The following is a 56,443-nucleotide window of genomic DNA, read 5'->3' on the forward strand; positions in this document are numbered from 1 at the left end:
CCAGCCGCAAGGCGGCGATCAGCAGCCTGGCGATCAACCGCAAGGCGGCGATCAGCAGCGCGGCGATCAGCCGCAAGGCGGAAACCAGCAGCGCGGCAACCAGCAGCGCGGCGATCAACCGCAAGGCGGCAACCAGCCGCAAGGCGGCGATCAGCAGCGCAGCGATCAGCCGCAAGGCGGCGATCAGCCGCAAGGCGGCGATCAGCAGGGCGGCGATCAGCCGCAAGGCGGCGATCAGCAGGGTGGCGATCAGCAGCCTGGCGATCAGCCGCAAGGCGGCGATCAGCAGCGCAGCGATCAGCCGCAAGGCGGCAACCAGCCGCAAGGCGGCGATCAGCAGCGCGGCGATCAGCCGCAAGGCGGGAACCAGCAGCGCGAGAACCAGCAGGGCGGCGATCAACCCGGTGGGGGGATGACGGATGAGCCGCGGGTGGGCGGGCAGAATAACCTGGGCCCGAAGCTACCGGAGGCGAAGGATACGACGGAGCCGACCCCGAAGCCGGAAGGACCGCCGGAGCGGGGGGTGGAGCCGCCGGCACCGGGGAATCTCGAGGATCGGGACCTCACCATCAGGGGGATCCGCGATGCGCTGAAGGACGACGCGATGGCCAGGAAGCTCGAAGAGCTGACGGGCATGGATCGCGAGGAGATGGCGCAATTCGTGGAGCGCTTCTCCGGACCGCCCGAGGGGGCGGCGAGGGAAGGGAGCGAGGTGGAAGTCGTGCCCGAGGAGCAGCAGAGCTTCGACCCGAATCGGTCGATCCCCGATCCGCTCCAGGGAGTCCGGCAGAGCCAAGGGGCGAGCCGGGCGCGAGGGCCGAGCGCCAACGACGGGATCGGTCGGAACCGGCAAGGGGGAGGGGCCCCGCCTCCTCCCCAGTTGCTCCCGCTGCTGGAGGCCTATCAGCGTCGCATCTCGGGATCGGACGTCCCGTCCCCCGCTCCGTCGGCCGAGGAGGGCGGCGGGGCACGGCCCTCGACCCGGCCTCGGCCCTGAGGCCGACCTGGGCCGAACCGATCCGGCCCGGGGAAGCGAACCGGTCGCGTTCCCCGGGCCTTGTGCTAACATGAACTGAAGCGCCCGGTTCGGTCGTGACCGGGCGTCGACCGTCCCCTTGCGGCATTCGGATCCACCCCGACGGCGGGGCGAGTCCCCGGTGTCGGGGTTCGACCCGGGTCGTCCGTCGTCCCACCGCCGACCGGCCCTCCGCGATGATCGATTCGCTCGACCTTCCCCGCCGCTACCTGATCCCCTTCGACCCGAGGGATCTCCCCCACCATTTCGCCGATGTGCTGGTCATCGGCGGCGGCCTGGCCGGCTTGCGGGGAGCGCTGGGGATCGATTCGAGGGCAAGGGTGCTGGTCGTCACGAAGGACCAGATCCGGGAGAGCAACAGCAGCTACGCCCAGGGGGGTATCGCCTCGGTCCTCGATCCGGAAGACCACTTCGAGGACCACGTGGCCGACACGATCGCCGCGGGGAAGGGGCTGTGCGACCCGGTGGTGGTCGAGACGGTTGTGCGAGAGGCCCCGAGGCGGATCGCCGAGCTGATCGACTGGGGCACGGCGTTCGATCGCGAGGGGGACCAGGTCGCCCTTGGCCGCGAGGGAGGGCACTCGAGGGCGAGGATCGTCCACGCGCTCGGCGACGCGACCGGTCGAGAAGTGATGCGGGCCGTGATCGAACAGGCCCGGGCCCGCCCCAACGTCCGGATCTGGCAGAACAGCCTGACGATCGATCTGCTCAGCTTCGAGGGCCGATGCCGGGGGGCGATCGTCTGGGACCGCCGCCGGGGGCCGTCGCTGATCTGGGCCCGGGCCACGTTGCTGGCCACCGGAGGGGCCGGCCAGCTCTACCGAGAGTCGACCAACCCGGCCATCGCCACCGCGGACGGCCACGCGCTGGCCTACCGGGCCGGGGCGGAGCTGCGCGACATGGAGTTCGTCCAGTTCCACCCGACGGTGCTTTACATCGCCGGATCGGCTCGGCACCTGCTGACGGAGGCGATCCGAGGAGAAGGGGCCTACCTCCGGGACAAGGACGGCCACCGCTTCATGCCCGAGGCCCACCCCGACGCCGAGCTTGCCCCGCGCGATGACGTCTCCCGCGCCATCGTCGCTCAGATGAGCAAGACGCAGCATCCGTGCGTCTATCTGGACCTCTCGCACCTTGACCCGGCTCTCGTCCGCAGCCGCTTCCCGAGCATCGATCGCTTGCTCCAGGGATTCGGGCTGGACATCACTCGGGATCAGATCCCCGTCCGGCCGGGCGCCCACTACATGATCGGGGGTGTCTCGGTGGACCTGGACGCGCGTACCAATGTGCCCGGGCTCTGGGCGGCGGGGGAAGTGACGAGTTCCGGCCTGCACGGGGCGAACCGGCTGGCGTCGAATAGCCTGCTCGAAGGGCTGGTCTTCGGGGCCCGGGCCGCCGAGGACATCAATCGGAGCCTCGATCACTCCGTCCCTCCGCTGCTGGAGGTCCCCCCCATCGCCGCCGCCCAAAGGCAGGACGCCCGGGAGCCGCTCGACCTGACCGACATCCGCAACTCCTTGCGGGCGTTGATGTGGCGGAACGTGGGAATCACCCGGGACGCCCGAGGGCTGGAGGAGGCCGCCCGCCAGGTCGCCTTCTGGTGCCGCTACGTCTTGCCCCACCGCTTCGATGGTCCGGATGGATGGATGCTCCAGAACATGCTGACCGTCGCCCACCTGATGATCACCGCCGCCTCGCTCCGGGAGGAGTCCCGAGGGACCCATTGCCGCCGCGATTATCCCGAGCCTCGCCCCGAGTGGGAGCGGGCGATCCGCTTCCGACGCCCCCCCCTGCCCGAGGATTCGGCCCCCGCCGACCCGGCCCTCACGACGGAGCCGGATCGAGTGGGAACGTCGTGATCGTCGCAAGCGACTTGAATTCGGGGAGCAACTCGGTAAACTGGTCGTTTTGCCATGCCGGCCTCGCCTCGAAGTCCGGTGACGCGAACCCGACGACCTGGGTCACCCCGACCATGATCCCGAAGTGTTATCAGGCCAAGGCCGACGAACTGGCCCCCCAGTGGTATGTCATCGACGCCACCGAGGCGGTCGTCGGCCGCCTGGCCGCGCAAATCGCCCCGATCCTGATGGGCAAGCACCGCCCGACCTATACCCCCCACATCGACACCGGCGACTACGTCATCGTCACCAACGTCGATAAGGTCGTCTTCACCGGCAAGAAGTGGGAACAGGTCGTCTACCAGCGCTACTCCGGCTACCCCGGTGGCCAGAAGGAAGAGGTCGCCTGGAAGCTCTTCCAGCGCCACCCGGAACGGATCCTCTACGAGGCCGTCCGGCGCATGATGCCGAAGTCCAAGATGGGCCGGCACATGATGGCGAAGCTCAAGCTGTACGTGGGGCCGACCCACCCGCACCAGGCGCAGCAGCCGATCCCGCTGGAGCCGAAGAACGGCCGCCCCACCCCCGCCGGCCTGATCCTCGCCCCCGAGCCCGCCCCGCCGAAGCCCAAGGCCCGCAAGGCGAAGCCGAAGGCCGAGGAGGCCGAGGCCCTGGATCAGGGCACCCCGCCTGAGGCGACCGTGGCCCCGACGGCCTCGGAGCCGACCCCGACGGCCTCCGAACCGGCCGAGCCGGCCGCCGCCGAGCCGTCCAAGGAATCGGAGTGACCCGGCCCCGGCCCTGCCGGCCTCCATCGCACGGTCTGGTATCGAACTGACGGACAGGACAGACGGCCCGAAGCGTCCCGGGCCCGTCCCCGCCCGAGACGCCGCCGAGGAACCCCGAGACGATGGCCACGGTCACCAATCCCTACACCTGGGGCACCGGCCGCCGCAAGACGGCCGTTGCCCGCGTCCGCATCAAAGAGGGCACCGGCCAGTATCTGGTCAACGGCCTTCCTGTCGACGAGTATTTTCACACCGAGACGGAGCGCTCCGACGCCCGGGCACCGATCCTCGTCGCCGACCTCGCCGGCCGACTCGACGTGTTCGTCAACGTCGTCGGGAGCGGCAAGAGCGCCCAGTCCGGCGCGGTGATGCTCGGCCTCGGCCGGGCCCTGGCGTCCTACCGGGCCGACCTGGAGCCTCAGCTCCGGGAGCACGGATTCCTCACGCGAGATGCCCGCATGGTCGAGCGGAAGAAGTACGGGCACAAGAAGGCCCGCCGCAGCTTCCAGTTCTCGAAGCGATGATCGGAAGGTCATGGCCTGCTAAGAGTTACTCTATGTGGGGCCGGGATTGGCGTCAATCCCGGTCCCTCTTTTGGTCTCCTACACTTGTGCTGGACACAAGCCAGGCAAAATGAGTTGTTTGGCGAGTTTGCCGTTTTCATGACTTTTCGGCGGTTCATTGCCTCCTTCCCATTGGAGCAGTACCGATCGGACGGCAGAATGGCTACTGACGGCCCTGTACAGCGTCCCACGTGAGCGTTAGCTTGGGATGCCTTGCAACATCGACCACCGACCTTGCTGGTAGAAGCGTAGGCTGGAACATGCAGATTACATGCACACGTATCCCGGCAACAAACAATTTTCAACTGGTGATCGAGGGGCCGCAGCTCCGAACCGAAGTCGTCGTCCCATCAACTGAACTCAAGAAGGTCATCTCTGCTCTCACCCAGGTAGCTCCACAAAACGTTCAGGAGCAACCGCTCATCAACTCGTGGCTCCAGCGTATCCCCTGACGTGGACGACTCCGGCAAGCGAAGGCGAAGTAGCCAACCAAACCGACGGGGGACTTATCGTGGACGCACCTACACCGGAGAAGGCAAAGGACCAACCGACCCCCCAGAAAGCTCAGGAACTGACTTGGAAACAGGCGTTCGTAATCGGCATTGTGATCTTCGCCATAATTTCCTGGTTCCGTAGTGGTGACGATCCGAAGGCCACCATGCTGGCCTTCCAGGACAATCCGGCCGCCTTCAAGGGCAAAGAAATCACCGGCAAGATGACTTATAACGGTGCCGGTGGTCGGCTGGCCGATGACGTTCGGACGATGGAAGCGGCCTTCCTCCGTGCGCCGTTCACGATCTATACCAGCGCCGGCGTCTTCGACATTCAGCTCTTACTGCCCCACGACCTCAAGGACGTACCACAAGCGGGATTGACCGACCCCTTGCTCGTCAAGTTCAAGTGCAATACTGGCGAGTTGGACAACGGAAACGTCGTCACCGCAATCCGGCGCTTCTGATGCTGGCCTCCAATCACGGTCGGGCCAGCGTGACGCCGCCACTCGGCGTGCCGGCCACCGGCCGGGGGCGTCGGTTCCTGTCCTTCTCGACAACCTTCTCAAGTTCGTCGTCTCGGGGTGGCAACAGGTCGATGCCCAGCCCGTTCAACGCCGTGATGGCGTCGGGGAACGGCGTCGGCGTCGAATCGGCCGGGATTTGGTAGGCGGAGTCTTTCTTGACCCGGATGGTCTTCGGCTTCGGCAGCTTCGGCGGCTTGCCCTTCATCTGCTGCAACTGCACCACCGTGAAGGGCGTCGTGTTCATCCGGGTCGCCAATCCGGTCGGTCGCCTGTCGGGCAACAGCTGCCCCTCTCCCAACCACTCGATGAAAGTCCTCATGACGGTATCTATCCTCCGCTGAATGTGGTCTCCTCGATCGTCTCTAAGGCGCTCGGGGTCGGCTCGTCACGCCGGGGATGACGGCATCCCAGAGGGGCGCGGCCCGCTTCGCGGGCCGCAGCCCCACCTCAAGCTCCGTCCGACAGCTACGATGCCCTAGAGGCTGTCCTGGGGCTTCGGGGAATGCTCCGGTGGACACGCCACCCAGACCTGTGCCTTGCGGCCGGATCGTGTCGGCCGGAACTCGCCAGAGGGACAGACCATCCCCATCTTGCGGAGTTCCAGGACTCGGGGCGTGACGGTCTGAGCCACGATCCCGAGGGCAATTTCGACTTCCTGGGAAGTCGCTCCCAGCGCCCCTCGGCTGATGATGTAGTCGTAGATGTAGCCCCTGATCTGACCGCTGACGGGTTCGATCAGCGCCGCCGCCAGGTCGGACGTGATGACCCCGTTCGACGGCGGGTAGATGTTCGGGTCGGTCGCTACGTGATGGTTCTCTGCATGGTGCATGGTGCTCCTTTTCGATGCTGCTGATGAAGTCCTGCCAGAACACCGCCTTCGACCTGGGGAAGAATCCGGCCCGGCCGGTGTGCCCCCAGGTGATGCGGAGGCTGCCCTTGCGGAGCAGCCGGATTTCGCCGGGGTCGTTCAAATCCTTGAACGTGTAGCGGACACCGGCTTGGAGGGATCGGGCCGGGGCGTGCTGGACGATGGTTTTGCGGCCCCGGCACGCCTCATCCCAGAGTTGCTTGATCTTGTACTGGGAAACGACCGCCTCCGAGTAGGCGATGAAGTGGTAGTGGACTCGCCCTTCAAGGCCGACCTCGGAGACGGCGTAGAACCTGATCTTGATGGCCTTGAGCAGCTTCAGGAAGGTGCGGCGAATCGTCCTGTGTTCGTCGGCCGTGATGTCGGCGAGAACCTTCAAGACGCCGAGGTAGGTGTTCGTCTCGGCAGGGAGAGAACCCAAGCACGCCTCTACGATCCGGGCTTCCTTGTAAGCCCAGTTCTGGCGGCAAGCCAGGCTGCAACGGGGGTCACGGCACTTGCAGCCCTGGATGGGGTGGGGGAACCGGCAGACCCTACGGGGCTCGCTCTGATCGAATCGTTCTCTTGAACCTGATGTATAACTACTCCTGTAGACCACGCTGACCTTTCGATGTTGTCGTCATGAAGCCCTCGGCGTTGCCAGCGCCGGGGGCTTCTCGCTTCTAGCCCTGGCGGCATCTCTCCATGTAGGTCTGGAAGTCGTCGGCCTTCACCTTGATCGTCCCGCCGACCTTGTAAGAAGGCAGTTCACCGGAGTGGATGAGCCGGTAGACGACGCTCTTGCTCAGGCCCAAGATGACCGAGATGTCCATGACGCCCATGAAGTCGCTCTTGATGTTCTTCCGTTGATTGTCCATGTAGTTCCTCCTGTCTGTGGTATGTAGTGTCGATCTTCCAATTCTGTCGCAGCCGTCTAGGATTTCTTCTCCACATGGATGACGGATCACTTGTTCCAGATCGTCATGCGACTTTTCACTACTTATAGTTGAGGTGGCAGTCCCAGAGCGGCCGTCATCAGCGGGCGTTCGCAGCTGAAAGGGGACTTGGACCGCCCCTTCGTCGGTCTTCCACTCTTGCCCAGCGACGGCAGTTAAGTGCAGTCACTAGCGCCATTTGTATAGTTCCTGGCGTGTGCGTGCGAGCGGCCGTCTCGCCTACAAAGAGAGGGTGGTGCGATAGCAGCGGGGAAGACGGGGTGGATGGAACCGGCTCCCAGGGAATCTTGTTCTGGTTCGGCTATTAACCGTTCTGTCACCGGAGCGTGGCCCTCTCGACGCCCCGGGGGCCGCCCGCGCCGTCTGAGGGGGCGGTCCCGCTTCGCGGGACCAACACCCTCCAATCACATTCGACGGCCCCTGGACGGGTTTCCGATGACTCAGAGCGACACGCCTTTGACCAACGCCCACCGGATAGCGTCGTCGTGGGTTGATTGGTCGTATCTTTGGGTCATCGCCACCGAGGTATGCCCAGCCAACTTGCTGACCATGACGAGCGGCACACCCGCCTTCAGCTGCTCGGTGATGAACGTGTGCCGGAGCACATGGTTGTAGTGGCCCATGTCTCTCTTCCACTTCCCGCTCTTGACCAACGACTTCGCCAGGTAGTTCAGGCGGGAGTACACCCAGGCGGGGCCTTTCGGCTCCGGGAATACCCGTTCGGCATCCGGCCCCAGCTCGGCACGCCTCCGCTCCAAGATGGCCTGGACCTTGGCATTGACCAGGGTGGAGTACACTTTCTTGGATTTGGAGAACTCCACCGGGACCGTCAACCTGTCCACATTGATCCAGTCGAAGCGGAGGTGGACAGTGGAGTTGATGCGGAGTCCGGTGTTGAGCATGACGACCACGATGTCTTCGACCCACTGCGGAAGCCGGCAGGAAGGCCCCCGCTCGAATGGCCGGGCCTTGCGGTAGGCGATGGCCTCCATCAAGGCGGCAATCTCCTCGGAAGTCAGGCTCTCGGGCCGGGAGGTGATGTCGCTGCTGGGCAGGTCGTGGCAGACCGCCCGGATGGGGTTCTGGCCCTGGTATTGTTCGTAGCGGATCGCCTGTGACCAGCACTTGCCGAGCAGGGAGAGGTACGCCTTGAGCGTCTGGAGTGCGATCGTCTTGCCCCGCCGCTCGTAGTCGGCCAGCTCCCATTCGAGGTAGGCGTTGACCACCCCGGCCCGGACCTCATCCATGTGGCGGATGCCGTTCCGCTCGCACCAGCCCGAGAACCTGTCGATCACCAGCCGGAGTTTTTCGAGCGACTTCGGCCGGAGCGTCTTGGCCTGTTGCCGGTAGTAGGACTCCAATTTGTCGAGTAGGTCGATTCGGCGGGCCGGCGCTGCCCATGAGGGGAGCGGTCCCGCCTCATGGCCGGATGGTGGAGCCAGGAACTCCACCTTGGGGACGGTAGAGACGACATGATGCTCGTCTTGCCACCGATCGCCCATGTCGAGGATGTCGGGTGGGATGACGTTCGGATCGGCGTGATCCGGGCCGGGCTTGCCCAACTTGATCTTGCGATACCGGCCCGTCAGCGTCTTGATCTTGCGGGTGTAGTACCCGGTGGTGGAATCGTAGAAGGTCGTCGCCACGTTCGCTTCCCTTCGCTCATGGCAGTGCATGCACCTCCTTCGATCATCGTAGGACTGATGCCGTGGGGCGGGTCACTCTCCCGCCAGTCAGCTGTCAGGACGGCATCATATCGAATTGTGAAAGCATTACAAGAGCGTGCTTCCAGTTCTCCAAGCGGTGATTCGCCTTCCCGGAATCCCCCCGGCCTTCGTACTCGAAGCGGCCCCGACTCGCCCTTGCCGGCGAGCCGGGGTCGCTTCGTTGTTCAGGAGGCCTCGGGATCTTCCCGCATGCTCGGGGAGAAGGTGATCCGGAACTGGTCGAGCTGCTCGCGACGGCCGAGCAGGATGATGCTGTCGCCGGCCCGGAGGGGCTGATCGCTGGAGGGGGGGAATTCGACCGGCCCGGCGGCCCGCTTGATGGCGATGACCATCACCCCGGTGCGTCGGCCGATGTCGGCCAGCCGGAGGCTCTGGCCGTCGAGCCCCTCGCCGGGGCGGATGGGGATCTCCTGGATCTCGAGGTCGAGCTCCGATTGCTTGGTCACCAGCTCGACAAACTCGACCGTGTTCGGGCTGCGCAGGAGCGAGGCGATCCGTCGGGCGCCGATGGCCGCGGTGAGAACGACATGGTTGGCGCCGGCCTGTCGGAGCTTCTTCTGGGAGGTGGGCAGCTCGGCCCGGGCGATGATCGTCACGTTCGGGGCGAGTTGCCGGGCGGTGAGCGTGATGAAGACGCTGTCGGCGTCGGACGAGACGGCCGTGACCAGCGCCCGGGCGCGGTCGAGGCCGGCCTCGATCAGCACCGCCTCGTCGGTGGCGTCTCCGATGACGAAGAGGTAGCCCCGCCGTTCAATCTCGGCGACCAGCGCCGGTTCTTGCTCGATCACCACGAACGCGCGGCCGGCCCCGGCCAGCTCCTCGGCGATGAGCAACCCCATGCGACCGAACCCGACGATGATGACGTGGTCCTTCTGGGTCACGAGCCGGCGCCTCAGGTTCTGATGCCCCAGGATGCGCTGGATCTCCCCCTCCGTGAACAAAGAGAGGAAGGCGCCCACGACGTAGGCGACCGCCACGGTGCCCAGGCCGATGACGATCATCGTGTGCAGGCGGACGGCCTGGGTGGTGAGCGGGCGGACCTCGGTGAAGCCGACGGTCGAGATGGTGATTGTCACCATGTAGAGGGCGTCGGACCAGGTCCAGCCCATCGAGACGTAGCCGAGCGTTCCCCAGATGACGACGAAGACCAGGCCGAGGGCGCCGAAGGCCAGGCGTCGGAATGGGGTCCGCCTCCAGAAGGCCAGGAGGTTGTCCCGAATGCCGCCGATCTCCATGGTCGGGCCCGCCTCGCCTCCCGGTTCCGCTCAGTGTTTGAGGCGGAACCGCTGGTTGAAGCCGACGGCCAGGACCACGACCACGCCCAGGACGAGCCCCTCGATCTGGCTCGGATCGATCCCCTCGACCACCAGGCCGGTGCCGTTGATGACGATCTGGATCAGGATCAGGCCGAGCACCGTCCCCCGGATCGAGCCGACCCCTCCCGAGAGGCTGCACCCGCCGACGACGGCGGCGGTGATCGCCGAGAGTTCGTAGGCGAAGCCCATGGTCGGGGTCGCCGAGCCGCTTCGGCCGAAGAAGAGGATTCCGCCCAGGGCCGCCAGCAGGCCGGAGACGGCGTAGGCGACCGTCTTGAGCCGACGCGTGGGCAGACCGCTCAGGCGGGCCGCGGACTCGTTCCCCCCGAGGGCGTAGAGGTGCCGGCCCAGGACCGTTGTGCCCATCATCAGGCTGAGCAGGACAGCGACGGCCAGGAACAACGGGATGGTGATCCAGTACTGCCGGCCCAGGTCGCGGAAGGTCGGGTCGGAAACGGTGATGCTGCGGTTGTTGCTGAGGATGATCGCCAGGCTGCGCAGGCCGGCGAGCGTGGCCAAGGTGGCGATAAACGGCGGCAGCCGGAAGGCGTTGATGAGGAAGGCGTGGCCGGCCCCGATCGCCAGGCCGAGCAGGAGCGACAGCGAAACCGCCGCGACGATGATCCCGAGGGGGACCTCGCGAGCGGTGCTCTCTCCCGAGCTGACCCCCCAGACCACCGCCGCGGCCACCAGGACCGCCAGCACCACGGCCGCCTTCCGGAACTGGAGCACCAGGCCCACCAGCAGCCCGAGGGCCGAGCTGGAGACGACCAGCGCAACGGTGGCGATCCTCCCGTTGCCCCCGGTCCCCCAGCCGGCGAGCGAGCCGGCGGCCAGTCCCCAGACCAGGGCGGCGGCCATCGCCCCGGCGCGATCGTCGGCTCCTCGACGCAGCCCGAAGACGAGGCCGATCAGCACCAGCGCCTCGACGGCCGCGACCACCCAGGAGCCGGCGTCCATCGGGCCGCCAGCCAGGCCGACACCGGCGGCCACCAGCGCCGCCGGGATCGAGCCGAGGACCAACCCCCGGGCCCAGGGCCCGCCGAGCAGGTTCAAGCCGTTCCAGGAGATCAGCGCGACCGCCGCCGCCACGAGCATTCCGGTGGCCCAGGGGCCGGCCTGGCCAACCCCGGGGAGCCACGAGGTCATCAGCTTGGCCGAGACGACGGCCGAGAGGGCGACCATCGAGCCGATCGAGAGGTCGATGCCGCCGGCGATGATGACCACGGCCACCCCCACCGAGAGGACGCCGAAGAGCGCCATCAGGTGGGCGAGGCTCCGGATGTTGTATTCGGAGAAGAACGGCCGGGAGGCGCCGGGGTCGAAGATCGCGCTGGGGCCGGGGGCGACCGCGTAGATCAGCCCGAGCACGGCGACGATCGCCACGGCCAAGCCCAGCTCCGACCCTCCCCACCGGAACCCAGGTCTCGGGGAGCCCGGGGGCGGGCCGGGCGGGGGAGACGGCTTCGCGTCGTCGCTCATGACGATTGCAGACCCTTGCTCTCCAGCCAGGAATTCATCTCATCGATCGTCAGGACCTCCTGGCCGGACTCCCGGAGCGCGGCGGCCGGGGAATCGGCCGAGGGGATGATGACCCGAACGCCGGTCTCTCGGATCTCGCCGTCGGGCAGGATCTCGGCGACGGTCTGCTCATCCCCGGCGATCAGGGCGGTGAGCAACTGGACGCCAAGGCGGCCCATCTCGTAGGGGTTCTGGCAGACGCTGGCGTCGATGTTCCCCTCGGCGAGGTGGGGGCGGGCGGCCTCGTCGAGGTCGAAGGTGACGACGGTGACGCGGTCGCGGACCTGGGGAGAATTGGCCACCTCCTCGGCGATGGCGGTCGCGTTATAGGACCAGAGGCCGACGAGGGCGTCGAGGTCGGGGGTCTTCGACAGGGCGGCCTGGACGTTCTGGCGGGCCTTGGCGTGGTCGGTGCCGTCCTCCCAGGTCTGGGTCTTCTGGAAGGCGTCGCCGGCCCCCAGGAAGAAGCCTTCCTCGCGCGCCCGGGCGTTCGCCGCGGACGCGGTGCCGACGAACAGGGCGGTCTTCCCCCCTTCGGGCCGAAGCAGGGCGATCGCCTTGCCGGCGACCCGTCCGGCGTCGAAGTTGTTGGTGCCGATGTAGGCGCGGCGGGCGTCGGCAGAGTCGGGGGAGACGTCGGAATCAATCGTGATGACGACCTTGCCCGCCTGCTGGAGCTCCTTCATCGCGTCGATGACGCCGGGGGAGTCGGCCTCGATGACCGAGATGGCGACTCCCTGGACGTCGGGCATGCTCAGGATCTCCCGGAGGATGTTGATCTGGCCCTGGGCCTGCTCGTCGTTGCGACGCAGGGTGACCTCGGCGCCGAACTCCTCTCCGCCGTCCTGCATACCCTTCTCGACGGCGCTCCACCAGTCGGAATTGCTGTTGGAGACGAACACAAGCTTCGGCCCGCCAGGTCCGGGAGGCTGCGTGTCGCCAACGCCACCTCCTCCGGTGTTCGAGCCGCCGCAGCCCATCCCGATCGCCCCGAGGGCGGCGAACGCCGCCCAGGCGAAGCATCGTCGCCGGATGCCGATCACGATCTCTCTCCCCCTAGGGAACGGAGCGGGGCGTACGCCGACCCTCCGGGCGCCCCCGCGACCGCCCCATCTTAGCCGCCTCGGGAAACGGGTGAAACGTCCCGGCGGGGGTCGGCCTTGAAATCGGCCAGGGTACGGACGATCATCGTTTCTTCCTGCCGGAAACGACGATGCCGCGACGAACCGCCGCGGAGACGGGAGATTGTAAGGGGGCCGGGCTCCATGCGCTGGAGGGATCGGGTCTACGGGGACGCTCGCATCGACGACCCCGACCTGTTAGGCCTCATCGACTGCCCGACCTTCCGGAGGCTCCGCGGGATCCGCCAGGCCGGGCCGTCGGCCCTGGCCTTCCCGTTCAAGGCGGTGACGCGGTTCGAGCACAGCCTGGGCGTCTTCCTGCTGCTGCGACGCCTGGGCGCCGACCGCCGAGAGCAGGTGGCCGGGCTGCTGCACGACCTCTCGCACACGGCCTTCTCGCACGCGGTCGACTTCCTGTACGCCTCCGACGAGCAGAATCACCACGAGTCGATCAAGGCGGTCTTCCTCGAGCGGCCCGACATCGTCGCCGCGCTGGCCCGGCTCGGCTTCGAGCCGGGTGAGTTCGCCGACGACTCGGTCTATCCGCTGCTGGAACGCCCCCTGCCCTGGCTCTGCGCGGATCGACTCGACTATTTCTTCCGGGACAGCCTCGCCTGCGGCGTCTCGACCCCGGCGATCGTCTCCCGGCTGCTGCCGAGGCTCGGCGTGGTCGACCGAACCATCGTCTTCACTCAGGCCGACGCCGCCCGAGAGGCGACCGAGCTCTTCGCCGTGATGAACCGGGAATGGTGGGCCAGCCCGACCGAGGCGTACATCTACAACGAGTTCGCCACCGTCCTGCGCACCGCGTTCGATCGGGGAGTCCTCGTCGAGGAGGACCTGATGGCCGACGACGCTCACGTCCTCGCCCGGCTCCGGGATTCCGGGGACGCGATGATCCTCGACGCCCTCTCCCGCATCGAGCACTTCGACCCGGATCGGGTGAACGGCTACGTTCCCCGGGTCGTTCCGAAGGTTCGGTGGCTCGACCCTCCGGTGAAGGTCGGCGACTCGTTCGTTCCCCTCTCGAAGCTGGAGGCGTGAGCGCCCCTTCAGGGAACCGCGGCGCCCCCCGCGGCCGGAGGGAGGGAGGGATCAGCCCCCCAGGGCCTCCCGGGCGGCCTGGAGGGCGGTTTCGATCGCCTGGGGGATCTGGTCGGGCTTCTTGCCCCCGGCCTGGGCGAAGTCGGCCTTGCCGCCACCGCCGCCGCCGACCACCGGGGCGACCTGCTTGAGCCAGTTGCCGGCGTGTAGCCCGCGATCGACCAGGTCGGGCGTCAAGCCGGCGGCGAGGATCACCTTGCCATCGGCCTCGGTGATCAGCAGGGCGGCGAGGCCCGACTCGGCCTTGCGGCGGGCGACATCGATCAGCTGCCGCAGCTCTCCGGCGGCGACGCCAGGGACGGCGAGCGCGACGACCTTCGCGCCGCCGACCTCCTTCGCCTGGTTGAGCAACTCGTCGGCGGAAACCTTCGGGGCCTCCCGTCGCTGGGCGGCCTGCTTCTTGAGCGTCTTGATCTCCTCGAGCAGCGCCTCGACGCGCTGAGCGACCTGCTGCGGGGGGACCTTCAGCGCGGCGGAGACGGCCCCCAGGGCCTCCTCCTCCTGGCGAATGTAGTCATAGGCGGCCTTGCCGGTGAGCGCGGAGATGCGGCGAGTGCCGGCGGAGACGGACTCCTCCCCCACGATCTTGAACAGGCCGATCTGGCCGACCGAGTCGAGGTGCGTGCCGCCGCAGAGCTCCCGGGAGAACTCCCCCATCTCGACCACTCGGACGACGTCGGGGTACTTCTCGCCGAAGAGGGCCATCGCACCGAGCTTCCGGGCGTCTTCCAGCGGCATCGTCCGCCATCGGATCGACTCGCCGAGGAGGATGCGGTCGTTGACCGTCTCCTCGATCCGTTTCAGCCGGTCGCGGCCGACGGCCTCGGGGTTGGAGAAGTCGAAGCGGAGCCGGTCGGGTTCGACCTTGGACCCGGCCTGCTGGGCGTGCTTTCCCAGGTGGGTATGCAGTGCATAATGCAGGACGTGGGTGGCCGAGTGGGCCCGGCGGATGGCCTCTCGGCGGGCGGCGTCGACGCGGGCGGTCGCTCGGGCGTTGACCGAGATGGTGCCGTCCTCGACGTGGCCAATGTGGAGGATGAAGCCGTGGTCGCGCTGGGTGTCCTCGACCCGGAACCGGAACCCGTCCCCTTCGATCGTGCCGATGTCGCCGACCTGGCCGCCCGACTCGCCGTAGAAGGGGGAGCGGTCCAAGACGAGGGCCACCGGGGCGGTCCCCCCGGCGACCTCGTTCTCGACGAGCTTGCCCTGGGCGAGGATGCCGATGACGGTGCCCTCGGCCTCGGTCGTCTCGTAGCCGAGGAAGGAGGTCCCCTCGTGGTGCTCCTGCTTCAGCGCGTCGAGGGGCCCGGTGGCGAAGACATCGGCGGCCTCGGTCGAGCCCCGGGAGATGCGGCCGTGCTCAGCGAGGTGGGCCTCGAATCCCTCGCGGTCGATCTTCAGATCCCGCTCGGCGCCGAGGCTCTCGACGATCTCGACGGGGATGCCGTAGGTGGCGTGCAAGCTGAAGGCGTCGTCTCCGCTGATCGTGTCGGAGCCGGCGGCCTCCGTCTTGCGGAAGACGTCGTCCATGAGCTTGATGCCGTTCTCCAGGTTGCGGAGGAACCGCTCCTCCTCCTCCCGGACGACGGTCTGAATCCGGGGGACGCTCTCCAGCAGCTCCGGATAGGGCCGCTTCATCACGTCGGCGACGACCGGGATGATCTCGAACAGGTACGGCTCGCGACGGCCCATGCGGTAGGCGTCGAGCACGGCTCGGCGGAGCAAGCGGCGGACGACATAGCCCTGCTTTTCCGGGCCGGGGCGGACGTTCTCGAAGATGGTGAAGGTGAGGGCTCGGGCGTGGTCGGCGGCGCGGCGGATGCGAATGCCGTCGAGCGAGTCGGCATCATACCGCTTGCCGAGGACCTCGGAGACGGCCTGCACCAGCGGGACGAAGATGTCGGTTTCGAAGTTCGTCTTCACCCCCTGGAGGCAGGAGGCGGCGCGTTCCAGGCCCATGCCGGTGTCGATGTTCTTGCTCGGCAGGGGTTCGAGCTGATTGGGCCCGACGCGGTTGAACTGGGTGAAGACGAGGTTCCAGATTTCGACCTCTCGGCCGTCGTCGTAGTGGTAGAAGATCTCCGAGCAGGGCCCGCAGACGCCGTTAGGGCCGTGGGTCGGGGCGCCGGCGGGCCAGAAGTTGTCGTCCTCTCCCATCCGGGTGATGCGGTTGGCGGGGATCTTGACCTCGTTGTGCCAGATGTCGTACGCCTCGTCGTCGTCGAGGTAGACCGTGATCGTCAGGCGGTCGGCCGGGATCTTGAGGGTGTTGGTGAGGAACTCCCAGGCCCAGTGGATCGCCTCGCGCTTGAAGTAGTCACCGAAGGAGAAGTTGCCGAGCATCTCGAAGAACGTCATGTGGCGGCCGGTCTTGCCGACGTTCTCGATGTCTCCGGTGCGGATGCACTTCTGGCAGGTGGTGGCGCGCTTGAAGTTCGGGTCGCCCAGGCCCATGAACTCGCGCTTGAACTGGTTCATGCCGGCCGGGGTGAAGAGCACGGTCGGGTCGTCCCTGGGGACGAGCACATCGCTGGCCCGGCGCTCGCAGCCCTTGGAGGCGAAGAAGTCGAGGTAGGCGTCTCGGAGTTCGTCGGTGGTCATCGCGATGAGGGCTCTGGGCCGGGTTGGTCCGGGGCGGATGGGGAATCGCTCTCGGCGACGGGAAGGGGAGGAATCAGGAACGATCGGCGTCGGGAGCCTGTTGGCGATCGACCGCGTCGCGGGGCGATCGGTCGCGGCGCGTCGCGGCGCGTCGCCGCTTGCTCGCTCGATGGGTCCAGGATACCCGAAGCGGGAGCGGGCGGCAGCGTCCGAACCGGGGTCAGTCGTCGGCCTGCCCGCCCTCGGGGGGAATGGTGATCAGGCCTCGATCGGTGCCGAGCCGGACCGGCTTGCCGTCGAGCTCGGCGACAGCCTCCCGGAAGGCGCGAGGGGTGCGGATGGGCCTCCCCTCGACGCTGGAGATGATCGACCCGGCCCGGAGCCCGGCCGCCTCGGCCGGAGTCTCCGGGGAGACCTCGATCACCGCGACGCCGCCCCGGGCCATCGCCAGCAGCAGGTCCTCCCGGGGGGAGGCGACGCTCGCGTAGTCGACTCGGAGGCCCCGCCAGGGTTCGGGGAGATTGGTGGCGATCACCTCGCCGACGACCGGGAACTTCGAGAGCACAACCTCCTTGGTCAGGACCTCGTTGCCTCGTCGGATCGTCAGGACCGCCGGCTCGCCGACGGGCAGCGGGTTGACGGCCCGGACCAGGCCGTCGAAGTCCGAGACGGGCTGGTCGTTGACCCGGATGATCTGATCGCCCTGGAGCAGCCCCCCCTCGCCGGCGGGGGTCCCGGGCTGGACCTCCAGCACGACGTTCGAGGCCCCTCCGTTGCGATCGAGCGAGATTCCGAGGAAGCCGTACTCGACCTCTCTCCCCTCGATCAGGGCGTCCAGGGCGTGTCGGCCGAGTTCGTCCATGGGCATGGCGTAGCCGGCTCGGGGGTCGTAGCCGACGACGTTGGCCGAGGCGGTGGTGATCGCGATGAGCTCTCCCTTGAGGTTCACGACGGCGCCGCCGCTCATCCCGAGGTTGAGTTTCGAGTCGAGCTGGAAGAGCGTGGAGAAGTGCTGGAGCTGGGTCGCCTCGAGCTGGCCGAACTCATTGGGGGGGGGGATCAGGCGTCGGGCCGTGTTGGCGAGGATGCCGAAGCTGGCCGAGGCCCGGCCGTCCCGGGAGGCGTTGTGCGTGTTCCCCAGCGCCACGAGGAAGGTGCCAGGGCGGAGGCCGGAGGCGTCTCCGATCGGGATGGGCCTGAGCCCCGGAGCGCCGGGGATCTTGGCGACCGGCACGACCGGGGCGATGACCGCCAGGTCGCTCCTCGGGTCGGCGGCGAGGATCTCGGCCTCGATCGGGTCCAGGCCCGAGGCCCGGATGAAGAGGCGGGCGGCCCCCTCGACGACGTGATAGGCCGTCAGGATCTGCCCGTCCTCGCCGACCACGACGCCGGAGCCGAAGTCGAAGGAGGGGTAGTCGATGCTTTCCGGCCCGACGGCCCGGAGGCCGAAGGCGTCGATGACAACGCCCTGAGTGCGGGGGTCGCCGACGGCCTGCGTCCGGTCCCGGCCCCGGACGGCGAGCGTGGTGCCGTTCTCGGAGCGGATGCGGTCGATGGTGACGACGGAGGGGCGGGTCGCCTCGATCGCGTCGGTGACGGCCCGCTCCAGGGCGGAAACCACGTCCAACGGCTCCAGGCCGTCGTCGGCCGGGCCGGCCGCCGCGAGGATCGCGAGCATCACGGGGGGGAGCAGGTGGGTCATCGTGCGGTCCGGGTCGGCAGGGGGTCCGGGGCTCGATCGAGCGGCGCTACGGGGAGGGCGACCTCACCATTCTCCCCGAGCGATCCGGGATCCACAAGACGACCGGAGGCCGCCCTCGCCCGATGACGAGGGCGCCCGGCAAAGGGCCGATCAACTGTCCTCGAACGCGTCCTCCTCCTCGTCGGCCAGCTCTCCGTTGCTGCCAACGGAGGCGAAGTGATCGTCCCCGGCGCCACGCTTGGCCAGGATCTTCGCGGTGATCTCGTCGGCCAGCAGCGGATTATCCCGGAGGAACTGCTTGGCGTTCTCACGCCCCTGGCCGAGCCGGATGTCGCCGTAGTTGAACCAGGAGCCGGACTTCTCGACGATCTTGTCGGCGATCGCCAGGTCCATCAGGTCCCCCTCTCGACTGATGCCGTGGTCGTACATCATGTCGAACTCGCAGACGCGGAAGGGGGGGGCCACCTTGTTCTTGACCACCTTCACCTTCACTCGGCTGCCGACGACGTCCTCGCCGTCCTTCACCGAGCCGATCCGGCGGACGTCGATTCGGCAGGAGCTGTAGAACTTCAACGCCCGGCCCCCCGGCGTCGTCTCGGGGCTGCCGAACATGACGCCGATCTTCTCCCGGATCTGGTTGATGAAGATCAGGACGCACTTCGACCGCGAGACGGCCCCCGTCAGCTTCCGGAGCGCCTGGCTCATCAACCGGGCCTGGACGCCAACGAAACTGTCGCCGATCTCCCCCTCGATCTCGGCCTTGGGCACGAGGGCGGCGACCGAGTCGACCACGATCACGTCCAGGGCGTTGGACATGACCAGCATCTCGGCGACCTGCAACGCCTCCTCGGCCGAACTGGGCTGGTTGATCAGCAGGTTCTCAATGTCGACGCCCAGCTTCTTGCACCACGACGGGTCGAGCGCGTGCTCGGCGTCGATCACCGCCGCGACCCCTCCCTCCTTCTGGGCGCTGGCCACGCTGTGCAGGGCGATTGTTGTCTTGCCGCTCGACTCCGGCCCGAACAGCTCGATGATTCGGCCGCGCGGCAGGCCCTTGCCCCCCAGGGCGAGGTCGAGCGACAGGGCCCCGGTCGAGATCCCCTCGACATTCAGGTGGCTCTGCTCGCCCAGCTTCATGATCGCGCCGGCGCCGAAGGTCTTCTCAATCTGGCTGAGCGTGGTGTTCAGCGCCTTCTGCTCGGCGGATGCCGACGACGCCTTCGTCTCCGCCGCCGCACTCGCACTCGACTTCCGGGCCACGGCAACGCCTCCCCTCGGGACCACTTCGGGCCTCGTTCCTGTACGCAAGCACACTAGTCTAACGCATTGCCGAGGGCGGAGTCAAGGCGATGATCCGGTCGGGCCCAGCCCCGCCGATCTCAGGACGGTGTGGTTCGGCCCTCTCGGGGTGAGCACCGAGGCCATCAACTCGGCCGAAGCGACTGGCAGCGGGCCGGCCTTCCAATCGCGATGGCGGGAGCAGATCGTCTCCAGATCGGGGCTCGGGCCTCGGCCGGGCTTCGCCCGAGCGAGGGTGACGTGGGGATGGAAGCGATCGTCGGCGGGGGGGTGGCCGGCGCTGCTGGCGGCCCGGACGACGGCCCGGCGGAGGCCGTCGAGGTGGGGGAGGAACTCGCCGATGACTCCTGCCCAGAGGACCCGGGCGCGTCGGGGAGAGGGGAAGGCGCCGAGGCCCTGGACAAGAATCTCGAAGGGGTGCACGCCGGAGAGCTCCTTGACCAGAGCGTCGCCGATCTGGTCGAGGTCGCGGGTGGGCACGTCGCCGAGGAAGGCGATCGTGAGGTGGAGCTGAGCCGAGGAGGTCCATGAGAGGCCGGGCAGCTCGCCCCGAAGCGCGCCTTGCAGGCGTTCGAGGGCGAGCCGAGTCGGCTCGGGAAGGGCGACGGCGATGAATGCTCGGGTCATGCCGGCCATCGGTCGCCTCGATCCGGGAGGGGCCTGAATCGGGATCACCCCGAGACGGCGTGGCCGTCGAGTAGGGCGTCGACCTCGTCGGACGGGCCGAAGTTGGCCCGATAGCGTTGCACGAACTGCTCGATCGTGTAGGAGTGTTCTTGCGGCCCCATGCGCTCGACGGCATGGACGGCCGCCAGTGCGGCGATTCTTCCGGCGGTTTCCCAGGAGAAACCACGGGCCATCCCGGTGATGAGCCCGGCTCGGAAGGCGTCGCCGGCGCCGGTGGGGTCGACGACCTGCTCGGGCTTGGCGGCTGGGATCTCGTAGGTCGTGCCGTCGGCCACGATGGTGGCGCCGGCCTCTCCTCGGGTGACGACGGTGATCGGCACTCGGTCGTGCAGCTCCCCTTCGGCGACGCCGAGCTTCTCGGCCATCATGCCGAACTCGTAGTCGTTCCCGATGAGGATCTTGGCCCCCTTGCAGCCTTCCTCGAACTCCTCCTTGGACATGCGGGGGAGCTGCATCGAGGGGTCATACAGGTAGGGGATGCCGCGCTCGGTGCACTCGGCGGCGTATCGAGCCATCGCCTTCGGGTCGTTCGGGGCGATGACGACGAGGTCCCGCGGCGAGGCCCCCACGTCGACCGGGGAGACCGAGGCGGCGTGCGACATCGCCCCGGGGTAGAAGGCGGTGATCTGGTTATCCTGCAAGTCGTTGTTGATGAAGCAGGAGGAGGTGAACTCGCCGGAAATCGGACGGATGCCGGAGAGGTCGACGCCGTGCCGCTCCAGCCACTGGCGGTACTCGCCGAAGTCCTCGCCGACGGCGCCGACGAGCACGGGGCGGTTCCCCAGCAGAGCGAGGTTGAACGCGATATTCGCCCCGGTGCCGCCGCGCTGGCGCTTCAGGGAGTCCACCAGGAAGGACACGCTCAGGACGTGCATCTTCTCCGGGAGAATATGTTCCCGGAACTTCCCGGGGAAGACCATGATGTAGTCGTAGGCGATCGACCCGGTGACGAACGTTCGCATGGGATCCGGAATTCCTCGGGGCGTCGTGTCGGAGCGGAGCGGTCAGAACGGGAACGGTTGGATGACAGGGGACACGTTGGCGAGCCATCGCTTGAGCCCGGCGGAGGGGGTGGGGCTGTCCTCGTTCTCATCCGCAACGAGCCCGTCGGGCAGGAGGACGACGCCGAGGCGAAGGCCCTCGTCGAGGAGCCGCTTCCCCTCGAACGATGAGAGTTCGAGGGATTGGGGCCGACCTTCCGAATCTCGGTAGGAGACGAGGAGAGGAGCCTCCTCCGAGGCGAGGGCGTCGAGCGTCAGCCGGCCGCCGTCGGCCAGGGTCGGGACCGAGCGCTGGCGATCAGGAGTTCCGACCGACAGGGCACGGATCGGATGGCCGGTTCGATTCTCAATGACGACCTGGACCCGAGGCCCTCGCCAGATCCGAAGACCCGACTCCAGGGCGATCAGAACGAAGAGGAGGGCGAGCGGGAGAACCCATCGGCTTCGCATCGGTCGCCTCGCGGCCTGGGGCCGGATCGGCCTCGGGGGCGGTGACTCACTCTCACGATGAGGACTCGGCGAGCATCCTTCGGGTCTGCGCGATCCTCCGGATGCAGGACTCCCGGCCCAGGATCACCAGGCAATCGTACAGACCGGGGCCGACTCCCTGGCCGGTCGTGGCCACTCGGACGGCGTTGACCACCTTGCCGATCCCCTCCCCCCGGGACTCGGCGTAGGACTTGATCCGGTCCTCCAGCGTTGCCAAGTCGAACGGCTCGACCTCGGCGAGCAGCGCCTCGATGTCGGCGAGGATCTCGGGGACCCCCTCCTTCTTCAGCCGCTTCTTCACCGCGTCGGGATCGTAGGTCAGCTCCTCGGTAAAGAAGTAGCGCGCGAGCTTGACGATGTCGGAGGCGAGCTTGAGCCGGTCGCCGAGCGCCTCGATGACGGCCTTGAAGCGGTCGGCCTCCGCGTCGGAGACTTCGGCGGGTTCCCGCAGGAAGGGGAGGATCTCCTGGTCCTCGGCCGACGCCGGGTACTCCTTGCGGTCCTTGCGGCCGCGATCGTAGGCGGTCCAGGCGTCGGCGTGATGGATGTAAGGGGCGGTGAGCCGGACCTTGCGGTCGAGGTCGGCGGTCTTCATCCACTCGCCCTGGATCCAGTAGAGCTTGTCGGGGTCGTGGCTGGCGGGAGAGCTGTTCACGCGGTCGAGCGTGAACTTCTCGATCAGCTCGGCTTTCGAGAAGATCTCGGAGGAATCATCGTAACTCCAGCCGAGGCGGGCGAGGTAGTTGAGCATCCCCTCCGGCAGATAGCCGTCGTTGATGAACTCGTGCAGCCCGACGGCGCCGTCTCGCTTCGACAGTTTCTTCTTCGACCCGGGGGCGGCCACATAGGGGACGTGGGCGAAGGTTGGCAGCGGGTAGCCGAGCGCCTCGAAGAGGAGGAGCTGGGGGAAGGTGTTCGAGAGGTGCTCCTCGGCCCGGACGACGTGGGTGATCCGCATCTCCGCGTCGTCGACGACCGACGCGAAGTTGTACAGTGGAGAGCCGTCGGGACGGACGATGACGAAGTCGGACACCTCGTCGGTTTTCATCTCGACGCGGCCCTTGATCTGGTCGTCGAGGACCAGCGTGCGGCCGGGGGGGACCTCGAAGCGGAGGGCGAAGGGGCGGCCCTCGGCCTCGTACTGGGAGAGCTGGGCGTTCGTCAGGGGCTTGCGGCGGAAGCGATAGGCCCGCTTCTCGGCCTCGGCGGCGGCCTTGTCGGCGGCGCGTTCGGCCTCGGTGGAGTAGTCTCGGTACACGACGCCGGCGGCCATGAGCTTCTGGACGGCGTCCTGATAGAGCTGGCCGCGTTGCGACTGGAAGTACGGCCCGTGCTCGCCGCCGACCTCGGGACCTTCGTCCCAGTCCATGCCCAGCCAGCGGAAGCCGTCGAGGATGAGCGAGACGGCCCGATCGACGTGACGCTGCTGGTCCGTGTCGTCGATCCGGAGGATGAACCGGCCGCCGTGGTGCCGGGCGAGCAGCCAGTTGAACAGGGCCGTGCGGACCCCTCCGATGTGAAGGAAGCCGGTCGGGCTGGGAGCGAATCGGGTCCGGACGCTCATGGAGGGCCGTGCTGCGCTGCGGGATCGGAACAAGGCTGGGGATCGTCAACGCGACGAAGGTAGGCACCAACTTAGGGTTGCGGCCGTCGCCTTGTCAACCGCGACCGAGCCCTCACCCAGTTGTTGCCGAGCCCTCGCCCCGAGGCCATAATGGCGCTCCTCCCGTCCCCCGCCATCCAACACCCACCGCCCGACCGCACGAGGCTCCGATGCGACTGGCCTTCAGCACCAACGCCTACATGCGCTTCCCGTTCGAGGAGGCCGCCGATCGGATCGCCGCGATCGGTTACGAGGGGCTGGAGCTGATGGCCGACGTTCCCCACGCCTGGCCCGCCGGGCTTCTGGACGGGCCCAAGCGGTCGATCCGGTCGGCCATGGAACGCAACGGGCTCCGCTTCTCCAACGTCAACGCGTTCATGATGAACGCCATTGCCGACTACCGGCAGCCGTACTGGCATCCCTCGTTCATCGAGCCCGACGAAGGCTACCGGCGCGTCCGAATCGACCATACCCGCAGGGCGCTCGACCTCTGCGCCGAGTTGGGAGCGCCGCACATCACCACCGAGCCGGGAGGGCCGATCGCCCCGGGGCAGTCTCGTCAGGAGGCGATCGACCTGTTCGTCGAGGTGCTCAAGCCGCTGGCCGATCACGCCGCCGATCGGGGGGTGCTGCTGCTGATCGAGCCCGAGCCGGGGCTCTTGCTGGAGACGACCGACCAGTATCTCGAAGTGGCCGATCGGGTGGGATCGCCGGCCCTGGGCCTGAACTTCGACGTCGGTCATGCCTTCTGCATGGGAGAGGATCTGCCCGTCCAGATCGCCAAGCTCGCTCCCCTGACGCGGCATTACCACGTCGAGGACATCGCCGAGACGAGGGTCCACCACCACCTCGTCCCCGGGACCGGCGTTATCGACTTCGGGGAGGTCTTTGAGGCGATCCGGGGGACCGGCTACGACGGCTGGGTCACGGTTGAGCTCTATCCCTTCGTCGACGACCCCGACGCCGCCGCCCGAGCGGCCCTCGATCGGTTGCGTCCGCTCGTCTCGGCTCGATCCGAGGTCTGATCCTCCTCGTCGCTCAACGGTTGAGTGTCGAGCCTCGGTCCCTTGCCGACGGATGACGGCCCTCGATCGCCGGCCGATCGGCCCTCCGGGGGCCGTTGGCCTTCGGAGTTCGGACGACCTCCCCTGCCCGGCCCCTTCCCATGCGACTGAAGCCGTATCTGCAACTCGTCCGCCTCCCCAACGTCTTCACCGCCGCGGCCGACAGCCTGAGCGGCTTCCTGATCGTCGGGGGAGCGCTGGCGGATGTCGGTCGCTGGCTCCCCCTGGCGGTCGCCTCGATGGCGATCTACGCGGCGGGGATCGCGCTGAACGACGTCTTCGACCTGGAGCTCGACCGGATCGAGCGCCCCGGACGCCCCTTGCCCTCGGGACGGGTCTCGGTGCGGTTCGCGAAGGTGCTCTCGGCGGTCCTGCTGGGGGCCGGGCTGGCCTCGGCGTCGGTTTCGGGGATGACCCCGGCCGTCGTCGCGCTGGTGCTGGTCGTGAGCGTCGTCTCGTATGATGCGGGCATCCGCCGATCAGTGCTGGGACCCGAGCTGATGGGGGCCTGCCGAGGGCTGAACGTGCTGCTGGGGATGAGCCTTGCGCCCGGCTTCGGGGGGCCGGCGGCCTGGGCGGTGGCGGTCGGCATCGCGGTCTTCATCGTGGGCGTGACCTGGATCAGCCGATTTGAGACGGAGGTCGGCCGCCGGGCCGCTCCGGCCGCGGGGATCGTGCTCCAGGGGCTCGGGGTGGGGATGCTCGCCGGGGCGGGGCTCGCCGGCCGGGCCGATCCCGGGCTCCACCCCCAGGGAGGAATCCTCCCGGCGCTGCCTGGCCTGATCGTCCTGCTCCTGGCCGCGGGGCGGGTCGCCCGGGAGAGCGGGAGGGCGGTCTGGGATCCCCGGCCGGAGACGCTCCAGCGGGCGGTCAAGGCCGGTGTCCTCTCCCTGATCTGGTTGCACGTGGGGGTGGTGGCCTGCGTGCGAGGCCCGGTCGAGGCGATGGCGGTGGCGGTGCTGTGGCTTCCCTCGGCGATCGCGGCCCGATGGATCGACTCAACCTGACGAGCGGCGGAGGGTTGAGGCCGCGAGGCGCTCTCTCCTGGCCCGGAATTCGCTCGGGGGCGGGTGAAGCTCCTCCCGGTCGTCGTCCATAATGAGAGTGCGGGAGGCTATCTTCGGACCCGCGCCTCGACTCGAGTGTTGGCGAGGTGGGGGCGGATGCGGGCTGTGATCGAGGCCGAGGGACCGATGCCCCGAACCGTTGTGCTGCTGACGATTCCCCAGCTCCGGTGCCGGGACGTGACGCCCGGGGGGCTCGGGTCACTGGAACGGCTATCGTCAAAGGGGGCGATGATCCCGGTCATTCCGCCGTTCCCTGGACTGGCGGCCTCGGCCTTCGCGTCGCTCATGACCGGCCTGCCTCCCCGGGAACACGGGCTGATCGGGAACACCTACTTCGATCGCCAGTCGCGGCGGGTCATGACCGCCCCCCTGCCCGATTCCGTCGTGGACGGCCGGAAGCTCTGGCACCTCGCCCGGGAGGCCCGCCCCGGCGCCCGGGTGCTCCTCTGGTTCGCCCCGAATTCCCGGGGGGCCGAGGTCGACCTGGATGCCTGGCTGGAGGGACCGGGAGCGCTGGCCACGGCTCCCGAGGGGCTGGGAGGGCGGCTGGTCTCCCGGTTCGGTCCCTTTCCCCAGGAAGGAGAGCCGGACGACGCCCCCCTGCCCTATCTGTCCTCGACCTCCTGGATCCTCCGGAGCGCGGCGGAAACGATCCGAGAGGAGCGGCCCGACCTGGCGATCGTCCGGGTGCCGTATCTCGGCCAGGTTGCCCGCCGCTTCGGCCCCGACGGCCGGCACGCCGGCCAAGCGGTCCCAGCGCTCGACGGCCTGCTCCGGGAGTTCCTGCGGTCCCTCCCGGAGGACTCGGCGGTCGTGGCGGTCTCGGAGTCGATCGTCACCCCGGTGATCGATCCGGTCTATCCGAACCGAGTGCTTCGGGAGCTGAGCCTGCTGGAGACGGTCCCCCTGCCCTCCGGCGGCCTTGGTGTGGACCTCGACGAATCCGCCGCCTTCGCCCTGGCCGACCACCAGCTCTGCCACATCTACCTCAACGACCCGGCCGCCGCCGGCCTGATCTCGGCCGTCTTCGCCGGGGAGCGGAGCGAGGGGGTCTTCCTCGTCGTCTCTACCGACGAGCAACGCCGGCTGCTCGGCCTGGATCACCCCCGAGCCGGCGACATCGTGCTCGTCTCCTGCCCCGACTCCTGGTTTGCCCCCGACTGGTGGGACGCGACCGGGGGACGCCCCGAGGTCGAGACCGAGTCGGCCCTGCCGGTCGGCACCGGCTCCGGCTCGAGCCTCGACCCGGACCACGTTCGAGGCTCCCTCGGCGCACCTCCTCCGAACGACTTGTATATCGGTGTCCTGATCTGTTCCGAGTGCGGCCGGCTCTCCCAGGACGGGGAGCAGCCCGTGGATAGCGCGGAGGTTGTCCGAGTCATCCTCGACCTGCTTCGGACAACCTGAACCCCTCCTCGGTGACGGCGACCGGGATCGAGACGACCCCGGCCGCTCCTCCCAACCGATCGATCCTCCGAGAGCGCCGGGCTCCGGCTCTGGGACGGGGGATCGAGGAGCGTCCTTGCTCCTCGCCCAGTCCGAGTCCGAGGTCACACCGCCGACGGTTCCTCGGAGGTGGGCCGGGGCGAGTAGGAGAACCTCGGGCACTGGGAGAAGAAGGCGAGCGGATTGTCGTAGACGATGGTCTTGATGGTGGCCTCGTCGTGGCCCCGGGCGCGCATCTCGAAGATGAACTCGGGGACGGCGAGGGGGTCGCTGTGGCCCCAGTCGCCGGCCGAGTTGACGAGGATCCGCTCGGTGCCATACGCCTCGATCATGTCGGCGGCTCGGGCGGGAGTGCACTTGGTTGTGGGGTAGAGGGTCATGCCGACCCAGTGGCCGGCATCGAGCGCGGCCCGGATCGTATGCTCCTCGACGTGATCGATGCAGACCCGCTCCGGCGCGATCGCGTCGCGGTACTCCCGGACCATGTCCAGGATCATCCGGGTCCCCTTGTACTTGTCGACCAGGTGCGGTGTGTGGACCAGCACCAGTTCGTCCAGCTTCGCCGCGAGTTCCAGGTGCTCGAGGAAGACGGTCGCCTCGTTCGCCGTGTTCTTGTTCAGGCCGATCTCGCCGATCCCGAGCACCTCGGGGTTGTCGATGAACTCGGGGATCATCGCGATCACGGCTCGGGCGAGCTCGACGTCCTCGGCTTCCTTGGCGTTGATGCAGAGCCAGGTCCGGTGCTCGATCCCGTGCGCCAGCGATCGCCTCCGCTCGAAGCCGGTGAGCTGGCGGAAGTAGTCCCGGAACCCCTCCGGCCCCGAGCGGTCGAACCCCGCCCAGAAGGCAGGCTCGCTGACGAGGACGCAACCGGCCAGGGCCATCCGCTTGTAGTCATCGGTGGTCCGGCTGACCATGTGGATGTGCGGGTCGATGTAGTCCATGACGCACCTCTGGACCGGGACTGGGGACGGGGCCGATCGTCCCATTCTAGCCCGGGCTGGTCGGCCGATCACGCCGGTTCCCCTCGGGTCATCCCTTGAAGAGGACGAGGAGCATCACGGTCGGTTCCTCGGCCCGGATGGCGTGGGCGAGCCCGGCGGGCATGTGGACGAAGGTGCCTGGCCCCGCCTCCTTCGACGCGATGCCGAGCCGAACCGTCGCCCGGCCGGAGAGGAACCGCAAGGCGGCGGGCATCGTCGCGGTGTGCTCGGAGGGCTCCTGGCCGGGGCCGAAGCCGAAGAGGACGAACTTCGACCGCTCATCCTGGTGGATCGTCCGGCTGAGGATGCCGTCGGCCGGCGGTTCGGCCTCCTGGAGGAGGTCGGCAAGGAAGGTGAACGTGGCTCCCATCGGTCGCTTCTCCTGCCCGATCAGCCCGGGGCTCGGGCGGCGATTGTCCCCAGGTCGACGAGCTCGGCCCGGTCCATCGCTCGGGAGACGAGGTCGCAGATCAGCTCGATCGCGCGGAACTCGGGGTCCTCGACGAGCAAGCAAGACGGGTGCCCGAGGAAGTCGAAGGCCGCCCCGTGGTCGATCGCCCACGAGACGCAGCGCCGGATCGATTCGAGAAAGGCGTCGAGCGGCCATCGGCTCGTCCGGAAGGCCCCCACGTCGCTGATCGGGCTCATCGGCACCTCGACCAGCCCGGTCGGGTAGACGTACGGCTGCGCCTCGGCCTGGGCCGTGACGATCGCGTCGAGGACGTCGTCGCCGGGGGGCGTGCCCGGCTCGGTCGAGGGGTGGCGGGGGTACTTGCTGCTCACCCAGCGATATCCGAGGTCGAGGAGCATTCGCTGAACGTCGGGGCGGTCGGCCAGTCCGGAATGGAATCCGCCGGGGGTCCGGAAGCCGGCCGGCTCGATCCCGAGGCGGACGCGCAAGGCGCGGTCGGCCAGCCGGACGTTCTCGGCGATCACCTCCGAGGGCGACTTCCCCTCGATCAGCCAGGGTGCTCGCTCGAACCGGAACTGGATCGACCCCGGATCGGTCGCGAGGACGTTCACGTGGTCGTACGAGTGGTTCCCGATCGGATGTCCCGCCTCGGCGATCTCCGCCAGCCAGCCGACGTCTTCCTGCTCCATCGTCCGGCCGAGGGCGAAGAAGTGGATCCGGCCTCCCCGGCTCGAGACGCGGCGAGCGGCCTCGGCGGCGTATCGTTTCGTGTCGGCGTCCAGGTTCCCCTTCTCGTAGTCCCAGTGGAACTGGTCCCGGGTCGGGTACTGGCGGCTCATCTCCAGGTCGAGCGAGATGGTGATGAGTGCCTTGCCTTGCTCCGGGAGCGGCGGGGTCCGGGCCAGGACGCCAGGAGCGCAGAGGACGGCGGCGGAGGTCAGGAAGCGCCGGCGGTCGAGGGGGCGTCCGGGCATCGGGGGGCTTCCGTATTCAGTCGGCCTGGGGATCGGGGCGGGGCCGGATCCAGGAGACCTGGGTGATGAACAAATCGAGGGCGGCGAACGAGACGGCGGCGTTGGTCGCCAGGCTCGGCCTCGGGTTGGCGGGGAAGGTGGCGATGGTGGCATCCCCCACGAGGAAGACGTCGAAGTCTTGCCGGAGATTCTCGTACCCGGCGGTGGTCGAGCAGACGCACATGTCCGTGTTATAGCCGGCGAGCAGGACGTGGCGGATGCCGTTCGCCTTGAGGAAGTCTCGGAGCGGCCCGTAGCCCTCGCCGTCGTAGGCGACCACGTCCTCGGGGTGGACGGCGATCGGGGACATGACCGGGATCGGCAGCTTCCAGAACCCGGGAGGGTCGAAGGCCGGGCCGGCGTCGAGCCCCGGGAATCGCCCGAGATAGCCGATGGTGGGCGTCTCGGTCGAAACCTCGATCACGGCCGGCAGCGCCCCGCCCCGGTAGGAGAAGGAGCGGAGCTTCGCCTCGAGCTCAAGCCGGCCCTCGGCCCGCTCCTCGGGGGTCGGGGTCCTCCGGATCGATCGGTAGAGCTTCCCTCGGATCGGGTCCTCCGTGCCGGGCAGGCTGTAGACGACCAGCCCGACGCGGTCGCGCAGGGATCTCAGGAACGGATCAACGACCTCGCTCGCGTGATCGAGGACGATGCCGTTCTTGACCGGCGTGCACTGGAAGGCGGCCCCGGCGGGCTCGGGGGTGGTCCAGCCCTGGCCGTCGTCGATCCCCCAGGGGTGGACGACGACGATCGCCGTCCGGTCCGCCCGGAGGCGGTTCGGAACCTCGATGATTCCCCGGGCGTTGTACGAGAACCGCCAGGCCCGGACGTCCAGGTCGGCGCCGGGGTCGTCGACCAGGATGGGAGCCTCGAAGCGGGCCGTCTCGGTAATCGGGGCGACGAACTCGGGGTGGTCGGCCAGGATGGGAGCGGGGTCGGGGATGGGGGTCAGTCGGTTCTCGTAGGGGCGAGTTCCGCCCGAGGGGTCGTCCGTCGCGGCGATGACGAGGGCGGGGGCCAGGCAGGAGAGCACCGCGCACGCCGCCCGGATCGTGGTCATTCGCATGAGTTGGCTCCGAATGGTCCCGAGGGGCCGAGTCGAATCGGCCGTCGTCATCCGCCGGGCGGCCTCCTCCGGGGGGTAGCCCTGCCCGAGGCCCGGGGAGGCAACTCCTCCCAGAGCCAGGCCAGCCAGGGCGCCGGCGCATCCCAGGGGAAACCGTCGAGTGAGCGTCATGGTCGATGATCCTGGACGAGGCGCTTGGTTCGGCAGATCGTAACGCGGTCGATTTCACCGTGCCACGATCCGTCGCCGTCGGGGTCGGCCCGACCGGCCCGACCGCGCTGGCCCGGGTGCTTTCGACGCCTCGGCCGTTCCTCGCCGGGGAGGGCTCGGGGTAAGCTCGGTGCTTCCCGGAGCGGTGCGATTCGTCCTGGCGTCGAGAAGGGACCCGACCCATGCCCAAGGATTTCGTGCTCACCCTGACTGGCCCCGACCGGATCGGCCTCGTCGAGGAGCTGACCCGCCTGCTCTTCGAGCTGGGGGGCAACGTCGAGGCCAGCCGGATGGCCCGGCTGGGCGGGGAGTTCGCGGTGCTGATGCTCGTCTCGGTGCCCGAGGAGCAGTCCGCGGGCCTGGATCACCGCCTCGACGAGCTGTTCCTGGAAGGCTACCGGATCACCCTCTCCGCCACCCAGCGACCCTTTCCCGGAGAGCGCCCGGACTGGCTCCCCTTCCGGATCGAGGTCGAGGGGGCCGACGACGAGGGGATCATCCACCGCGTGGCCCGGCACCTGTCCCAGCAAGGCATCAGCATCGAGGAGATGGAAACCGAAACGACGTCCGCCCCCTTCGGCGGCGCCCCTTTGTTCAACATGGTGGCCCGGGTGGTCGTCCCCCCCGAGCTAGCCGATCGCCCCTGGCAGGAGGGCCTCGCCGCCATCGGCCGCGAGATGAACCTGGAGATCCGGGTCTTCCCGGCCCCGGAGGACTGAACCGAGCGGGCCCGAGATCGCCCGAGAGGGAGGAGATCTCGGGCCGCTCCCAGTCATGCTCCGGAGCGTCAAGTCACTTGGTGTAGCCCCGGACGAAGCCGATGCATTGGGCGACCGCCGGCACATTGTTCTCCCAGTCGTGCTCGTACTCGATCGAGAGATTGCCGGCGAACCCTTGCGCCTTCAGCTCGTCGAGCACGGCGGGGATGTCGCAGACTCCGGTGCCGAACGGGACGTCGTGAGCCCCGGGGCCCATCCGGTTCAGATCCTTGAGATGTGAGCTGATGATCCGACCCTTGAGGATCTTCAGGCAGTCGACCGGCTTCAGGCCCGATCGGGCCCAGTGGCCCGTGTCGGCGCAGGCCCCCAGCAGCGGCGACCGGCCCTCGACGAGCGAGGCGATGTAGTTGGGGTCCCAGACCTTGTAGCTCGGATCGTCCGGCCTCCTTGGGTGGTTGTGGAAGGCGACGGCGATGCCGTACTCCTCGGCCAGGCGCTCGAGCACGTCGATCGCGTCGACCGACTCGGTCGTGATCGCCCGCAGCCCCATCGCCCGGGCGAACTCGAAGACCTTGCGGGCGCCGGCCTCGTCGTTCGGTACGCCGACGACGCCGTAGTTCACCGCCCGGAGGCCATGCTCATCGAGCTTTGACTTCAGCGCGTCGATCACCTCCGCCGGAGCGTCATGGCCGACCGTCAGGTCTCGGCGATCGGGGCTGAGGGCCTGGCCGGGGTAGAACTCGATCACCTTGCCGCCGGCCTGGGCCGTCTTCTCGATCGCCTCGAACGCGGTGAAGCGGTTGAACGTGTAAGCCTGGCAGCCGATGGCGAAGCCGCCGATCTTCGACTCCTCGGGGATCGCCACCTGGGCGGTTACCGCCGGGGCCATCGCCAGAACGACCGCCGGCACCAGCAGCCATCGGTATCGCGTCGCGTTGCAGCTCATCCTCGGTTCACTCCGTTCGGGGGTTTGGGGGCGGAATCGCCCCGACGGTCCCGGAGAGGCGGGGCCGACTGGGGCGATTGTCCCGAGGAGTGGGGCCTGATGCCACCGGGTCGTCGGGGAGGTCGCCTCCCGAGACGCCTCGGCGACCTCGAGGAGGCCGAGGAAGCGGGACGCGCTCGGATCGTCTCCCTCGCGGCGTCGAGCGTCCCCTTTCTTCCCGGCGGCGATCGTGTGTACACTTGGTGAGGAGGGGGACCATCAGCGACGGAGGGCGCCCGATGATCGTCGTGATCGCCGAGAAGCCGTCGGTCGCCCGGGAGCTTGCCGCGTTCCTCGGCGCCTCGAGCCGGAGGGAAGGCTACCTTGAAGGCAACGGCCACCAGGTCACCTGGGCGCTCGGGCACCTGGCGACCCTGATGGAGCCGGAGGATTACGACCCGACCCTGAAGACGTGGTCCCTCGACCGCCTGCCGATCATCCCCGAGCGGTTCGAGCTGAAGCCGATGACCGAGAAGGGGGCGGGCAAGCAACTGGCGGTGGTGCGGAGGCTGCTCCGGGAGGCCGACGAGATCATCGTCGCCACCGACGCCGGGAGGGAGGGGGAGCTGATCGCCCGATCCATCCTGGAGCTGACCGGAACGACGCGCAAGCCCGCCCGCCGGCTCTGGCTCAGCTCACTGACTCGGGAGGCGATCCGGGAGGCATTCGCCCGGCTCCGGCCGCTCTCGGACTACGATCACCTCTACGAGGCGGCGCGGTGCCGCAGCGAGGCCGACTGGCTCGTCGGCCTGAACGCCACCCGCTACGAAACCGTCCGCCAGCGGTCAACCGGCGTGCTTTGGAGCGTCGGCCGGGTCCAGACTCCGGTACTCGCTCTGATCGTCCGCCGAGACGAGGAGATCCGCACCTTTCGGCCCGAGCCGTTCTGGGAGCTGACGACCCGATACCGAGGAGTCCTTTTCTCCCATACCGGAGGACGGTTCAAGACCGAGGAGGAGGCCCTGGCCCTGCTCTCCCGAGTCCTCGGCCAGCCGTTCGTCGTCGACAAGGTCGATCGCAAGCGAGAGCGCGTTCTCCCGCCGCAGCTCTACGACCTGACCGAGCTGCAACGCGACATGAACCGCCGCTTCGGCCTCTCGGCCGATGCCACCCTCCAGGCCGCTCAGCAGCTCTACGAGGCGAAGCTGATCAGCTACCCGAGAACCGACTCCCGCCATCTCAGCAACGACCTGAAGCGGAAGATCCCCGGCATCCTCGACGACCTTCGGCCGCGGAAGCCCGATGAGATGGCCGCGCTCGATCTTGGCAACCTCGCCTTTACCCGACGGATCGTCGACGATGGGAAGGTCGGCGACCACCACGCGATCATCCCCACCGGCAAGGCCCCCGGCTCGTTGAACCCGGCGGCCCAAAAGGTGTACGACGCCGTCGTCGTGCGGCTAATCGCGGCCTTTTACCCGCATTGCGAGAAGGAGGTGACGACCGTGCTCGGCTCCTCCGCCAAGGTCCCCTTCCGGGCCCGAGGGGTCCGCGTGCTGGATCCCGGGTGGACGGCCTTGTATCCCCGAAACGGAGAGGACGCGAAGGAGGACGAGCAAGACCTCCCGGAGCTTCTCCCCGGCGAGTCGGGCCCGCACGAGCCGGCCGTCCGGCGCGGGGAGACGTCCCCTCCCCGGCCCTACACCGAGGCGACGCTGCTGGCCGCGATGGAAACCGCCGGCCGGCTCGTCGACGATGAGACGCTGCGCGAGGCCCTCAAGGAGCGCGGGCTCGGCACGCCGGCCACCCGGGCATCGATCATCGAAACCTTGCTCACCCGAGGGTACATCGCCCGGGAGAAGAAGAACCTGGTGGCCACCGACCTCGGCCGGTTTCTCATCGCCAGGGTCCGGGCCCGGGAACTCAAATCCGCCGAGTTGACCGGAGACTGGGAAGCGAAGCTCCGAGAGATCGAACGAGGCCGGCTCGATCCCCGGGGGTTCATGGCGGAGATCGCCCGCTTCACCTCGGCCATCGTCGATGGATCGGGGGACCCCCCGCTCGACCGGGACCAGCTTGGCCCCTGCCCTCGCTGCGGCCTTCCCGTCATCGAGGGGAAGCGGGGATTCGGCTGTTCCGGCTGGAAGGACGGCTGCTCGTTCGTCCTCTGGAGGGAAGTCGAGGGGACCCGGCTCGAAGACGACCAGATCCGGGAGCTGCTCCAGCGTCGGGTCCTCTCCTCCCCCATCCCGACCGCCGACGGAGGAGAGGTCGTCCTCCGGCTCGCCGACTCCGGCGACGTCCTGGCGATCCCCTTCCCCAAGGGAAGGCCGATGCGGAGCCGGGGGAGCTCTCCGGGAACCTCCTCGCGTCGGGCGTCTGGGAAGCGGCGGGCCTCTCCCGCTTCCGACGCCTCGGCCCGGGCCAGGGCCCCGGCCCGTCGGGCGAAGGCCGCCGGGACCCAGTTCGCCGCCGTTCCGGTCGGGCCGTGCCCGAGATGCGGTTCCGAGGTCGTCGAGCAGCCGAAGTCCTGGGGCTGCAGCGCCTGGAAGGACGGCTGTTCCTTCGCCATCTGGAAGGCCATGTCCGGCAAGCGGATCACCGCCCGGATGGCCCGCACCCTCCTCACCAAGGGGCGAACCGCGACGCTCAAAGGGTTCAAGTCGAAGGCCGGCAAGCCGTTCGAGGCCCGGCTCGTCCTCGAGGAGGGCGAGGTCCGCTTCTCGTTCGACCCCTGATCCAGCCGGGGTCGTTCGGGCTGGCTCGGGCCTCGGCCCGAGTCGTCTCGGAGCATTCCCCGCCCGCACGATCCGTTCCGATTCTTCTATCCTGGAGTTCCCGAATCGTCGATGACTTGACTCCTGGAGGTGGGATGGATGGGGTCGACGCGACTCCGGCCTCCCGTCGATCCCGTCGTCCGCCTTCCGCCACAATCGGGATCAGTTGCCGTTGGACGGCGGTCGCATCGAGCCTCCGGCCCGGTGAGGGGAGCCCCCTGATCGCCTTGACTTCGAGGGGAATCGACCATAATGTTTCGAAGAGCCTTGATCGGCAACGTCGCACGCCAATCGCCGATCTGATGGATGTTCCTTCATGGCCCTCCTCGCCGTCTTCCTGGCCGTCTGGTTTCCAGATCCCGGATCGTCGGCCGTCCCCGTCGCGAAGCGGGCCCCGCTGATCCCGGCCGCGACCGAGGACTCCCCCGCCGCTCGGATCACCCCCGAGCGCACCGCTCTGGTGCCCCGATTAGGCGAGATCGGGCTCGAGGCGATCCTGGAAGAGGGCGAGGAAAACTCCGACCAGGTCCTCAACCGCCCGGATCACCTGGTTGAGAGCATCGGTTGCCTCCTCCCGGTCGATGACCGGCTGGTGAGGGCCGGAACCTCCGGCGGTCGTCGCCGCTTCCCCGATCGTTCGGCGTCCCTGCGCTGTTAACCCCGAGCCGGCAGGATGTCGGTCGACTCGCGATCCCGAGACGCCTCTCAAGGGCGGCCGAAGTCGTGAGCCGGTTCGCTGTCCGCGCCTCGGAGCCGCCCCCGCAACGAGCGAGATGGCGGTCCGAGTCGCCAGTCGGATGGACCTGCCGCCAGCCTCCCCCCGATCCGAGGGGGACGGGACGGCGACTTCGAACGGGGAGGCAGACGACGATGCGATGGAACAAGTACCTGCGCCGGTTCGGGTTCAAGGCGCGGGACGAGCGGCTCGGAGATTCGGGAGGCCCTGCGTCTCGGCCTTCGAGGCGGATGCCGGGGACGGAAGTCCTGGGGCTGGTCGCGCTCTTCGGCGCGATCGATGCGCCCGAGGCGTTGAGACTCGCGGCCGACCGGGCCCGGGTCGCGACGACTGCCCGCGAGGTGGAGAAGCCCTCGACCGGGACGAGCTGCGTGGCCTTCGTGCGGTCGACCTTCGCGATCCACTGGGAGCCGATCGACCGTGACGCGGCGTTGCACCGCGACTTCGATCTCTCGGACGGTTGGGTCCGGATCCCCCTGGATCGCTCCGCCACCTGAGGGCCGGCCGGCGGGCTTCGTGATCCAGGGAGCCCTCCGCTCGGCCGATCGGTGGCGATCACGCTCCGCAACGCTCGGCCCGGCCTCGCCCAGGAACGGGGCCGGCCCGAGTTTCGCCCCGGGACAACGAACCCCCCGGCTCCGCCGAGCGACGACCCGTCTCTCCGATCTCTCGCGGTCGATCTCCGGGGAGGAGGGGAGGCGATGCGATGTGATGCGGGACTCGACCGACTCGGCGGCCGAGGACTTGAGGGACTCCCCCGGGGCGATCACCCGGGATTTCGGCATCGCGATCCCGGGGGTCGAGCGGCGCTCAGGCGTTGTAGGTGGTCGATGCGGTGGTGCCGCCTCGGCCGGTCCAGTTGGTGTGGAAGAACTCGCCGCGAGGGCGGTCGGTTCGTTCGTAGGTGTGGGCGCCGAAGTAGTCGCGCTGGGCCTGCAAGAGGTTCGTCGGCAGCCGGTCGGAGCGGTAGCCGTCGTAGTAGGCCAGGGCCGAGCTCATGGCCGGAATGGGGATTCCGTGCGAGACGGCGACCGAGGCCACGCGACGCCAGCCGGACTGGGAGCGTTCAAGCTCGCCCTGGAAGTAGGGGTCGAGCATGAGGTTGTCGAGCGCCGGGTTGCGGTCGAACGCCTCCTTGATCTTGCCGAGGAAGGCGCTCCGGATGATGCAGCCTCCCCGCCACATCAGGGCGACGCTGCCGTTCTCGATCGTCCAGCCCGACTCCCGGGCCATGGCCCGCATTAGGGCGAAGCCCTGGGCGTAGGAGATGATCTTCGAGGCGTAGAGGGCCATCTCCACGTCGTCGACGAACTGCTGAACGTTCCCCGAGAAGGACTCGACGGCCGGCCCTTTGAGGATCCCCGAGGCCCGGACGCGCTCCTCTTTCAGGGCGGAGAGGCACCGGGCGTAGACGGCCTCCGCGATCAGCGTCAGCGGCACCCCCAGCTCGGCGGAGGAGATCACGGTCCACTTGCCGGTGCCCTTCTGGCCGGCGGTGTCGAGGATCAGGTCGACCATCGGCTGGCCGGACTCAGGGTCGCGGTAGCCGAAGATGTCCCGGGTGATCTCGATCAGGTAGCTGTCCAGCGGGCCTCGGTTCCAGCGGTCGAAGACCTCATGCAGCGCATCGGCGCCGAAGCCGAGCAGGGCGTGCAGCAGATGGTACGCCTCGCAGATGAGCTGCATGTCGCCATATTCGATGCCGTTATGAACCATCTTCACGAAGTGGCCGGCCCCCTCGGGCCCGACCCAGTCGCAGCAGGGGACGTTGCCGTCGACCTTGGCGGCGATGGCCTGGAAGATGGGCTTCACGTGAGGCCAGGCGTCGGGGTTGCCCCCGGGCATGATCGAGGGGCCGCGCAGGGCTCCCTCCTCTCCTCCCGAGACGCCGGTGCCGATGAACAGCAGGCCCTTCTCCTTCAGGGCCCGAGTGCGCCGGGTCGTGTCGGGGTGGTGGGTATTGCCGCCGTCGATGAGGATATCGCCCGGCTCCAGCAGCGGAGCGAGCTGGTCGATGACCGCGTCCACGGCCGAGCCGGCCTTGACCATGATCATGATCTTGCGCGGTCGCTTCAGGCTGGCAACGAGCTCCTCGACGCTGTGGCAGCCGACGATTTTCTTCCCCTTGGCTCGGCCGGCGAGGAACTCGTCGACCCGGGAGGTGGTTCGGTTGAACACGGCCACGGTGAACCCGTGGTCCTCCATGTTGAGGACGAGGTTCTCGCCCATCACGGCCAGGCCGATGAGGCCGATGTCGGCGGTGGGAGTGGCCATCGGGTCGTTCCGTTCTCGATCGATCGGGTCTTGGAGGATCGGGCGGGTCCGGCTCTGCTCGAGGCCGGGCCGGGCGCCCGAGGGTCGGGCGGGTGGAGCGGGGAGCGATCAGCGGCGGTACGTCTGGGGGACGTACTCCGGCAGCGCCTTCGGGGCGAGCTGCTGTGTGATCCGGGCGAACCGAGCCAGGCCGTCGACCTGGGGAACGCTTACCCAGTCGCTGCCGATGAGCGGGCGAGCGTACTCGACGAACTCGTCGGTCACGTCGATCCGGTTCGGGGCGATCCAGCGCTCGGGGAACGATCGGTCCTTGGCGGCGACCTTCTCCAGCGGCACCTTGTCGTAGGAGACGCTGTAGCCTCCCCGGGAGCGGTCCCGGAGGATCGTGGCCATGAAGCCGTTGCCCTCCTCCCGGGCGATCGCGACCGCGTGGCAGCCGACTCGGTAGGCTTCGTCCAGATCGACGACGCTGGCGTAGGCGATGGCGTTTCGCTGGTCGGTGCCGGGGATCTGGAAGCGGGCCTTGCCCGGGACGGGCAGGTCCAGGGAGTTGATGTAGTTGGTCACCACCTGGGCCACGGTCGTCTGGCTGGCGCTGAACTGGACGTGGCCGAAGGTGTCGCGCGAGGCCCCCAGGTCGCCGACGTCGAATCCCTCGGAGACGACGACGATGCAGCGCCGGCGCTCTCGCAAGGCCTCGATCACGTTCTGGCCCAGCTGTTCGAGGCTCACTCCCGATTCGGCCATGTAGATCTGCAGCGGCATCGCCCGGTCCGGGTCGGCCAGGCGGGCGGCGGCGGGGATGAAGCCGATCTTGCGGCCCATCGCCTGGATGACCATGACCGGGTCGGCGGGGGAGGAGCCGAAGTTCTCCTCGTTCACCTGCCGGATGTACTGCGCCATGTACCGGGCCACGGAGCCGTAGCCGGGGGAGTGGTCCAGCAGCGTGAATTCCTCGTCGCCGAGGTCGTTGTCGATCGTCTTGGGGACCCCGGTGGCAACCAGATCGAGCCCCTTGTCGTGGGCGAGCTGGGCGACCTTGTGGGCGGTGTCCTGGGAGTCGTTCCCGCCGATGTAGAAGAAATAGCCGACACGATGCGCCTTGAGCACGTCGACCACCCGGGCGAAGTCCTCGTCCTGGCCCGGCTTGAGCTTGTAGCGGCAAGTGCCGATGCCGCCGGCTGCGGGGGAGGTCCGCAGCAGCGCGATCTCCTCGGCCGGGGTGGCCGACAGGTCGATTAGCTCTTCCTTCAGAATCCCCTCGATCCCGAACCGGCCGGCGAAGACGGTTCCGAACCGGTCGGGCATCCGGAGGCAGGTCTCAACGATGCCCCTGAGGCTGTTGTTGATCACGCAGGTCGGGCCGCCGGACTGGGCCACGACGACGTTGGGCGCGGGCATGGGTCACCTCGGGGGCGGGGAGGCTCCCCGCCGGGGACGGGGATCGGTCGGGCGATCCCAGGAGGAAGGTTGTGCGATGCCGTCGCGAGGGGAGGGCCGGCCCGGCCCCCCGGTTCCGGTCCGCGTCAGGGGGCGGTTTCCCAGGGGGGACGCTCGGGGAGCAGGGCCTCGAACTCGGCGATCCGGGAGGCCATGTACTCCCCGGCGTAGGAGCCCTCGAAGAACCGGGGGAGGGCCTCGTCGTGGAAGCGCTGCCACGACTGGTCCTCGGCGCCCGGGTTGATCGGATAGAACAGGACCCCGTTGGCCTCGGCGGCCTTACGGTCCCCCGGGGCGTCTCCGACCATCAGGATCCGATGCGGCTCATACCGCCCGACCGCCGCCAGCGCCAGGTGCTCCTTCTTCGATCCCAGCTCCTGGCCGGCGATCAGGCCGACATGGCCGTCGATCTTGTGCTCGACCCATTCCCGGGTCAGCGCCTCGGTCGGCGTGGCGGAGACGACCATCACGTCCGCCTTCCCCCGGAGCGCCTCGAGCGACTCCCGGACCATCGGGAAGGGAGGGACGTTGTGGACGATCTCCCCCACGGTGCGGTTGACCGCCTCGCTCCACTCCAGGCAAAGCGCCAGGTCGGGATCCCCGGTGCGCTCGACCTCGGCCTTGAGCACGGGGTTGCCCAGCTTCGTCTCCCGGCCGATCCAGTCCCGGAGCCCCTGGAGGCGGGGGATGGCGACCCCCCGTCGCGAAACCTCCGGCCGGTGTTCGAGCAGGTCGAGCGTCTCCACCAGCGCCGGGAAGCGATTGATCCCGCGATGTTTCGAGTAGAGGTTCACGAACTCGGCCGCCTCCCGGGCATACTTGGAGATGGCGGCAAGCCCCAAGTACCGGATGATATTGGGGATGAAGCACTCCTTGTGCTTCACCTCCATCGTGTCAAACACGCAACCGTCGCTGTCGATGCCGACGAAGAAGTCCGCGGTCTTGGCGAACGACCGCAGGGCGGCCTGGGGGTCGGAGGCGACCGACATGGGGGCTCTCTCTCAACTCGGATCGGTACGGCGGGCGAGCGTTCGATCGCGCTCCGAGGGCCTGCGGACCCCGATCGTCCGACAAGAGACGCGAGGCCGGATCCCCGCGCGCCCGGCGAGGGCGGGGTGATTCCGGCTGGGCTCGTGCCAGTGGTTTTACTCGATCGATCCGCCTCGGAACAAGTCCTCGGTGCGGTTCCAGCGCTCGGGATGGACCTCCGGTTCTCACGATCCGAGGGCCGATGCCTCCCGGATCGCCCCGCCGTCGGCCCGGGTCCCCAGCGCTTGCCAGTCGCCGGGTCGGAGGAGGTCGTCCCACCAATTGCCGAGCCGGAGCTTCCTCGCGTTGGCCGAATCGCGGTGGTCATCCAGCGGTCAAGCCAAACCTGAGCACCTCGCGAGCTTGAATCGAGAATCCGGAGACGATTGTGCCACGTTGCGTTGTATGTTATGGTCGACACGACGCTTGGGGACGATTGTGGCGGGCCGATCGACGATGACCCCGGGGGATCCCGAGCCATGGCGACCAGCGACCGGCCGAAGCCCGAGAGCGAATCCCCGCCCGACCTGATGGCCGCGCTGAAGCGAGCGGGCATCCTCTCCGAGGCCAGGCTGGGGGAAATCCGCTCCCGGGTCCTGGCCGGCGAGTATCCGGTGGACCCGATCGAGCTGGCCCGGCAACTGGTCAAGGATCGGATCCTGACCGAGTATCAGGCCCGTCGGCTGCTGAGCAACCGACCCGGCGGGCTGATCATCGGCCGCTACATCATTCTGGAGAAGCTCGGCTCCGGCTCGATGGGCCGGGTCTACATGGCCAAGCACCGGATGATGGGCCGCGTCTCCGCCTTGAAGATTATCGCGCCGGAGATTAGCAACAACGAGCGTGTCGTCGCCCGCTTCCAGCGCGAGATGCGGATGGTCGGCAAGCTGGACCACCCCAACGTCGTCCGAGCCTTCGACGCCGACAAGGACCGCGGCATCCTCTACATCGCCATGGAGTACGTCCGGGGGGATAGCCTCGGCCAGCGGCTGAAGACCCGGGGGGTGATTCCCCCCAAGGAGCTGGTCGACTACGCCGCCCAGGCGGCCCTCGGCTTGCAGCACGCCCACGAGCGGGGCATCATCCACCGAGACATTAAACCGTCAAACCTCCTGCTCGGCGACGACGGCACGATCAAGGTGCTCGACCTGGGCCTCGCCACGCTGATGGAGGCCGATGAGCACGCCTCCTTTGCGACCGCCGACGGCGTGGCGGTGGGGACGATTGATTACATGTCTCCGGAACAGGCATGCGGGCGAGAGGTCGACCCGAGGAGCGACCTGTTCAGCCTGGGCTGCACGGTGTATCACCTGCTGACCGGCCGCTTGCCGTTCCCGGGGAACTCGCCAGTCGAGCGGCTGGGGGCCCGGATTTCGGGCAAGTACGCCCCCGTCAGCGGGGTGAAGCCGGACGTGCCCCCAAAGCTGCTGGAGGTGATGGACCGCCTGCTTGCCAATCGCCCGAGCGATCGCTACCAGACCGCCGCCGAGGCGGCCGAGGCTCTTCGATCCATCTTCGCGCCGGCCCCCTCCCGGCTCGCCGGGCCCCAGGCCCCCGATGGGGCCCCGGCCGTTCCCCGCCCGGCCCCCTCCCCGGTCCCTCCTCCTCCCCAGATCAAGTACGTCCACGTCCGGCCGAAGTACCCCTCGTGGTTCCAGCCGATCGCCAACCTCGCGGAGCGTTCGCCGGCCGGCGCCTTCGCCCTCATCCTGGGGTTCCTCGGGGCGGCCTTCGCCGCGGGGATCGCCGCCGGCTGGATGATCTTCTCGGCGGCGTGATCGACCGAGGGCCTCGGCCCCGGGGATCGCCGAGCGTCCGGGAGGCCCTGAGGTTCAGGGGCGAGGGGCGATCCCAGCCCGATCGCGGCGGAGGAGGTCACGCAGCGCGCCGGCCAGCTCGGGGAAGGCGAACTCATAACCAAGCGCCATCGGCCGGGCCGGCAGCACGCGCTGCCCGGTGACGATCACCCGGGCGACCTCGCCCAGGACGAGCCGGAGCAGCGCCTCCGGGGGGCCGATCGGCACGAACGGCCGGCGCAGCGTCCGGGCGAGCTCCCGGCTGAACTCCGCGTTCCTCCTGGGGGACGGCGCGGTCCCGTTGAGGGGGCCGGAGGCCTCGGGATGGTCCAGGGCGAGCAGAAACAGGCCCACGAGATCGACCAGATGGATCCAACTGATCCACTGGCGGCCAGAGGCCGGCAGGAGCGGATGGGAAGCCCCTCCCACGGGGGAGGCTCCGCCGGGGAGCCACTTGAAGATCGGCTCCAATTGGCCGAGGATTCCCTCCCCCTTGGCCAGCACGATCCCGGTCCGGATCGTCGCCAGGCGAACGCCCGCCTCGGCGACCGGCCGGGCCGCGTCCTCCCACTCCCGGCAGAGGAGGGCCAGGAAGTCGTCCCCGGGGGGGCTGGTCTCGGTCAGCTCCTCGTCTCCTCGGTCGCCGTAATAGCCGACCGCCGATCCCTGGACGAAGACCGAGGGGCGCCGATCTGCTCTCAGGGCGGCGTCGGCGAGGTGCTCGGTGGAGCGGACCCGGCTGTCTCGCAGCGCCTGCTTCACGCTCGGCGACCATCGTTGCGCGAACAGGTTCGCCCCGGCCAGGTTGACCACGGCGTCGCAGCCATCGAGCGACCGCTGCCAGTCCCCCCGGCCTCCGGGATCGCCCTGGATGAGCTCCACCCCCTCGAACTCGGGCCGCCGACCGGCGGCCGCCGCATTCCGGGTCAGCACCACTGGCCGGTCCCCCCGGGCGAGCAGCTCCCGGACCAGCCGGGTGCCGATCGTGCCAGTTCCCCCCGCGATGAAGACGCGCATCGGCTCCGAACCTCTCTCGATCCCCAGGCCCTCGGTGCCATCCCGCCGGGAGGCGGGATGGCACCGAGGGTATTTTCCCGAACCGGATCCTCTGCCGTCGAGGGGCGGTCGTCTCCGTGCCGGCGCCCCGGACTCCCGAGCGCCGAACCGCCTCGGCCGGCCCCCCTCGGGCGGCGAACGCTTGCGGACTGGACGTCCCGGTATGGTATGCTTGGAATCTTGACGGTCGGCACGAGGGTCGATAGTCCCTGCTCGATCAACCGGGGGTGTCGAATCCCCTCGGCACGCGACCGTCGATCCCTGGTCCTCCGAGAGTCGACCGATCCGATGAAGACCAACGGGCGGAACTTCTTCAACCTCCCCCTGGCCCTTCGCAGCTACCGGCGATCCGGCACCCTCGTGCTGGTCAACGGCCTGGCCGAACAGTCGGAGAGCTGGTTCGCGAACCGTCCTTACTGGTCGAGGCTGTTTGACGTCAAGGTCCCCGAGCTGCTCGTCTACGACGGCGACGAGCTCCATCGGCACATCGAGTCCGGCGGCGAGGTCACGATCGGCTACCTCACCGATCGGCTCTCCCGCTTCCTCGATGAGTTCGTCCAGAAGCCGCCGTATCACCTCGTCGGGTCCAGCCTCGGCGGCCAGATCCTGCTCACCTACGCCTCCCGGTATCCGGAGAAGGTGGCCAAGCTCGTGCTGATCTGCCCCTCGGGCCTGCACGGCGAGGAGAACCTGCCGGTCATGGACGGCGTCCGGCGCAGCGACTACGACTCGCTGGTGCGCTCCGTCTTCCACCGGACGCCGTTCGCCGGCGAGGATCTCGTCGAGGCGATCGAGCGCAAGTTTCAGGACCGTCGCTGGAAGAAGGGGGTCCTGCGGACCCTCCGGGGGACGGTCGGCCATTCCGTCGGCGACCTGCTGGAGCGGGTGGAGCATCCCACCCTGCTGATCTGGGGGCAGGACGACCGCATCATCGCTGACATCCCTGGCTCGATCCGGGCCGCTTCCCGGATGCCTCGGGCCCGCCAGGTGGTGATCCCGCGCTGCGGTCACGCCCCCCAGATCGAGCGGGCGGGGCTGGTGAACAAGCTGGTGGTCAAGTTCCTGAAGGACTCCCTCGACACGATCCCTCCGGCGCTCGATCCGAATCGGTCGCTTTCGAAAGTTCGCGCCTGACTCCCGGTTCGGCCCTACCGACCTTGCGCTTCGAGTCGAGACGGGGCGGGGCGGCGACCTCCTTCCCCGCGATCGGCACCCTGGCTGGCTCCGCTCCGCTCCGCCCCGCCCCGCTCCCCCCGAGAGACCATGAAGGAATCGCTCCTCTTCCTCGGCAAATTCCTGCGCCACGGGACCGCCATCGCCAGCCTGGCGCCAAGCAGCCCGTGGCTTTCTCGGGCCACGGTTCGGAACGTCGACTGGGACAACGCCCGCGTCCTGATCGAACTCGGGGCCGGCACCGGGCCGATCACCCGGGAATTGATCCGCCGCGCCCGGCCGGAGACGAAATTGCTGGTCCTGGAGCGCGATCCCGACTTCGTCCGGGTCCTCCGCGATCGGTTCGACCCGAGGCCGAACCTGGAGATCATCGAGGGGGACGTGCGGGACCTGCCCGCCATGCTCCAGGATCGGGGGATCGAGCGAGCCGACGCCATCATCTCCGGCCTCCCCGTCCCATCGTTCCCGAAAGACCTGCAACGCGACCTGTTCCGGAACGTCGGCCGGGTCCTGGAGCCGGGCGGCTCCTACAACCAGATCACCGAGCTGCCGCTGGTCTACCTGAACTTCTACCGCCGCTTCTTCGACGAGGTCCGCTTCACTTTCGAACCCCGCAACGTCCCCCCCGCCGGGGCCTATTACTGCCGGGGAGTGAAACCGATCCCCTGAACGTCCCCCCCGATCAGGGCCTCACCACCACCGAGCCGATCCCCCCGCCTCCCAACGACCGATGAGCCGATCCCCCTCCGTCCTCCCCCGGGTCGCCGGGCTGGCCCCGGTCAAGGCTGGCGTCAACGGCGCGATTCGCACCGCCGCCCGGGTGCTCGAATCGGGGCGCCCCGGCGACGCCGTGTCGGATCAGGCCCGGCAGCTCTCGCTTCTGCTCCGCAAGGCGAGGAGAACGCGCTTCGGCCGCGATCATGGCTTCGATGCCATCCTCGCCGAAGGGGGACGGTCGCCCGATCGGCTGGTCGCCTCTTACCGGAAGCACGTGCCGTTGCGGACCTATGAACGGCTCTGGGAGGAGTATCTCTCTTCGGCGTACCCCACGCTCCGGGACGTGACCTGGCCCGGCCTGATCCCGTACTTCGCCCTCACCAGCGGGACGACGCAGGGGGCGACCAAGTACATCCCCGTCTCTCGGGAGATGCTCGCCTCGAACCGCAAGGCGGCCTGGGGGATGGTCCGGGCGATCATGGCCTCTCGCCCCGGCTCCCGGCTCTTTCGGGGCAAGCTGTTCTTCCTCGGCGGCTCGACCGACCTGGAACAGCCCGCCCCGGGGGTCCGCCAGGGGGATCTCAGTGCCATCGCCTCACTCGAGGTCAGCGAGCTGTTACGCCCCTACGTCTTCCCCCCGATCGAGCTGGCCCACGAGCCGGACTGGGAGAAGAAGCTCGCGATGCTCGTCCGCCGCGGCAAGGACGAGCCGATTTCGCTCATCAGCGGGGTGCCAAGCTGGTTGCTGATGTTCTTCGAGCGTCTGCTGGCCGAGACCGGCAAGTCGACCGTGGCCGAGGTCTGGCCGATGCTCGAGGTCGTCGTCCACGGCGGGGTGAAGTTCGACCCGTACCGCTCGGCCTTCGACGCCATCCTCGGCTCCCCCGGGATCTCCCTTCAGGAGACTTACCCCTGCTCCGAGGGGTTCATCGCCTTCGGCGACCCGACGACGGGGCTCCTCCGGCCGATCACCAACCATGGGCTCTTTCTCGAATTCGTCCCGGTCGATGAGCTCGATCGCGACGAGCCGACCCGGCACTGGCTTGGGAACGCTCAGGTCGGCGTGAACTACGCGATCGTCCTCTCCACCTGCGCGGGGATGTGGGCCCACCTGGTGGGAGATACGGTCCGGTTCGAGTCGCTCGACCCGCCGCTGTTGAGCTTCACCGGCCGGACGAAGTACTCGCTCTCGGCGTTCGGCGAGCACTTGATCAGCGAGGAGATCGAGGGGGCGATGGCCGCCGCGGCCTCGGAGTCGGGAGCGGTCGTCTCGGAGTGGCACGCGGGCCCGGTCTTCGAGGGTGCTCCGGGCTACCACCGATTCCTTGTCGAGTTCTCGACGCCTCCAGCGGACCTGGAGGCCTTCCGGCTTGCCCTCGACGCCGATCTCGGCCGCCGCAACGCCGACTACGCCGCCCATCGCTCCGAAGGGGTCGGGCTGCCGATGCCGGCGCTGGTGGCCGTCCGCCCCGGCGCCTTCGCCGACTGGATGCGAGCCAAGGGGAAGCTCGGAGGCCAGCACAAGGTCCCCCGCATGGACGGCGGCGGGCAGCTCACCGCCGAGCTCGCCTCCTTCTTCCGGAGCGCCGATGCCGTGACCGCCGAACTGGAACCGGGATCGGTGGCCGGCCGCCCCTAGCCGAGCACGGACACCCGGCCTGGGAGGCGCACTGATCAGGCCGCTCGCTTCTTCTTCTCGATCAGAGCGGCGATGCGATCGATCGTGTCCAGATGATCGACGCCGGCCTCGTGTGCCTCGAGGCTGATGCCGAACCGCTCCTCGAGGTAGACGACGAGCTTGAGCGTGCTGATCGAGTCGAGAATCCCCCCGGTGATCAGCGGGGTGTCGTCGGCCAACTCGGACGGATCCTCGCCGGGGAGGAATTCCTCGAGCAGGTAGTCCTTGATCTGGGCTCGGATGGAGTTCATGGGCTCGGTCCTCGGTCGGGATCGCATGGGGTCGGGGCCGCTTGCCGTCTCCGCCGGCGCCGGGTCCCGTTCGGTTCGGTTCGGTTCGACTCGGTTCGACGCGAAGCGACTCAGCCGATCGGCCGCCGAGATCGGGAGGAGGTCGAGGGAACCGTTCCGGACGCGGTTCGGGACTCGGCGTGGTCGAAGACCTCGTCCAGGATCCGGCCCTCCATGACCTCCGGCACCGGCAGGCCGAGCAGCGACAGGGCCGTTGGCGCCACGTCGGGCAGCTCGGCGTCGATCGGGAAGTCGGGGAGGACGCCGGGGGCGTCGATCGCCAGGACGCCGTCGGCCCGGTGCGTGGCCGGCAGGTCCGGGTCGGGCCGGAGCAACGAGCGGTGGAAGGGGGCCCACTTGGCCATCGCCTGATAGCCGTCGGTCGAGGGGGCGAGCACGTCGGGCAGCCCCTCGGCCGAGGGGTCGAGGTTGTAACGCTCGGCCACGTCGAAGGCGTCGGCGAACAGGGGGAGTCCCGTCTCGGGATCCTCCGCCGCCCGGCAGGCGTCGATGATCTCGCCAATGACCCGGGAGGCCGCCGACGATCCTGAAACCAGCCTCGGGTTCAGGAAGATCGAGCCGCAGAGCTGGCCGAACGGTGCGAAGGCGGCCGTCTTCGACCAGTCGCAGCCGACCTCTCCCTCGATCGACCTCGGACCCCGGCTCGCGGTCCCGTCGGGGGATTGCCGGCGCTTCCAGCGGTCGAAGCGGTCCCGGAGCCGTCGCAGCCGGTAGGTCAGCCGGGTTCCGTAGGGCAAGCGGCGCTGGAGCCCCGCCCGGCAGAGCAGCCCGTTCACATCCACCAGCGCCCGGCAGGGGCCGAAGCCGTGGTCCGACAGGGCGATCACGGCGGCGTCCCGCCGGGAGGCCAGTTCCAGCAGGCGGCCCACGGCGCGGTCGAGCTCCTGGAGGCAGGAGACGACCTCGGCGGTCCACTCCGGCTGCCCGGCGGCGGTTTCGTCCACCTCGAGATACGGCCAGAGGCGGTGCTGGATGCCATCGAGGTTGTGGAAGTGGACCATCATCGCGGCCCAGTCGCATCGCCGGTCGGCGCGTTCGGCGGCCTCGGCCTGGGCATGGAAGCTGTCCCGGTTGCGCTGGGAGAGCCTCCGAAGCTCGTCGAGCGTCCGGGGCCGGTGCTTCCAGAGCACCTTGTGCGAGTAGGCGGGCAGGTTGCGGCGGATCTCCTCCCCGAAGTCGGGGCACTGGGCGAAGGCCCACGATAGGCCGGGGGCGTCGGAGCCGCCCACCACCAGTCCCCGGACGTCCGGCGGGGGGTAGGTCATCGGCAGGCCGAGCGAGACGACCTGCCGGCCCGACTCGGAGAGAATCTCCCAGAGCGTCGGCACCCGGATGCGGCCGGCGTGGTTGGGCAGGATGGTGCGGTCGACGGGGTCGATGTAGTGGAACTCGTGGATGCCGTGGGTCGGCGGGTTGCAGCCGGTGAGGAAGGAGGTCCAGGCGACGGGAGTGACCATCGGCTCGGAAGACCAGAGCGTTCCGGTCGCCGACCGCCTCCAGAGCGCCTCGAGGTTCGGCATCCAGCCGCGATCGAAGGCCGGCCGGAGCACCGTCTCGGTGGCGCCGTCGAGCCCGAGGAAGACCACCCGAGAGGCGGGGCCCGGCATACGCTCTCCTTCGCGATGGCGGGGCGGGGGGATCGACTCTCCCCCGGATGAACGCTCGGCGCCCCTCCTGGGCGACCGCCCCGGGAACGGCGCCAAGGGCCCCCCGGGGGATGTCGGAGCCTATCCCGGGCCCGCCGAGGGGTCAACGGGAGTTTCCGTCAAGCCCCGGGAGTCCCCCGGCCGATTCCGTACCCAGGAACCGAGGATGGCCGGCCGGGATGACGCTGGCGGACGCAACGATCGCCGATGGAGCGGCACCACGACCACGGAGGCGTCGGCCGATGATCCCTCGCGCGCGAGGTTCGCTGCGTCTGGCAATGACGGGCGCGGTGATCGGGCTCGCGTTGATCGTCTTGACGCCGGGCTGCTCCTTGCAACGCCGCAAGGAAGAACGCCGGATCCCCCAGTACGGCGTGATCGACCTGGCTCAGCCAAGGGAGTTGCAGAAGGTCACGCTGCCTCCCTATGTGATCGAACCCCCGGACGAGCTCGAGGTCCTCGTGCGCCCCTCGGCGCTGGACCCGGCCCAGCGCCTCGTCACGGTTCAGGCCGACGGGAGGATCGACCTGGGCTTCGCGGGCGACTTCCACGTCGCGGGGCTGACGCTGGCCCAGGCCGAGGAGGTGATCAAGGCCGGGCTCATCTCCCGGGCCGAGCGCTCCGGCTCAAAGCCCGACGAGCCGATCAACGTCTCGGTTCGGCTGGCGAGTACGACCCGGAGCAAGTTCTATTACATCATCGGCGCCGTCTCGTCGCAGGGGGCCGTTCCCCTGGTCGGGGGGGAGACGGTGCTCCAGGCGATCCTCCAGGCCGGGCTCCGCCCGAACAGTCTTCCCGAGAAGGCCTATCTTTCCCGCCCTCAGCCGCTGGGCCATCCCGATGTCGTCCTCCGGATCGACTGGGAGGCGATCCGGGACCGGGGAGACACGACGACCAACTACCAGATTCTCCCCGGCGACCGCATCGTCGTGCCGGGCACCCGGGATCGAGGCCTGATCGGGACCCTCTTCGGGGGCTGATCCCCGGGGCGGTTCGCTCCACTTACCAGTCCTCGCCGCAGGCCCTCCGGGCGTCCCGCTCAAACCAGTTGTCGAGATAGGAGTGCTCTCCCCTCGACCACGCCCAGGCGCTGGCGAGCAGGTAGGCGGGGATGAAGGCGGGGCCCCAGCGCTCCGCCTGGCGGACGTGGGCGAGCTCGTGCTCCCGGCAGGAGTCCAGGCAGCGCTCGTCTCGACCGATGATGACGTGCCCCAGCGTCATGGCGGCGGCCTTCGCGAAGCGGCGCAGGAACCAGTCCGAGAAGCCGCCGTGGAACTCGATCGCCCCGCGGCGGAGCTGGGCCCGGCCCCCGGAACAGAGGGTCAGCACCCCCGCGATCAGGCCGACCATCGTGGTCGGCGAGGCCCAGGCGTAACCGGCCACCCGAAGCGGCGCGGAGGGCCGTCGGCGGTCGTCCTCCGGGGACGGGGCGGTCGGGGTCCGAGTCATGGGGCCGTCCTCCCTTCTCGGGGCGAGGGGAACTGAGGCGGGCCGCCCCTGGAGGGGGCCGGGCGGTCGGATCCTGCCCGATCGGCCCGACCGCGCCCGTCCGGAAGTGAAAACCGGCTGCTCGATTGATTGTAACCGGCCGCTCGGGTATGACGTTGCCATCCCGCGTCGCATCTCCCGAACACGTTGCCGGGCCGGGGCGTCCCGCGACGGAAGTTCGCCGCTGAGCGTGCCCTTCCAGGCCGCTCCCGGATCGGCCCGCGCCCTGGATCGGATCCCTCCCCTCTTGCTTCGGAGCCGACCCCATGAGCCATCACGACGGGAACAACGTCGCGAGTACCGCCAAGGTGGGCACGCGCGATCTCTTCCTGTTCTGGTCCTGCTTCATCGCGCTCATCGCCACCGCGTTCGCGTTCATCACCCGGGTGTTGATCATGGACCAGTGGCAGGCCGACTTCGGCCTGACCGAGACCGAGAAGGGAGAGATCCTCGGCGTCGGGCTCTGGCCCTTCGCCGTGAGCATCGTCCTGTTCAGCCTGATCATCGACCGGATCGGCTATGGCAAGGCGATGGCCTTCGCCTTCGCCACCCACCTGGGGGCGGCTCTGATCCTCTTCTTCGCCAAGCCGCTGGAGCAAAGCCTGGGCATCCGGGGCTACTGGGTGCTCTACATCGGTTCGTTCGTCATGGCGCTGGGCAATGGGACGGTGGAGGCGGTGATCAACCCCGTCGTCGCCTCCCTCTTCCCGAACGCCAAGACGAAGTGGCTGAACATCCTGCACGCCGGCTGGCCCGGCGGCCTGGTGCTGGGCGGGATTCTGACGATCGCCATGGGGGACATCGACTGGCAGTACAAGGTCGGGCTGGTCTTCCTGCCGGTGATCGCCTACGGGCTCCTGATGCTCCCGCAGCGCTTCCCCGTCTCGGAGCGGGTGGCCGCGGGCGTCTCGTACAAAGCGATGCTGCAACAGGTCGGCGTCATCGGCGCGCTGATCGTTTCCATCATGCTCGTCTGGGAGATCACCCGGGTCTTCATCGAATCGGAAGTGCTCTTCCAGGGGATGTCCGAGAGCTCGATCCTCATCGCCCGCCTGGTGATTGTGGCCGTGCTGACCGGCGCCTTCGGGGCCTACGTCCACGCTCCCGGCCGACCGATCTTCATCTTCCTGCTGCTGATCATGATCCCGCTGGCGACGACCGAGCTGGGGACCGACAGCTGGATCACCTCGCTGATGGGGCCGGAGATGGCCCGCTTCAACCTGGATTCCGGCTGGGTGCTCGTGTACACGTCGCTGATCATGCTCATCCTCCGGTTCTTCGCCGGGCCGATCGTGCACCGGATCTCGCCGCTGGGTCTGCTGGCCGTCAGCGCGGTCCTGGCGGCGTGCGGCCTGGTCTTCCTCTCCAAGTCGACCGGCCTGATGATCCTCGCCGCCGCCACGCTCTACGGCTTCGGCAAGACGTTCTTCTGGCCGACGATGCTCGGCGTCGTGGCCGAGCAGTACCCCAAGGGCGGGGCGATGACCCTCAACACGATCGCCGGCGTCGGAATGCTCTCGGTCGGCGTGCTGGGCAACCCGCTGCTGGGGAACATCCAGGACCGGGAAGCGGTCGAGCAGCTCCAGGCCAGCAACCCGGCCATCTTCGAGCAAGTCGTCGGCGAGCCCCGGATCAGCGTCTTCGGCACCTACCGGCCGCTGCTCCAGGACCAGATCGAGAAGCTCCCCGAGCAGCAGCGGGCCGAGGTCGAGGCGATTCGAGAGGCCGCCAAGAAGAACGCCCTGATGACCGTGGCGATCTTCCCCTGCATCATGTTCGTCAGCTACGTGCTGCTGATCCTCTACTACCGTTCGCAGGGCGGCTACAAGCCCCAGGTGCTGGTGACCGACACGGAGGAGGAGCAGATGATGACCGGGGGCGTCGCCGGACCCGCGGAGATGTGACCGCCCCCTGGATCGATGTGGTACGATCGTCTCCGAGGGCATCGCCCGGCCGCTCCCTCGCCGATCCGAGGGAGGGCGGGGCCTTGCCCTCGCGTCGTTGATGCGTCCCCCCGGCGAGCGAGACGGCCCATGAGCCCCCGAGACGACCTGCCCTCCCGGCTCCGCAAGGCGATGGCCCACCCAACCTCGGAGCGGCAGGTCTGGTCGCGGTCGCTCGCCGGCGTGCTCATCGCCGGCTACCTCTGGGCGGCCTACTTCGACCAGCTTCCCTCCACCACACTCGCTGTCGGCGGTCTGCCGGCGGCGATCGGAGGAGCGGGCCTCGGCGGGCTGCTCTCCTGCGCCTTGCTGTTCGTCCCGGCCGGCCTGCAAGGGCTCCGCTGCCGGAGGCCGATGATGGTGGTCGCCACGTCGGCCTTCGGCGTCCGAGGGTCGGCCCTGGTGCCCGGCCTGCTCGTGGGCCTGGTCCAGATCCTCTGGTTCGCGGTCGCCGTCCACTTCGCCGTTTCCTTCAACCTTCGGGGGCTCTCCACCGCCGGGCTCATCGCCCCAGACTCCCTCTACCCTCCCGGCGGCGGCGACGGCTCCGTCCACCGATCGACCGTCTACGCGATCTCCGCCCTGCTCTGGGGGATCGCCTCGGCCCTGGTGGCGACCCGGTTCATCCGCTGGATCGCCGCCCTGATGATCGTCTACCCGATCTTCCTCGGCCTCGCGCTTGCCGGGGCGATGGTCTGGGCGATCCCCGGCCTGCCCGACTACCGGTTCGCCTCCTCGACGCTCTTCGCCGAGTCGGCCCTGAGGCCGTGGCCGGCCTTCTGGGCGATGACGCAACTGGTCTTCGGCTTCTCCGCGACGGTGGCCGTGCACGCGATCAACTGGGGGGCGACCCTCCGAGGACCCCGAGACGTCCTGCTCTCGGGAATCGTGGGCGTCGCCCTGGCGTCGACCGTGATCGCCTCGATCGCCGTGCTGACGGTCGCCGGCTCGCTCGGCCGAGCGCTGGCCGCCGAGGCGGCGATCGAGCACAACCCTAATGCGATCGTCCCCGAGGAAGAGCCGGTGGACGACCTCGGGCCGACCCCCGGCCTCGGTCGGTTCGACCCGCCCCGGCTGCCGACCAACCCGATCGCCTATCAGCTGCACCTGGTCTTTGAGCGTCGCATCGGTGGCGTCGCGGGAGGGGTTGGCCTGATCCTGCTGGGGCTCGGGTCGCTCGCCTCGGCCGTCTACGCGAGCTTCGCGTACAGCAACCGGCTGGAAGCGATCCGGAGCCGTCCCCGACGCTGGGCCTGGGGGGTGATCGGGGCGGTCGTGGCCTTCCCGTTGATGATCAACGGCCTGGCGGGGAACGTCCCGCTGGTGATCGACCTGACGGCCGGGGTGCTCGCGCCGATGCTCGGCGTGCTCTCGGCCGACCTGGTCTGGCACCGATCCTCCTGGCCGGGGCCTCGTCCCGGATTCCGGACGATCGGCCTGGCTTCGTGGGGGATCGGGTCGGCGGTCGGCCTGCTGCCGATCCTCTCCCGGATCGTTCCCGGGATGGACCCCTGCCGGTGGCTGCCGATGGCGCTGCTCGGCTATCTCGTCGCGCTGGGGAGCTCGCTGATCGCGGAGACGGCCGCCTCGTCCCGAACTCGTTCGCGAGGGCCGGCTTCGGCCACCGAATCGGCTGGCGGCTGACGCACTCGCCGGGAGGATCGATTGTGCGGCGGGGCGATCGGGAAGATAATGAGGCGGGGCCGGTCCGGCCCGACCCCGATCCGACGATTCTCCCCCGAGGGCCCATGGCCGCCGTCCCCTCCCCGGAATCCTCCCGGCCCCGTCGGGGACGGATGTTTGAGGCCTTGATCGCGAATCGGGATTACCGACGCTTCTACATGGGGCACGGAGTCAGTCTCGTCGGCACCTGGATGCAGGCCGCCGCGGTCAACTGGATCGTCTACGAGCTGACCGACTCCGCCTGGTGGCTCGGCGTGGTCGAGGCCGCCAATCTCCTCCCCGGCCTGGTCGTCGGCCTGATCGCCGGCGCCATCGCCGACCGTTCCGTTCCGAGGTCGACCGTCCTCAGCACGCAGCTCGTGCAACTGATCCTGGCCACCACGCTGGCTGTGCTCTTCTCCCTCGGGCTGATCCGGCTCTGGCACCTGATCGCCCTGCTCGCGCTGTCCCGAGTGGGCAATACGTTCGAGATGCCCGCCCGCCAGGTCTTCTTGTACGAACTGGTCGGCCGGGAGCACCTGGGCAACGCGATCGCGCTGAATGTCGGGCTGTTCAACGCCTCCCGGGTGGTCGGCCCGGCGCTGGCGGGGGTCTGTCTGGCCTGGCTGGGCCGCAGTGCGCCGTTCATCCTGAACGCGCTGAGCTTCCTGGCGGCGATCGCCGCCGTCCTGTCGATTCCGGGCCGACCGGCGCCCCCGGTCCGATCCGGCCAGGGGCCGGCCGACCTGCTCGGCGGGTTCGCCTACCTGCGGCAGGATCGCCGGGTCGCGGTGCTCTTCGGGCTGATGGCGTTCTTCGGGGTCGCGGGGATGGGCTACAACGCCATGCTCGCCGCCTACGCCCGCGATTCGATCGGGACGCAGGAGCTGGGCTACTCGGCCCTGCTCGCCAGCGCCGGTTCCGGGGCGGTGGCGGGGGCGCTCGGGGTGGCCCGGCTGGGCGGCCGGGTCCGTCGCGAGATGCTGATCGTGCTCGGGCTGGGCCTCTTCGCGAGCTCCCTGGCCGGCCTGGGGGCCGTTCCCCTCCTGCTCGGCCCAATCGCCCCGTCGGGAGTGCCGGCCGCCGCGGCGATGCTCTGCCTGTTCGGGGCCGGCTTCGGGGCGATCACCTACACCTCGTCCATCCAGACGATGATCCAGCTCGACGTGCCTGACCGTCTGCGGGGCCGGGTCGCCGGGATCTGGCTGATCGTCTTCTCCGGCTCGGTGCCGATGGGGGCGCTGCTCACCGGCCGGCTCGCCCAGTGGTTGGGGGTCGAGCCGGTGCTGGTCGCCTCGGGAGTCCTCTGCGGGGCGGCCGCGCTGGGCCTCGGGTCGAGCCGGTTGCTCGACCGGCTCGGGGCTCATCCGAGGACGAGGGATCCGGCCGAAGCCCCGCTCGGCGCCGCCCGGCCGGGATGACCGGGAGGCGGCCCGACCCGGCCTCGCTTCACTCCTGGCCGGCCGAGGCGCGAAGCACCCGGTTGAGGCCCGCGATGATCCGATCCTCGACGTCCTCGGCCCAGGGGCCGGGCTGTCCGTAGTAGATCATCGCGGTGGCCCCCTCGTAGCCCCCCTCCTGGAGGACCCGGAGCGAGGGAATATAGGCCATCACGTCGTTGCAGTACGACGAGACGAAGGTGTCGGGCCCGAGGTTCCGCTTGATCCTCAGGGAATAATCGACGACGACCTCGCCGCCGAGGAAGATCCAGGTCAACCCGCCGAGCCGCCAGACCTGCACCGGATACGGGTAGGTCTCGGGCAGCGACTCCCCCCGGTCGAGCCGCTCCAGGAACGACTTGGCCCGGTTGGCGACGGCGAACTGGTCGGACGCCGCCTCGGCTTCCCAGTGGGCTCGATCGGGGATCGGGGCGAAGGCCAGGTCCACTTCCTCATAGCCCGATCGCAGGCAACCGAGCACGGGGCGCAGGTGCCCCTTGACCGTCCGCTTGACCGCGTCGGCCAGCTCGTGTCCGTACTTCTCGGCCAGCTCGACGGTCCTCCTCGGCAGCGGGTTCTGGTCCGCCCCGCAACCGGCGACGAACAGGGCGACGGCGTCAGGATAGGCCTTCTCCAGCTCGATCATGGCGAAGCCGGCGTAGTCTCCCGAGAAGTGGTTCAGGGCCAGGGTCGTGCAGTGGCAGGCGTAGCCGAAGACCACCCCCTTGACCGTGCCGTCGGAGGTCTTCAGGCAGAGGACCGGCACGTCGTGGTCGACCGGACCCTTCAGCGCCAGCTCGGCCCGGAGCTCGTCCGCCCGGTTCTGGTCGTTCTCCCGACGGTTCACGGCGAAGCCCGCTTTCCCCTGACCGTGGGAGAGATGCACGTCGATCAGATTCCTCATCGCCTCCCCGGCCAGCTCGACGAGCGTCCGGGCGAGGATCTCGGTGTACGAGGCCACCCGATGACGCTGCTCGTCGTCCATCGGGTACATCGTGATCAGGTTCGAGCCGACCACCGGGCTGGTGTGCGTGTGGGAGCAGGCCAGCACGATCCGATCGAGGGGAAGGCCGTGCCGGTGGGCGATCTCCTCCCGGACCCCGATCGAGAACTCGCGGTCGATGCCGCAGAGGTCCAGGGAGATCAGGAGGGAGCGGCT

At 68.7% G+C, this 56,443-nt stretch carries 50 protein-coding genes and 1 pseudogene (1 of these 51 only partly in view); 23 read left to right on the plus strand and 28 right to left on the minus strand.

The window, feature by feature from the left end:
* The coding region (locus tag TsocGM_RS25915; protein WP_199756725.1) for a hypothetical protein at window positions 1–400 on the minus strand (400 nt) is incomplete at its 3' end.
* A 30-nt stretch (window positions 401–430) separates the two neighbouring features.
* Here TsocGM_RS25915 and TsocGM_RS08490 point away from each other — a divergent pair.
* The 5 genes and pseudogenes from TsocGM_RS08490 to TsocGM_RS08510 all read left to right on the plus strand — a co-directional run bounded on the left by TsocGM_RS08490 (window position 431) and on the right by TsocGM_RS08510 (window position 5,183).
* Window positions 431–997, plus strand: a complete 567-nt coding sequence (locus TsocGM_RS08490; RefSeq protein WP_126724876.1) for a hypothetical protein — start codon at window positions 431–433, stop codon at window positions 995–997.
* A 215-nt stretch (window positions 998–1,212) separates the two neighbouring features.
* The gene (nadB, locus tag TsocGM_RS08495; protein ID WP_126724877.1) at window positions 1,213–2,895 is read left to right on the plus strand and encodes an L-aspartate oxidase; all 1,683 of its coding nucleotides are present in this window, start codon (window positions 1,213–1,215) and stop codon (window positions 2,893–2,895) included.
* Between the two features lie 113 nt (window positions 2,896–3,008).
* Window positions 3,009–3,437, plus strand: a pseudogene (gene rplM / locus TsocGM_RS27885) (50S ribosomal protein L13); the annotation flags it as partial.
* Between the two features lie 347 nt (window positions 3,438–3,784).
* On the plus strand, window positions 3,785–4,186 hold the full coding sequence (gene rpsI, locus TsocGM_RS08505; protein WP_126724878.1) for a 30S ribosomal protein S9: 402 nt from the start codon (window positions 3,785–3,787) through the stop codon (window positions 4,184–4,186).
* A 550-nt stretch (window positions 4,187–4,736) separates the two neighbouring features.
* Window positions 4,737–5,183, plus strand: a complete 447-nt coding sequence (locus tag TsocGM_RS08510) for a hypothetical protein (protein WP_126724879.1) — start codon at window positions 4,737–4,739, stop codon at window positions 5,181–5,183.
* 13 nt (window positions 5,184–5,196) lie between these two features.
* On the opposite strand, the gene TsocGM_RS08515 is transcribed toward TsocGM_RS08510, so the two are convergent.
* Both TsocGM_RS08515 and TsocGM_RS08520 read right to left on the minus strand, forming a co-directional pair.
* The gene (locus TsocGM_RS08515; RefSeq protein WP_126724880.1) at window positions 5,197–5,487 is read right to left on the minus strand and encodes a hypothetical protein; all 291 of its coding nucleotides are present in this window, start codon (window positions 5,485–5,487) and stop codon (window positions 5,197–5,199) included.
* A gap of 231 nt (window positions 5,488–5,718) precedes the next feature.
* On the minus strand, window positions 5,719–6,072 hold the full coding sequence (locus TsocGM_RS08520; protein ID WP_126724881.1) for a hypothetical protein: 354 nt from the start codon (window positions 6,070–6,072) through the stop codon (window positions 5,719–5,721).
* Window positions 6,073–6,086: 14 nt separating this feature from the next.
* On the opposite strand from TsocGM_RS08520, the gene TsocGM_RS25920 reads away from it, so the two are divergent.
* On the plus strand, window positions 6,087–6,230 hold the full coding sequence (locus tag TsocGM_RS25920; RefSeq protein WP_158633439.1) for a hypothetical protein: 144 nt from the start codon (window positions 6,087–6,089) through the stop codon (window positions 6,228–6,230).
* Between the two features lie 32 nt (window positions 6,231–6,262).
* Window positions 6,263–6,679, plus strand: coding sequence for a hypothetical protein (locus TsocGM_RS08525; RefSeq protein ID WP_126724882.1), 417 nt, complete (start codon window positions 6,263–6,265; stop codon window positions 6,677–6,679).
* 94 nt (window positions 6,680–6,773) lie between these two features.
* Here TsocGM_RS08525 and TsocGM_RS08530 read toward each other — a convergent pair whose 3' ends face one another.
* The 5 genes from TsocGM_RS08530 to TsocGM_RS08550 form a co-directional block, all read right to left on the minus strand.
* Window positions 6,774–6,968: a helix-turn-helix domain-containing protein gene (locus TsocGM_RS08530; RefSeq protein WP_126724883.1), complete on the minus strand. Its 195-nt coding sequence runs from the start codon at window positions 6,966–6,968 to the stop codon at window positions 6,774–6,776.
* A gap of 518 nt (window positions 6,969–7,486) precedes the next feature.
* On the minus strand, window positions 7,487–8,722 hold the full coding sequence (locus tag TsocGM_RS08535; RefSeq protein WP_126724884.1) for a tyrosine-type recombinase/integrase: 1,236 nt from the start codon (window positions 8,720–8,722) through the stop codon (window positions 7,487–7,489).
* Between the two features lie 215 nt (window positions 8,723–8,937).
* Window positions 8,938–10,008, minus strand: coding sequence for a potassium channel family protein (locus TsocGM_RS08540; protein WP_126724885.1), 1,071 nt, complete (start codon window positions 10,006–10,008; stop codon window positions 8,938–8,940).
* 30 nt (window positions 10,009–10,038) lie between these two features.
* Entirely contained in the window at window positions 10,039–11,475 is a 1,437-nt protein-coding gene (locus tag TsocGM_RS08545) for an ABC transporter permease (protein ID WP_158633440.1), read from the minus strand.
* Between the two features lie 92 nt (window positions 11,476–11,567).
* Window positions 11,568–12,653 carry a substrate-binding domain-containing protein gene (locus TsocGM_RS08550; RefSeq protein ID WP_126724887.1) on the minus strand — a complete coding sequence of 362 codons (1,086 nt, stop codon included), beginning with the start codon at window positions 12,651–12,653 and terminating at the stop codon, window positions 11,568–11,570.
* Between the two features lie 222 nt (window positions 12,654–12,875).
* On the opposite strand from TsocGM_RS08550, the gene TsocGM_RS08555 reads away from it, so the two are divergent.
* Entirely contained in the window at window positions 12,876–13,775 is a 900-nt protein-coding gene (locus TsocGM_RS08555) for an HD domain-containing protein (RefSeq protein WP_126724888.1), read from the plus strand.
* A gap of 51 nt (window positions 13,776–13,826) precedes the next feature.
* On the opposite strand, the gene alaS is transcribed toward TsocGM_RS08555, so the two are convergent.
* The 7 genes from alaS to gltX form a co-directional block, all read right to left on the minus strand.
* The gene (gene alaS / locus TsocGM_RS08560) at window positions 13,827–16,436 is read right to left on the minus strand and encodes an alanine--tRNA ligase (protein ID WP_126724889.1); all 2,610 of its coding nucleotides are present in this window, start codon (window positions 16,434–16,436) and stop codon (window positions 13,827–13,829) included.
* Between the two features lie 220 nt (window positions 16,437–16,656).
* The gene (locus TsocGM_RS08565) at window positions 16,657–18,138 is read right to left on the minus strand and encodes a trypsin-like peptidase domain-containing protein (protein ID WP_126724890.1); all 1,482 of its coding nucleotides are present in this window, start codon (window positions 18,136–18,138) and stop codon (window positions 16,657–16,659) included.
* A gap of 150 nt (window positions 18,139–18,288) precedes the next feature.
* Window positions 18,289–19,398 carry a recombinase RecA gene (recA, locus tag TsocGM_RS08570; RefSeq protein WP_126724891.1) on the minus strand — a complete coding sequence of 370 codons (1,110 nt, stop codon included), beginning with the start codon at window positions 19,396–19,398 and terminating at the stop codon, window positions 18,289–18,291.
* Between the two features lie 81 nt (window positions 19,399–19,479).
* The gene (gene thpR, locus TsocGM_RS08575; RefSeq protein ID WP_158633441.1) at window positions 19,480–20,064 is read right to left on the minus strand and encodes an RNA 2',3'-cyclic phosphodiesterase; all 585 of its coding nucleotides are present in this window, start codon (window positions 20,062–20,064) and stop codon (window positions 19,480–19,482) included.
* 44 nt (window positions 20,065–20,108) lie between these two features.
* Window positions 20,109–21,086 (minus strand): carbohydrate kinase family protein, encoded by a 978-nt coding sequence (locus tag TsocGM_RS08580; protein ID WP_126724893.1) that lies wholly within the window; start codon window positions 21,084–21,086, stop codon window positions 20,109–20,111.
* Window positions 21,087–21,128: 42 nt separating this feature from the next.
* Window positions 21,129–21,575: a hypothetical protein gene (locus TsocGM_RS08585; RefSeq protein ID WP_126724894.1), complete on the minus strand. Its 447-nt coding sequence runs from the start codon at window positions 21,573–21,575 to the stop codon at window positions 21,129–21,131.
* 52 nt (window positions 21,576–21,627) lie between these two features.
* The gene (gltX, locus tag TsocGM_RS08590; protein ID WP_126724895.1) at window positions 21,628–23,178 is read right to left on the minus strand and encodes a glutamate--tRNA ligase; all 1,551 of its coding nucleotides are present in this window, start codon (window positions 23,176–23,178) and stop codon (window positions 21,628–21,630) included.
* Between the two features lie 209 nt (window positions 23,179–23,387).
* Between gltX and TsocGM_RS08595 the strand changes: the two genes are divergently transcribed.
* From TsocGM_RS08595 to TsocGM_RS08605, 3 genes are all read left to right on the plus strand, one after another.
* On the plus strand, window positions 23,388–24,242 hold the full coding sequence (locus TsocGM_RS08595) for a sugar phosphate isomerase/epimerase family protein (RefSeq protein WP_126724896.1): 855 nt from the start codon (window positions 23,388–23,390) through the stop codon (window positions 24,240–24,242).
* Between the two features lie 140 nt (window positions 24,243–24,382).
* Entirely contained in the window at window positions 24,383–25,288 is a 906-nt protein-coding gene (locus TsocGM_RS08600) for a UbiA family prenyltransferase (protein ID WP_126724897.1), read from the plus strand.
* Between the two features lie 186 nt (window positions 25,289–25,474).
* Window positions 25,475–26,755: an alkaline phosphatase family protein gene (locus tag TsocGM_RS08605; RefSeq protein WP_158633442.1), complete on the plus strand. Its 1,281-nt coding sequence runs from the start codon at window positions 25,475–25,477 to the stop codon at window positions 26,753–26,755.
* A 143-nt stretch (window positions 26,756–26,898) separates the two neighbouring features.
* On the opposite strand, the gene TsocGM_RS08610 is transcribed toward TsocGM_RS08605, so the two are convergent.
* The 4 genes from TsocGM_RS08610 to TsocGM_RS08625 all read right to left on the minus strand — a co-directional run bounded on the left by TsocGM_RS08610 (window position 26,899) and on the right by TsocGM_RS08625 (window position 30,265).
* Window positions 26,899–27,738 carry a TatD family hydrolase gene (locus TsocGM_RS08610; RefSeq protein ID WP_126724899.1) on the minus strand — a complete coding sequence of 280 codons (840 nt, stop codon included), beginning with the start codon at window positions 27,736–27,738 and terminating at the stop codon, window positions 26,899–26,901.
* An 88-nt stretch (window positions 27,739–27,826) separates the two neighbouring features.
* Window positions 27,827–28,147 (minus strand): cupin domain-containing protein, encoded by a 321-nt coding sequence (locus TsocGM_RS08615; RefSeq protein WP_126724900.1) that lies wholly within the window; start codon window positions 28,145–28,147, stop codon window positions 27,827–27,829.
* 20 nt (window positions 28,148–28,167) lie between these two features.
* Window positions 28,168–29,163, minus strand: coding sequence for a polysaccharide deacetylase family protein (locus tag TsocGM_RS08620; RefSeq protein WP_126724901.1), 996 nt, complete (start codon window positions 29,161–29,163; stop codon window positions 28,168–28,170).
* A gap of 16 nt (window positions 29,164–29,179) precedes the next feature.
* The gene (locus TsocGM_RS08625) at window positions 29,180–30,265 is read right to left on the minus strand and encodes an isochorismatase family protein (protein ID WP_126724902.1); all 1,086 of its coding nucleotides are present in this window, start codon (window positions 30,263–30,265) and stop codon (window positions 29,180–29,182) included.
* A 392-nt stretch (window positions 30,266–30,657) separates the two neighbouring features.
* Here TsocGM_RS08625 and TsocGM_RS08630 point away from each other — a divergent pair, with 392 nt between their 5' ends.
* Complete coding sequence (locus TsocGM_RS08630) at window positions 30,658–31,194, plus strand: glycine cleavage system protein R (protein WP_126724903.1); 537 nt, start codon at window positions 30,658–30,660, stop codon at window positions 31,192–31,194.
* Between the two features lie 73 nt (window positions 31,195–31,267).
* Here TsocGM_RS08630 and TsocGM_RS08635 read toward each other — a convergent pair whose 3' ends face one another.
* Entirely contained in the window at window positions 31,268–32,140 is an 873-nt protein-coding gene (locus TsocGM_RS08635; protein ID WP_126724904.1) for a sugar phosphate isomerase/epimerase family protein, read from the minus strand.
* 278 nt (window positions 32,141–32,418) lie between these two features.
* Between TsocGM_RS08635 and TsocGM_RS08640 the strand changes: the two genes are divergently transcribed.
* The 3 genes from TsocGM_RS08640 (at window position 32,419) to TsocGM_RS08650 (ending at window position 36,129) form a co-directional block, all read left to right on the plus strand.
* The gene (locus TsocGM_RS08640; protein WP_126724905.1) at window positions 32,419–34,857 is read left to right on the plus strand and encodes a DNA topoisomerase 3; all 2,439 of its coding nucleotides are present in this window, start codon (window positions 32,419–32,421) and stop codon (window positions 34,855–34,857) included.
* Window positions 34,858–35,212: 355 nt separating this feature from the next.
* Window positions 35,213–35,554 (plus strand): hypothetical protein, encoded by a 342-nt coding sequence (locus TsocGM_RS08645; protein WP_126724906.1) that lies wholly within the window; start codon window positions 35,213–35,215, stop codon window positions 35,552–35,554.
* A gap of 212 nt (window positions 35,555–35,766) precedes the next feature.
* Complete coding sequence (locus TsocGM_RS08650; protein WP_126724907.1) at window positions 35,767–36,129, plus strand: hypothetical protein; 363 nt, start codon at window positions 35,767–35,769, stop codon at window positions 36,127–36,129.
* A gap of 313 nt (window positions 36,130–36,442) precedes the next feature.
* Here TsocGM_RS08650 and gnd read toward each other — a convergent pair whose 3' ends face one another.
* From gnd to TsocGM_RS08665, 3 genes are all read right to left on the minus strand, one after another.
* The gene (gene gnd, locus TsocGM_RS08655) at window positions 36,443–37,906 is read right to left on the minus strand and encodes a decarboxylating NADP(+)-dependent phosphogluconate dehydrogenase (protein ID WP_126724908.1); all 1,464 of its coding nucleotides are present in this window, start codon (window positions 37,904–37,906) and stop codon (window positions 36,443–36,445) included.
* A gap of 108 nt (window positions 37,907–38,014) precedes the next feature.
* The gene (locus TsocGM_RS08660) at window positions 38,015–39,307 is read right to left on the minus strand and encodes a diphosphate--fructose-6-phosphate 1-phosphotransferase (protein WP_126724909.1); all 1,293 of its coding nucleotides are present in this window, start codon (window positions 39,305–39,307) and stop codon (window positions 38,015–38,017) included.
* Between the two features lie 125 nt (window positions 39,308–39,432).
* Entirely contained in the window at window positions 39,433–40,335 is a 903-nt protein-coding gene (locus tag TsocGM_RS08665; RefSeq protein WP_126724910.1) for an HAD family hydrolase, read from the minus strand.
* Between the two features lie 519 nt (window positions 40,336–40,854).
* Here TsocGM_RS08665 and TsocGM_RS08670 point away from each other — a divergent pair.
* Window positions 40,855–42,153, plus strand: coding sequence for a serine/threonine-protein kinase (locus TsocGM_RS08670; RefSeq protein ID WP_126724911.1), 1,299 nt, complete (start codon window positions 40,855–40,857; stop codon window positions 42,151–42,153).
* A 54-nt stretch (window positions 42,154–42,207) separates the two neighbouring features.
* Here the strand turns inward: TsocGM_RS08670 and TsocGM_RS08675 are convergent, their stop codons facing one another.
* Complete coding sequence (locus TsocGM_RS08675; protein WP_126724912.1) at window positions 42,208–43,188, minus strand: TIGR01777 family oxidoreductase; 981 nt, start codon at window positions 43,186–43,188, stop codon at window positions 42,208–42,210.
* Window positions 43,189–43,515: 327 nt separating this feature from the next.
* On the opposite strand from TsocGM_RS08675, the gene TsocGM_RS08680 reads away from it, so the two are divergent.
* From TsocGM_RS08680 to TsocGM_RS08690, 3 genes are all read left to right on the plus strand, one after another.
* Window positions 43,516–44,361 carry an alpha/beta fold hydrolase gene (locus TsocGM_RS08680; RefSeq protein ID WP_126724913.1) on the plus strand — a complete coding sequence of 282 codons (846 nt, stop codon included), beginning with the start codon at window positions 43,516–43,518 and terminating at the stop codon, window positions 44,359–44,361.
* A gap of 129 nt (window positions 44,362–44,490) precedes the next feature.
* Window positions 44,491–45,069 carry an ornithine lipid N-methyltransferase gene (gene olsG, locus TsocGM_RS08685; protein WP_126724914.1) on the plus strand — a complete coding sequence of 193 codons (579 nt, stop codon included), beginning with the start codon at window positions 44,491–44,493 and terminating at the stop codon, window positions 45,067–45,069.
* 61 nt (window positions 45,070–45,130) lie between these two features.
* Window positions 45,131–46,756 (plus strand): GH3 family domain-containing protein, encoded by a 1,626-nt coding sequence (locus tag TsocGM_RS08690; protein ID WP_126724915.1) that lies wholly within the window; start codon window positions 45,131–45,133, stop codon window positions 46,754–46,756.
* Between the two features lie 35 nt (window positions 46,757–46,791).
* Here the strand turns inward: TsocGM_RS08690 and TsocGM_RS08695 are convergent, their stop codons facing one another.
* Complete coding sequence (locus tag TsocGM_RS08695) at window positions 46,792–47,046, minus strand: acyl carrier protein (protein ID WP_126724916.1); 255 nt, start codon at window positions 47,044–47,046, stop codon at window positions 46,792–46,794.
* Window positions 47,047–47,156: 110 nt separating this feature from the next.
* Window positions 47,157–48,713 carry an alkaline phosphatase family protein gene (locus tag TsocGM_RS08700; protein ID WP_126724917.1) on the minus strand — a complete coding sequence of 519 codons (1,557 nt, stop codon included), beginning with the start codon at window positions 48,711–48,713 and terminating at the stop codon, window positions 47,157–47,159.
* 281 nt (window positions 48,714–48,994) lie between these two features.
* Between TsocGM_RS08700 and TsocGM_RS08705 the strand changes: the two genes are divergently transcribed.
* Window positions 48,995–49,732, plus strand: a complete 738-nt coding sequence (locus tag TsocGM_RS08705; protein WP_158633443.1) for a polysaccharide biosynthesis/export family protein — start codon at window positions 48,995–48,997, stop codon at window positions 49,730–49,732.
* A gap of 22 nt (window positions 49,733–49,754) precedes the next feature.
* Here TsocGM_RS08705 and TsocGM_RS08710 read toward each other — a convergent pair whose 3' ends face one another.
* Window positions 49,755–50,201 (minus strand): hypothetical protein, encoded by a 447-nt coding sequence (locus TsocGM_RS08710; RefSeq protein ID WP_233578628.1) that lies wholly within the window; start codon window positions 50,199–50,201, stop codon window positions 49,755–49,757.
* A gap of 305 nt (window positions 50,202–50,506) precedes the next feature.
* Here TsocGM_RS08710 and TsocGM_RS08715 point away from each other — a divergent pair, with 305 nt between their 5' ends.
* The 3 genes from TsocGM_RS08715 to TsocGM_RS08725 all read left to right on the plus strand — a co-directional run bounded on the left by TsocGM_RS08715 (window position 50,507) and on the right by TsocGM_RS08725 (window position 55,266).
* Window positions 50,507–52,144 carry an MFS transporter gene (locus TsocGM_RS08715; protein WP_126724919.1) on the plus strand — a complete coding sequence of 546 codons (1,638 nt, stop codon included), beginning with the start codon at window positions 50,507–50,509 and terminating at the stop codon, window positions 52,142–52,144.
* A gap of 129 nt (window positions 52,145–52,273) precedes the next feature.
* Entirely contained in the window at window positions 52,274–53,827 is a 1,554-nt protein-coding gene (locus tag TsocGM_RS08720; RefSeq protein ID WP_126724920.1) for a hypothetical protein, read from the plus strand.
* A 164-nt stretch (window positions 53,828–53,991) separates the two neighbouring features.
* Window positions 53,992–55,266: an MFS transporter gene (locus TsocGM_RS08725; protein WP_158633444.1), complete on the plus strand. Its 1,275-nt coding sequence runs from the start codon at window positions 53,992–53,994 to the stop codon at window positions 55,264–55,266.
* A 28-nt stretch (window positions 55,267–55,294) separates the two neighbouring features.
* Here TsocGM_RS08725 and TsocGM_RS08730 read toward each other — a convergent pair whose 3' ends face one another.
* Window positions 55,295–56,443, minus strand: the 3' portion of a protein-coding gene (locus TsocGM_RS08730) for a neutral/alkaline non-lysosomal ceramidase N-terminal domain-containing protein (protein ID WP_126724922.1). 237 nt of this gene lie beyond the right edge of the window; only the last 1,149 of its 1,386 coding nucleotides appear in the window; its start codon lies off the right edge, out of view; its stop codon occupies window positions 55,295–55,297.

The sequence above is a fragment of the Tautonia sociabilis genome (assembly GCF_003977685.1).
Classification (GTDB): Bacteria; Planctomycetota; Planctomycetia; order Isosphaerales; family Isosphaeraceae; genus Tautonia; species Tautonia sociabilis.

Coding starts and splice junctions, on each gene's coding strand:
- nadB (WP_126724877.1), top strand. CDS start 1,213: ATGATCGATTCGCTCGACCTTCCCCGCCGCTACCTGATCCCCTTCGAC.
- rpsI (WP_126724878.1), top strand. CDS start 3,785: ATGGCCACGGTCACCAATCCCTACACCTGGGGCACCGGCCGCCGCAAG.
- TsocGM_RS08515 (WP_126724880.1), bottom strand. CDS start 5,487: ATGAACACGACGCCCTTCACGGTGGTGCAGTTGCAGCAGATGAAGGGC.
- TsocGM_RS08520 (WP_126724881.1), bottom strand. CDS start 6,072: ATGCACCATGCAGAGAACCATCACGTAGCGACCGACCCGAACATCTAC.
- TsocGM_RS25920 (WP_158633439.1), top strand. CDS start 6,087: ATGCTGCTGATGAAGTCCTGCCAGAACACCGCCTTCGACCTGGGGAAG.
- TsocGM_RS08530 (WP_126724883.1), bottom strand. CDS start 6,968: ATGGACAATCAACGGAAGAACATCAAGAGCGACTTCATGGGCGTCATG.
- TsocGM_RS08535 (WP_126724884.1), bottom strand. CDS start 8,722: ATGCACTGCCATGAGCGAAGGGAAGCGAACGTGGCGACGACCTTCTAC.
- TsocGM_RS08540 (WP_126724885.1), bottom strand. CDS start 10,008: ATGGAGATCGGCGGCATTCGGGACAACCTCCTGGCCTTCTGGAGGCGG.
- TsocGM_RS08555 (WP_126724888.1), top strand. CDS start 12,876: ATGCGCTGGAGGGATCGGGTCTACGGGGACGCTCGCATCGACGACCCC.
- alaS (WP_126724889.1), bottom strand. CDS start 16,436: ATGACCACCGACGAACTCCGAGACGCCTACCTCGACTTCTTCGCCTCC.
- TsocGM_RS08565 (WP_126724890.1), bottom strand. CDS start 18,138: ATGACCCACCTGCTCCCCCCCGTGATGCTCGCGATCCTCGCGGCGGCC.
- thpR (WP_158633441.1), bottom strand. CDS start 20,064: ATGACCCGAGCATTCATCGCCGTCGCCCTTCCCGAGCCGACTCGGCTC.
- TsocGM_RS08580 (WP_126724893.1), bottom strand. CDS start 21,086: ATGCGAACGTTCGTCACCGGGTCGATCGCCTACGACTACATCATGGTC.
- TsocGM_RS08585 (WP_126724894.1), bottom strand. CDS start 21,575: ATGCGAAGCCGATGGGTTCTCCCGCTCGCCCTCCTCTTCGTTCTGATC.
- gltX (WP_126724895.1), bottom strand. CDS start 23,178: ATGAGCGTCCGGACCCGATTCGCTCCCAGCCCGACCGGCTTCCTTCAC.
- TsocGM_RS08595 (WP_126724896.1), top strand. CDS start 23,388: ATGCGACTGGCCTTCAGCACCAACGCCTACATGCGCTTCCCGTTCGAG.
- TsocGM_RS08600 (WP_126724897.1), top strand. CDS start 24,383: ATGCGACTGAAGCCGTATCTGCAACTCGTCCGCCTCCCCAACGTCTTC.
- TsocGM_RS08605 (WP_158633442.1), top strand. CDS start 25,475: ATGCCCCGAACCGTTGTGCTGCTGACGATTCCCCAGCTCCGGTGCCGG.
- TsocGM_RS08610 (WP_126724899.1), bottom strand. CDS start 27,738: ATGGACTACATCGACCCGCACATCCACATGGTCAGCCGGACCACCGAT.
- TsocGM_RS08615 (WP_126724900.1), bottom strand. CDS start 28,147: ATGGGAGCCACGTTCACCTTCCTTGCCGACCTCCTCCAGGAGGCCGAA.
- TsocGM_RS08620 (WP_126724901.1), bottom strand. CDS start 29,163: ATGCCCGGACGCCCCCTCGACCGCCGGCGCTTCCTGACCTCCGCCGCC.
- TsocGM_RS08625 (WP_126724902.1), bottom strand. CDS start 30,265: ATGCGAATGACCACGATCCGGGCGGCGTGCGCGGTGCTCTCCTGCCTG.
- TsocGM_RS08630 (WP_126724903.1), top strand. CDS start 30,658: ATGCCCAAGGATTTCGTGCTCACCCTGACTGGCCCCGACCGGATCGGC.
- TsocGM_RS08635 (WP_126724904.1), bottom strand. CDS start 32,140: ATGAGCTGCAACGCGACGCGATACCGATGGCTGCTGGTGCCGGCGGTC.
- TsocGM_RS08640 (WP_126724905.1), top strand. CDS start 32,419: ATGATCGTCGTGATCGCCGAGAAGCCGTCGGTCGCCCGGGAGCTTGCC.
- TsocGM_RS08645 (WP_126724906.1), top strand. CDS start 35,213: ATGGCCCTCCTCGCCGTCTTCCTGGCCGTCTGGTTTCCAGATCCCGGA.
- TsocGM_RS08650 (WP_126724907.1), top strand. CDS start 35,767: ATGCGATGGAACAAGTACCTGCGCCGGTTCGGGTTCAAGGCGCGGGAC.
- gnd (WP_126724908.1), bottom strand. CDS start 37,906: ATGGCCACTCCCACCGCCGACATCGGCCTCATCGGCCTGGCCGTGATG.
- TsocGM_RS08660 (WP_126724909.1), bottom strand. CDS start 39,307: ATGCCCGCGCCCAACGTCGTCGTGGCCCAGTCCGGCGGCCCGACCTGC.
- TsocGM_RS08665 (WP_126724910.1), bottom strand. CDS start 40,335: ATGTCGGTCGCCTCCGACCCCCAGGCCGCCCTGCGGTCGTTCGCCAAG.
- TsocGM_RS08670 (WP_126724911.1), top strand. CDS start 40,855: ATGGCGACCAGCGACCGGCCGAAGCCCGAGAGCGAATCCCCGCCCGAC.
- TsocGM_RS08675 (WP_126724912.1), bottom strand. CDS start 43,188: ATGCGCGTCTTCATCGCGGGGGGAACTGGCACGATCGGCACCCGGCTG.
- TsocGM_RS08680 (WP_126724913.1), top strand. CDS start 43,516: ATGAAGACCAACGGGCGGAACTTCTTCAACCTCCCCCTGGCCCTTCGC.
- olsG (WP_126724914.1), top strand. CDS start 44,491: ATGAAGGAATCGCTCCTCTTCCTCGGCAAATTCCTGCGCCACGGGACC.
- TsocGM_RS08690 (WP_126724915.1), top strand. CDS start 45,131: ATGAGCCGATCCCCCTCCGTCCTCCCCCGGGTCGCCGGGCTGGCCCCG.
- TsocGM_RS08695 (WP_126724916.1), bottom strand. CDS start 47,046: ATGAACTCCATCCGAGCCCAGATCAAGGACTACCTGCTCGAGGAATTC.
- TsocGM_RS08700 (WP_126724917.1), bottom strand. CDS start 48,713: ATGCCGGGCCCCGCCTCTCGGGTGGTCTTCCTCGGGCTCGACGGCGCC.
- TsocGM_RS08705 (WP_158633443.1), top strand. CDS start 48,995: ATGATCCCTCGCGCGCGAGGTTCGCTGCGTCTGGCAATGACGGGCGCG.
- TsocGM_RS08710 (WP_233578628.1), bottom strand. CDS start 50,201: ATGACTCGGACCCCGACCGCCCCGTCCCCGGAGGACGACCGCCGACGG.
- TsocGM_RS08715 (WP_126724919.1), top strand. CDS start 50,507: ATGAGCCATCACGACGGGAACAACGTCGCGAGTACCGCCAAGGTGGGC.
- TsocGM_RS08720 (WP_126724920.1), top strand. CDS start 52,274: ATGAGCCCCCGAGACGACCTGCCCTCCCGGCTCCGCAAGGCGATGGCC.